General features: G+C 52.5%; 33 protein-coding genes (2 of these 33 cut by a window edge). 9 read left to right on the forward strand and 24 right to left on the reverse strand.

What is annotated here, in order from left to right; genetic code table 11:
• The 5 genes from ACYVAD_RS15760 to ACYVAD_RS15780 all read right to left on the reverse strand — a co-directional run.
• Positions 1-482, reverse strand: partial view of an ABC transporter permease gene (locus ACYVAD_RS15760; RefSeq protein ID WP_461140471.1) — the 5' end (the start) only. It extends 2,023 nt beyond the left edge of the window; only the first 482 of its 2,505 coding nucleotides appear in the window; the start codon lies at positions 480-482; its stop codon lies off the left edge, out of view.
• Positions 368-2,761 (reverse strand): ABC transporter permease, encoded by a 2,394-nt coding sequence (locus ACYVAD_RS15765; RefSeq protein ID WP_461140472.1) that lies wholly within the window; start codon positions 2,759-2,761, stop codon positions 368-370. Before ACYVAD_RS15765 ends, ACYVAD_RS15760 begins: the two co-directional genes overlap by 115 nt.
• 85 nt (positions 2,762-2,846) lie before the next feature.
• Positions 2,847-5,258 carry an ABC transporter permease gene (locus ACYVAD_RS15770; RefSeq protein WP_461140473.1) on the reverse strand — a complete coding sequence of 804 codons (2,412 nt, stop codon included), beginning with the start codon at positions 5,256-5,258 and terminating at the stop codon, positions 2,847-2,849.
• A gap of 77 nt (positions 5,259-5,335) precedes the next feature.
• Entirely contained in the window at positions 5,336-7,765 is a 2,430-nt protein-coding gene (locus ACYVAD_RS15775; protein ID WP_461140474.1) for an ABC transporter permease, read from the reverse strand.
• Positions 7,766-7,968: 203 nt separating this feature from the next.
• Positions 7,969-9,219: an exo-beta-N-acetylmuramidase NamZ family protein gene (locus tag ACYVAD_RS15780; RefSeq protein WP_461140475.1), complete on the reverse strand. Its 1,251-nt coding sequence runs from the start codon at positions 9,217-9,219 to the stop codon at positions 7,969-7,971.
• Between the two features lie 215 nt (positions 9,220-9,434).
• On the opposite strand from ACYVAD_RS15780, the gene ACYVAD_RS15785 reads away from it, so the two are divergent.
• From ACYVAD_RS15785 to ACYVAD_RS15795, 3 genes are all read left to right on the forward strand, one after another.
• Positions 9,435-10,658: an ABC transporter permease gene (locus ACYVAD_RS15785; RefSeq protein ID WP_461140476.1), complete on the forward strand. Its 1,224-nt coding sequence runs from the start codon at positions 9,435-9,437 to the stop codon at positions 10,656-10,658.
• 427 nt (positions 10,659-11,085) lie between these two features.
• Entirely contained in the window at positions 11,086-13,380 is a 2,295-nt protein-coding gene (gene katG / locus ACYVAD_RS15790; RefSeq protein ID WP_461140477.1) for a catalase/peroxidase HPI, read from the forward strand.
• A 231-nt stretch (positions 13,381-13,611) separates the two neighbouring features.
• Positions 13,612-15,705, forward strand: coding sequence for a tetratricopeptide repeat protein (locus ACYVAD_RS15795; RefSeq protein ID WP_461140478.1), 2,094 nt, complete (start codon positions 13,612-13,614; stop codon positions 15,703-15,705).
• Positions 15,706-15,717: 12 nt separating this feature from the next.
• Here ACYVAD_RS15795 and ACYVAD_RS15800 read toward each other — a convergent pair whose 3' ends face one another.
• The 13 genes from ACYVAD_RS15800 to ACYVAD_RS15860 all read right to left on the reverse strand — a co-directional run bounded on the left by ACYVAD_RS15800 (position 15,718) and on the right by ACYVAD_RS15860 (position 43,145).
• Positions 15,718-18,081 (reverse strand): ABC transporter permease, encoded by a 2,364-nt coding sequence (locus ACYVAD_RS15800; RefSeq protein WP_461140479.1) that lies wholly within the window; start codon positions 18,079-18,081, stop codon positions 15,718-15,720.
• A gap of 82 nt (positions 18,082-18,163) precedes the next feature.
• Positions 18,164-19,027, reverse strand: a complete 864-nt coding sequence (locus ACYVAD_RS15805) for an alpha/beta hydrolase (RefSeq protein ID WP_461140480.1) — start codon at positions 19,025-19,027, stop codon at positions 18,164-18,166.
• Positions 19,028-19,040: 13 nt separating this feature from the next.
• The gene (locus ACYVAD_RS15810; RefSeq protein ID WP_461140481.1) at positions 19,041-21,485 is read right to left on the reverse strand and encodes an ABC transporter permease; all 2,445 of its coding nucleotides are present in this window, start codon (positions 21,483-21,485) and stop codon (positions 19,041-19,043) included.
• Between the two features lie 12 nt (positions 21,486-21,497).
• On the reverse strand, positions 21,498-23,924 hold the full coding sequence (locus ACYVAD_RS15815) for an FtsX-like permease family protein (protein WP_461140482.1): 2,427 nt from the start codon (positions 23,922-23,924) through the stop codon (positions 21,498-21,500).
• A gap of 12 nt (positions 23,925-23,936) precedes the next feature.
• Positions 23,937-26,312 carry an ABC transporter permease gene (locus tag ACYVAD_RS15820; protein ID WP_461140483.1) on the reverse strand — a complete coding sequence of 792 codons (2,376 nt, stop codon included), beginning with the start codon at positions 26,310-26,312 and terminating at the stop codon, positions 23,937-23,939.
• 43 nt (positions 26,313-26,355) lie between these two features.
• A complete protein-coding gene (locus ACYVAD_RS15825) occupies positions 26,356-28,728 on the reverse strand; it encodes an ABC transporter permease (RefSeq protein ID WP_461140484.1) in 2,373 nt (790 codons plus the stop codon).
• 11 nt (positions 28,729-28,739) lie between these two features.
• Positions 28,740-31,151: an ABC transporter permease gene (locus tag ACYVAD_RS15830; protein WP_461140485.1), complete on the reverse strand. Its 2,412-nt coding sequence runs from the start codon at positions 31,149-31,151 to the stop codon at positions 28,740-28,742.
• Positions 31,152-31,223: 72 nt separating this feature from the next.
• On the reverse strand, positions 31,224-33,626 hold the full coding sequence (locus tag ACYVAD_RS15835) for an ABC transporter permease (RefSeq protein ID WP_461140486.1): 2,403 nt from the start codon (positions 33,624-33,626) through the stop codon (positions 31,224-31,226).
• Between the two features lie 65 nt (positions 33,627-33,691).
• Positions 33,692-36,112 (reverse strand): ABC transporter permease, encoded by a 2,421-nt coding sequence (locus ACYVAD_RS15840; protein WP_461140487.1) that lies wholly within the window; start codon positions 36,110-36,112, stop codon positions 33,692-33,694.
• Between the two features lie 60 nt (positions 36,113-36,172).
• Positions 36,173-36,703: a hypothetical protein gene (locus ACYVAD_RS15845; RefSeq protein WP_461140488.1), complete on the reverse strand. Its 531-nt coding sequence runs from the start codon at positions 36,701-36,703 to the stop codon at positions 36,173-36,175.
• 145 nt (positions 36,704-36,848) lie between these two features.
• Positions 36,849-38,273, reverse strand: a complete 1,425-nt coding sequence (locus ACYVAD_RS15850; protein WP_461140489.1) for a DUF4932 domain-containing protein — start codon at positions 38,271-38,273, stop codon at positions 36,849-36,851.
• A 79-nt stretch (positions 38,274-38,352) separates the two neighbouring features.
• On the reverse strand, positions 38,353-40,743 hold the full coding sequence (locus ACYVAD_RS15855; RefSeq protein ID WP_461140490.1) for an ABC transporter permease: 2,391 nt from the start codon (positions 40,741-40,743) through the stop codon (positions 38,353-38,355).
• A 17-nt stretch (positions 40,744-40,760) separates the two neighbouring features.
• Positions 40,761-43,145, reverse strand: coding sequence for an ABC transporter permease (locus ACYVAD_RS15860; RefSeq protein ID WP_461140491.1), 2,385 nt, complete (start codon positions 43,143-43,145; stop codon positions 40,761-40,763).
• A 43-nt stretch (positions 43,146-43,188) separates the two neighbouring features.
• Between ACYVAD_RS15860 and ACYVAD_RS15865 the strand changes: the two genes are divergently transcribed.
• Complete coding sequence (locus ACYVAD_RS15865; RefSeq protein ID WP_461140492.1) at positions 43,189-43,638, forward strand: hypothetical protein; 450 nt, start codon at positions 43,189-43,191, stop codon at positions 43,636-43,638.
• A gap of 2 nt (positions 43,639-43,640) precedes the next feature.
• Here the strand turns inward: ACYVAD_RS15865 and ACYVAD_RS15870 are convergent, their stop codons facing one another.
• On the reverse strand, positions 43,641-44,318 hold the full coding sequence (locus ACYVAD_RS15870) for an ABC transporter ATP-binding protein (RefSeq protein ID WP_176566357.1): 678 nt from the start codon (positions 44,316-44,318) through the stop codon (positions 43,641-43,643).
• Between the two features lie 84 nt (positions 44,319-44,402).
• Between ACYVAD_RS15870 and ACYVAD_RS15875 the strand changes: the two genes are divergently transcribed.
• Positions 44,403-44,765 carry a four helix bundle protein gene (locus tag ACYVAD_RS15875; RefSeq protein ID WP_461140493.1) on the forward strand — a complete coding sequence of 121 codons (363 nt, stop codon included), beginning with the start codon at positions 44,403-44,405 and terminating at the stop codon, positions 44,763-44,765.
• A 105-nt stretch (positions 44,766-44,870) separates the two neighbouring features.
• Here ACYVAD_RS15875 and ACYVAD_RS15880 read toward each other — a convergent pair whose 3' ends face one another.
• Positions 44,871-46,118: an efflux RND transporter periplasmic adaptor subunit gene (locus tag ACYVAD_RS15880; protein ID WP_461140494.1), complete on the reverse strand. Its 1,248-nt coding sequence runs from the start codon at positions 46,116-46,118 to the stop codon at positions 44,871-44,873.
• Positions 46,119-46,325: 207 nt separating this feature from the next.
• The gene (locus tag ACYVAD_RS15885; protein WP_461140495.1) at positions 46,326-48,050 is read right to left on the reverse strand and encodes an ArnT family glycosyltransferase; all 1,725 of its coding nucleotides are present in this window, start codon (positions 48,048-48,050) and stop codon (positions 46,326-46,328) included.
• 112 nt (positions 48,051-48,162) lie between these two features.
• Here ACYVAD_RS15885 and ACYVAD_RS15890 point away from each other — a divergent pair, with 112 nt between their 5' ends.
• Complete coding sequence (locus ACYVAD_RS15890) at positions 48,163-49,572, forward strand: sigma-54-dependent transcriptional regulator (protein WP_461140496.1); 1,410 nt, start codon at positions 48,163-48,165, stop codon at positions 49,570-49,572.
• Between the two features lie 126 nt (positions 49,573-49,698).
• Here the strand turns inward: ACYVAD_RS15890 and ACYVAD_RS15895 are convergent, their stop codons facing one another.
• Together ACYVAD_RS15895 and ACYVAD_RS15900 are read right to left on the reverse strand one after the other, a co-directional pair.
• Positions 49,699-51,003, reverse strand: coding sequence for a serine hydrolase (locus tag ACYVAD_RS15895; RefSeq protein ID WP_461140497.1), 1,305 nt, complete (start codon positions 51,001-51,003; stop codon positions 49,699-49,701).
• 6 nt (positions 51,004-51,009) lie between these two features.
• A complete protein-coding gene (locus tag ACYVAD_RS15900; protein WP_461140498.1) occupies positions 51,010-51,762 on the reverse strand; it encodes a lysophospholipid acyltransferase family protein in 753 nt (250 codons plus the stop codon).
• A gap of 212 nt (positions 51,763-51,974) precedes the next feature.
• Between ACYVAD_RS15900 and ACYVAD_RS15905 the strand changes: the two genes are divergently transcribed.
• The 3 genes from ACYVAD_RS15905 (at position 51,975) to ACYVAD_RS15915 (ending at position 57,187) form a co-directional block, all read left to right on the forward strand.
• Positions 51,975-52,919 carry an acyl-ACP desaturase gene (locus ACYVAD_RS15905; RefSeq protein WP_461140499.1) on the forward strand — a complete coding sequence of 315 codons (945 nt, stop codon included), beginning with the start codon at positions 51,975-51,977 and terminating at the stop codon, positions 52,917-52,919.
• 6 nt (positions 52,920-52,925) lie between these two features.
• Positions 52,926-54,329 carry a sensor histidine kinase gene (locus ACYVAD_RS15910; RefSeq protein ID WP_461140500.1) on the forward strand — a complete coding sequence of 468 codons (1,404 nt, stop codon included), beginning with the start codon at positions 52,926-52,928 and terminating at the stop codon, positions 54,327-54,329.
• Between the two features lie 137 nt (positions 54,330-54,466).
• Positions 54,467-57,187: a PAS domain-containing sensor histidine kinase gene (locus tag ACYVAD_RS15915; RefSeq protein WP_461140501.1), complete on the forward strand. Its 2,721-nt coding sequence runs from the start codon at positions 54,467-54,469 to the stop codon at positions 57,185-57,187.
• A gap of 16 nt (positions 57,188-57,203) precedes the next feature.
• Here ACYVAD_RS15915 and ACYVAD_RS15920 read toward each other — a convergent pair whose 3' ends face one another.
• Positions 57,204-57,671 carry the end of a Na+/H+ antiporter gene (locus tag ACYVAD_RS15920; protein WP_461140502.1) on the reverse strand. It continues 1,116 nt past the right edge of the window, so only the last 468 of its 1,584 coding nucleotides appear in the window; its start codon lies off the right edge, out of view; it ends in the stop codon at positions 57,204-57,206.

The raw sequence follows: 57,671 nt of genomic DNA on the forward strand, positions 1-57,671 counted from the left end.
TCGATGATTTTCCGCTCGTGAAACGATTTGTCCTGGGCCGTGATCAACGCATTGGTCGGGTTTACCCGAATCGCCTGCTCGATCTGCCCGGTAAAATCGGTCAGCAGCGCCGGTGCGTACGGCCCCGACAGGTAAGAGACATCCATCGCTTTGCCATCAAGGCTGATACCCCGCATGACGCGGTATATGTTCTTGCCATTCTTGTGAAAATCATCGACGCTGAACTCGTTGCTGATGAACAGGAAGATCATCAGGCATACGGTGATGCCCGTCGACAAACCCAACAGGTTAATGATCGAGAAAACCTTATTACGGGTCAAATTGCGAAACGCAATTTTGAGATAGTTCGTAAACATGTTGGCGTCGTTTATTCGGAACGTAACGATTTGATGGGATTGACCAGGGCGGCCTTTATACTCTGAAAACTGACCGTTGCCAAAGCGATAGCCATTACCAGCGTAACTACCGAAGCGAATGTCCACCACGACATATCAATGCGGTAGGCGAAGCCCTGCAACCAGTTATGCATGAAGTAATACGATACGGGCAACGCAATGGCAACGGCGATGATAATCAGCTTGATGAAATCTCTGGAAAGCAGCGCAATGATTCCGGCCACCGACGCACCCAACGCTTTGCGAATGCCAATCTCTTTAGTTCTACGCTCGGCGGTGAAGGTTGACAGACCGAAAAGACCCAGGCACGAAATAAGAATCGCGAGCCCGGCGAAGTAGCGGGACAAGATCGACACCCGTTGCTCTGATGCGTATTGGGCCTGGAAATCCTGATCCAGGAATTTGTATTCCAGTGAATAACCCGGATTGAATTCCTGGTAAACCTGCTGAAGTCCGGCGATTGCCTGCTGCTGTTTTTCCGCATCAATGGAGGCCATGAGGGTCATGGTTTCCGACGGTTTGAGTTTCATGAAAACAGGCTTGATTTCGTCGTGGAGCGACTCGAAATTAAAGTCGCTCACCACGCCCACAATTTGCCGGTTCTGCCCCCACAACTGAACAATCTGGCCAACTGGGTTTTTCAGGCCCATTGCCTTGATGGCGGCTTCGTTAAAGATGATGTTGCTACTGTCGGCGCCGAATTTCTTGTCGAATGCCCGGCCCTCTTTCATGTGCATACCCAGCGTTTCGATGGCGTTGTAGTCGACCGTCATATTAATGAACCGGATAGACTCTTTAGGGTCTTTGCCTTTCCAGTCCAGGCCTACTGTCCCGCCCTGATTGCCAATAAGCGACTGTTGCATACCCGACGCATTCAGTACACCCGGTATTTTTTTTACCTCCGCCAGAAAGGTTTCTGTATTCTCCGCAATTTTTCCCTCTCTCGAGAAGTAGATGACATTATCTTTTTTGAAGCCTACGTTTTTGCGCTGGACGTAACTGATCTGCTGGTAAACCACCAGAACGGATACAATCAGGATAATCGACAGCGCAAACTGAAACACCACGAGCCCCTGCCGTGTCCAGACTTCACCCACCGAATTCGTTAGTTTCCGGGATAGCGTTCCCCCTTTCAGTACCGTTACCGGATTGAAACCCGATAAGTACAGGGACGGATAGCTACCGGCTATAATACCGGTGAGTAACGTAATGGCCAGAAAGGCCAGTATAAGCCTGCCGTCGACGTTCAGCGACAGATGTTTCTGGGTGATTTCGTTGAAGGTGGGGAGCAAGATAACGACCAGCAAAATAGCCACCAGCAACGACAGGAAGGCCATAAACATCGACTCGCCCATGTACTGCAAAATGAGCGTTCCCCGGCCCGCGCCGATGGCTTTTTTTACCCCCACTTCTTTGAGTCGTACCGACGCTTTGGCGGTAGACAGATTCATGAAATTGATGCAGGCAATGACCAGAATAAAGAGGGCAATGATGGAGAACAGATTCACATAATCGATCCGGCCACCGACCAGAACCCCGTTCCTGTAGGTGTTACGTAGATAACTATCCGAAAAGGGTCTCACGAATAGCGTGACCGTTGACTCGCTGGATTTGGTTTTGAGGTAGCCTGCAATTTTTTTGTTAAACTGGTCAATGTTTGTTTCCTTCTTCAACACCAGATACGTAGCTGGTGCGTGATTATCCCAGGATACAGTACGGTGGAAAAGTTCGGGGTCTCTAAACGCCTGATCCGTTAGTAAAAGGTCAAATTGTGCCGACGAATTAGCAGGTAGTTTTTTGAAGATTCCGGTTACCAAAACCGCCTTTTTAAATTGCGCCAATTGCCATTGAATCGTTCGGCCAACCACATTTTGGGTAGTATGAAACAGCTTCATGGCCAGCTCTTCGGACAGGACGACTCCATTTTTATCTGCCAGAACGTTTTCTTTGTTTCCTGCGAGGAGTGGGTAGGAAAAAATGTTAAAAAAATCCTTGCCCGCAAATTGTCCGGCCGCCTTTATATTGACGCTGTTTGCCGAAACGGTGAGCAGCGATGGCATGGCGGACGCGGGAAGAACAGCCGCAGCGTACGCCACTTCCGGAAGTTCGGCCGCCATCGTTTCAGCCAGTAAATCCGGCGTACGATCCTGCGTCCTGATGCCATCCGCATTCGGGTTGTTCTCCATCACCTGATACAGTTGGCTGTCGTTCGCATGGAACCGGTCAACATGCAATTCATCATTCACCCACAGGTAAATAAGCAGGGCGCAGGCCAGGCCCGACGAAAGCCCGATGAGATTAATGAAAAAGGTGCTTTTGAACCGTTTGATAGTACGATAGATGAGTAAAAGATTATGTTTCAGCATGAGCTTGATGGCTAGTGGTGGGGTTGAGGGAACTAGAAAACCCGCCGTAACGACAGATCGGCTACGCCCCTCGTTCCACGCAATTTTATTCGGAACGTAACGATTTGACCGGATTAAGTAGCGCGGCTTTGATGCTTTGAAAGCTGACCGTCAGCAGGGCGATACCAATGGCTAGCAAGCCCGCCAGACCAAAGACCCACCAACTGATATCGACGCGATAGGCAAAATCCTGAAGCCAGCGGTGCATGGCGTAGTAGGCAATGGGTGAGGCAAGGATTAGGGCCACCAATACTAGCTTAAGGAAATCTTTGGAGAGCAGGCCTACAATGCTGAAGACGGAAGCCCCCAGCACTTTACGGACGCCAATTTCTTTGGTTCGCTGCTCGGCGGTGAAGGTAGCCAGGCCGAACAAACCCAGGCAGGCGATGAAGATGGCTAATATCGAAAATGTCAGCGTGAGCATGCCTATACGTTGCTCGACGCGATACATGCGGTCGAACTGATCATCCATAAACTGGTAGCTGAAAGGTTGGCCGGGCATTAGTTTCTGCCACGTCCCTTCTAGTTGAGTCAGCAAGCCAGGTACGTTGGCGACGTTGATCCGGAAGGATACGGCACCGGGGTCTTGGCCAAGGAAAAAAGCCACGGCTCCCACTTGTTGCCTTAATGATTCGTAGTTGAAATTCTGTAAGACCCCAACAACCGTAAACGTTTTACGCTGGTCAGTGCCCTGAAATACGTCGACCCGCTGGCCAATAGGATGCTGAAAACCGAGAAGTTTGACCGCGGCTTCATTGATAATAATTTCCGAAGAATCGGCGCCGAACGAACGCGAGAAATTACGTCCCTGTCTGATTTGCATACCCAGCGTCTTTACGTAGTCATAATCCACCGTCCAGCATTGGGCCGAGACAGCTTTTCGCTGGTCGGTTTCGCCTACCGGGAACAAGGGGCGGTCTGAACGATCGGACGGAACAGGCAGGAAGCCGGACAACGTACCGCTTTCTACGCCGGGGAGCTTAAGCACTTCCTGCCGAAACGTTTCATCCTGTCTAGATCCATTGGTGTTGACTGTCAGTACGTGGGAACGATCGAAACCAATATTTCGGGTTCGGATGTAGTTCAGCTGGCGGTAGACGACGAGCGTACCAATGATGAGCAGCACTGATATGGCGAATTGGAACACAACCAGTCCGCTGCGCAGACTTAGCCCTCTGTTTCCCACCCTTCGGTTGCCTTTCAAGACCTGAATGGGCTGAAAAGCAGATAAGAACAGCGCTGGGTAGCTCCCTGCTAAAATCCCCACCGTGATTGGCAAAATAACCAGGATAGCCAGCCAGCCGGGCGTAAGCAAAGTTGACCAGCGTAGTGTTTTAGCTGCCACCTCGTTGAACAGCGGTAGGGCGATATACACCAGTAACAAGGCTAGGGCTAAGGCAAACATCGTTGTCAGGACTGATTCGGTCATGAACTGTCCGACAAGCTGTGCCCGCTCCGAACCCAGCACTTTGCGAATACCGATCTCCGTAGCCCGCTTAGCCGACTGAGCAGTGGCTAAATTCATGAAATTGACGCAGGCAATCAGCAAAATGATCAGCGCCACCGCCGAGAAGATATAGACGTACTGAATATCACCTGGTGCCGCTATTTCCACCGACTGTTTCGAGTATAGATGCAGATCGGTCAGGGGCATCATCCACAGCCGAAAGTGATTGCCCGACTGCCTAAACTGGTTCATCGTTATACCAAGTTCCTTCTTCAGGACCGGGCCACCATACTTTTCCACAACCGCGTCGAGATACTGCCTGAACGAACTCGGGTCAATGCCGGGCTTTAGTACGACATACGTATAATGGTTGGTGCTCAGCCAGTTGCCCCACTGATAATCGTCGTTGAGCATAGTCGGAAAAATGTCGGCCCGGAAGTGAGCGTTCGTGGGCATATCATGCATGAGGCCAGTTATCTTGTACGGCTGATCGCCCAGCAACATCGTTTTGCCCATTGGTTGCTGGTTGCCAAAATGGCGTTTTGCCGCCGACTCGCTAATTACCACTGTGTTAGGAGCCGCCAGTGCCCGCTTTGGATCCCCGGCAATAAGCGGTAGCGTGAATACGTCGAACAGAGTCGAATCGGCGAACATGACGTTATCCTCGCTGATAGCGGTAGACAGACCGGCCCGCTTAACGAGCCACGTACCGCGGTGGTGCAGGCGCACAAACTGCTCTACCTGCGGGTAGTCCTGTTTGAGTGTTGGGCCAAGTGGGTCGGGAGTAACGGCCAGCGCCACGGTCCGGCCACCAAATCTGGCGTCGGTGTTTATCCGGTAAATGCGGTTGGCTTTGACATTATACCGATCGTAGCTTAGCTCGTCGTTGACGTAAAGCACAAGGAGGAGACAACAGCTGAGCCCTACCGCCAGTCCGACGATATTGATAAACGTAAAGCCACGTTGCTTACGAAGGTTACGAAAGGCGATTTTGAAGTAGTTTCGGAGCATAGGGCGGAACGAGGAATGGAAGAGTAGGGGACAAAGAAGAGGGAGAACGAGTGGCTATCCCGTTCCTCCGTCCAGCCCTATTCCGTTTTTAGGGACTTAACCGGATTGACCAGGGCGGCTTTGATGCTTTGGAAAGAGACCGTCAGCAAGGCGATACCGATGGCTAGCAAGCCCGCCAGGGCAAAGACCCACCAACTAATATCGACGCGGTAGGCAAAATCCTGCAGCCAGCGGTGCATAGCGTAGTAGGCAATGGGCGACGCAAGGATCAGGGCCACCAACACTAGCTTAAGGAAATCTTTGGAGAGCAGGCCCACAATGCTGAAGACGGAAGCCCCCAGCACTTTACGGACGCCAATTTCTTTGGTTCGCTGCTCGGCGGTGAAGGTAGCCAGGCCAAACAAACCCAGGCAGGCGATGAAGATGGTCAGCCCCGCGAAGATGCCGAGAATCTGACCGGTTCGCTGTTCGGCCCGGTAGGTTGCGTTGAAGCTCTCATCCAGAAAGGAGTAAACGAACGGTTCATCGGGGAGCAAGGTTGCCCATTTCTCTTTGAGCATGCTCAGTAAACCCGTTACGTCCTGCGTTTTTGTTTTGACGATTAGAAAACCACCATTTTTGCCCAGCGTCATCACTAGCGGAGCAATGCGTTCGTGCATCGATTTGAAATGAAAATCTTTGACGATGCCAATCACGCGATACGTAGTTTTTGCCCCGTCGTTTTGTGGGCGGGTGAGCGTGTGGCCAATGGCCTGCTTACCCCAGCCGAAGGTTTTGGCCGCTGTTTCGTTCAGCACGATTGCTGTGGAGTCAGTACCGAAATCAGTTGAGAAATTTCGCCCCGCTACAAGCTTCATGCCCAGTGTTGGCATGTACTGGTCGTCGACCTCATAGCAAAGTGTTTTGGTAAGCTGCCCCTCCCGATTGTCAGCGTAGATGATAAAATTATTCGAGTTCGACGGACCAGCTGGCAGGAATGGGGATACGCTGGCGCTCAGGACGCGCGCATCCCGTTGCATCTGGTTTTTGAGCATATCGACGTTACGTCCCAGACGCCAGGCTTCGGGAAGGATCAGCACCTGCTCCCGGCTGTAGCCCAGTTTCTTCTGCTGAATGTAGGTAAGCTGTTGGAAAACAACAACAGTGCCGATCGTTAGCAGGATACTAACGAAGAACTGAAACACGACCAGACCGCTCCGAAGACTAAGGCCCGATTTGCTGGTCTGGTTAAACGTCGTTCTCCCTTTCAGCACCGCGATGGGCTTGAACGACGCCAGAAAGAAGGCTGGATAACTCCCCGCCAGCGTACCGACCAGTACGCCAACGCCCAGTAGCGCCGGTAGGAGCCAGGGTGTTTTTGAGAATGATAAAGTCAGCTGTTTGCCCGCCAGTTCGTTGAAGAAAGGCAGACTTAGGTAGAGCAAACCAATGGCTAGTATCAGCGATAGGCTGGTCAACAGCATTGATTCGATGAGGAACTGCTGGACTAACCCCTGTTTCTCCGACCCCATTACTTTCCGGATACCCACCTCTTTAGCCCGTTTCGACGCGCCTGCCGTCGACAGATTCATGAAATTGATGCAGGCAATCAGCAACATGAAAAGAGCAATGGCGCTGAACAGGTATACGTATTGGATCGTACCGTTTGGCGATAACTCGCCCGTCAGGTTGGAGTGTAAGTGAATGTCGGTGAGCGGTTGCAGGTATAAGCCAACGTCGTTGCCCTTCTGACGAAACTGCGCCATGCTCATGCCAAACGCCTGTTTCAACTGGGGAGCCATGTACTTCTCGACAACTTGAGGGAGCTTCGCTTCTAACCGTTTGTAGTCGTAGCCCTGGGGGAGTACGAGGTACGTGTAAAAGCCCGATATCAGCCAGGAAGGTGATTTGGCATCTGGACGACTGGCCATCGAGAGCAGCAGACTAGCCTGGAAATGGGCGTTGGTCGGAATGGCGTCGATCAGCCCAGTGATGGTGTAGGTGGTTGGCTCTCCTTTGATCGTCAGCACCTTGCCGATTGGGTCAGCACCCCCAAAATACTTACGGGCCGTGGCCTGATCGATCACCGCCGTGTTCGGTTGTTGAAGGGCTGTTTTGGGATCGCCTTTCAGAAAAGGGAGGCTGAACACGTCGAAAAAATTAGCGTCTGCGAACGCGACGGCGTGCTCTTTAAAGGTTTTGTTCTGGTGCGTAAACAACGTCGATCCGCCCGGGCTAAGCCGAGTTACCTCCCGCACGTCAGGGAATTCGGCTTTGAGTGTCTGCGCCGTTGGCGCCATGACGATCGCTTCATTGATGTTGCCTCCCTGGATCGTTCCCCGAAAAATGACCCGGACAATCTGATCGGCCTTGGCGTTAAACCGGTCGTAGCTCAGTTCATCAAGAACAAACAGGCTGATAAGTAGGCAAACCGTCAGTCCAATTGCCAGCCCCACTACGTTAATGATGGAAAACGCTTTGTTGCGCATCAAACTGCGCCAGGCGACAAGGAGTTGGTTTTTAAGCATGGTAGGCGTCCGTAAGGTTGAGCGACGTAACGAACTGTGTCAAATGCGGTGCCAACCGGGAAGAACAGCGTAATCTGCTCAGCAGACGCTCTTTTGCTCAAAAGCTACCTGGTAGAATTGTCCAAAAGCGGACAGTGACTGTACTGGAACGGACAAGCCAACCCAGTACGAGTTGGCTTGTTGCGTTGATGGTCTGGGTAGCCTTATGGATACAGCAGATACTTTTTGCGCGTCTGTTTGAACGCTGTCAGACCCGGCTCCCAACTCTGGCGAATCTCCTTCTCGCTCTTCCCGGCAATGATCTGCTGCTTCAACGTCTCCGTGCCCGCTAGCTTATCAAAATTGCCCATCTGTTTGCTCTGGCTCATGTCGAAAAAGCGGGCTTTGTCGGGGTAGGCTTTGTACAGATCCATTAGCCACTTCAGGTTAAGCTGCTTCGTTTTGCGGAAGAGGCTTGTGTCATAGTTGCGGAGATCAAGCCCGTAGCAATCCATGTTCTGGTGCAGGGGTGTTTCGCTCATGCCTTTCAGACTAACCGGGCGGAAGGAGAACGAGTACTGCCCTTTCAGGGCCGGAGCACCCAGCACCGTAAAGGGCATGTACGTACCGCGCCCCTGGCTGATGATCGTTCCCTCGAACAGGCACAGGCTGGGATAGAGTAGGATCGACTGCTGTGTGTTCAGATTTGGAGAAGGCATTACCGGCAAGTCATAGGCTGTATCGTGCGTGTAGTTAGCGACCTTAACGATGTGTAGTTTGCACTGCGCCTTATTAGGCAACCAGCCTTCGCCGTTGATAAGTTGTGCAAACTCAGCGATGGTCATGCCGTGCGTAATGGGAATGCGGTGCATACCAATTCCCGAATGCAGATGATCTTCTAGAATGGGGCCGTCGACGCAGAAACCGTTGGGGTTAGGCCGGTCCAGAATCATGAGTTCCTTACCGTTTTCGGCGCAGGCTTCCATGACGTGGTCGAGGGTGTTGATGTACGTGTAAAAGCGGGCGCCCACGTCCTGAACGTCGTAAATCAGCAGGTCGATGTCGGCCAGGTGTTCTTTCGACGGTTTCTTATATTTTCCATAGAGCGAGATGACTGGGATGCCAGTTTTGGAATCAACGCTGTCATCCACTTTGGCGCCGTTGCTGGCGTTACCCCGGAACCCGTGTTCAGGGCCAAAGATGCGAACAATGTTCACGCCCAAACCAACAAGACTGTCGACACTGGGCGTGCGGCCAATGATTGATGTCTGGTTAACGACCATCCCGATCCGCTTGCCTTTCAAATAGGGGAGGTAGGTACTAACCTGATCCGCACCGGTCAGTAGCCTAGCCGCCGGTATAGTCGCTACGTCATCGTTACCCGGTGCCGACAGGCCTAATGGAGTAGTGGCCGGACTTGCTACCCAAAAACAGGCTACCAGCAGAGGAAATAAAGCAAGCGAATTAATTTTCATGGCGGAAGGGTTCGACGGTTGTACAACGGCAAGTTGTTCATAAAAGTAATCGAGCACAACTACTGATGCTTTGCGGGACCTCGTCGACTGTCGGGATATTCCAGTAGAGTTGATCAGTATCGCTACCAAAAGCCGCCGTTTGTCACATACGTATTGCCCGGACCAGCCAGCTACGCTACATTGGGAGACCTATACACCCAAGCTGACTTTCCCGCATGAAAAAGATCATTGTCTCGTTCACGACGGCTCTGGAGAACATCCGCTCCCGGTTTTTTCATACCATCTTATCCATTCTTGGTATCGTGATTGGCGTGGCGGCTCTGGTGGCTATCTTATCGTTGATCGATGGGATGGAGCAATACGCCCATGAGCAGATCACGAAAACGACCTCACTGAATGCGATTATGATTCAGTCGAACCCGTACAAGTCGGTTAATGACGTATCGGTCAGAAAAGACGACTATGTGTATTTCACCCACGATACGTTCCGGAAGATGGTAGCCTCGCTGACGAAGCCCGTTATACCTTATCTGGAATGGCGGCAATCCAGCGAGATTGTTAGCAAGGCAACTAGTCGTAAACTAGGAACAGTCGTCACCGGAACAATATTGCCACTTCATCCGGGTATTACGTTGGTTCATGGCCGGGCATTTACGGAAGCAGAACTTGAAAATAAACGTCCGGTTGCGTTCATCAACCAGCGGATGGCCCGACAACTGGTTGAGAAGCAATCTGAGAGGCAAGCCGTTGGTCAGCAGATTGTTTACAACGGCACAGCCTTGACCGTAGTTGGTGTCTGGACGGATAAAGATGTCAGTTACGGTCAGTTGCTGATGCCACTGACCCTGGTATCCGACAGTGCGCTGAAAGCCACTCCGCCAATGGGAATTATTGACGCAAAAAACGTAGAGAACGTAGTTGGGTTGAAGTCAGAAATCGAAAACTGGCTGAAAGCCAATATCAGGAACAAACTGGATGATTTCACTATCATCACGAACGAGCAGCGGGTAAGCCAGGCGACCAAAGGTTTTCTACTTTTCCGGATCGTGATGGGGCTGATCGTTGGGATTTCGGTACTGGTAGGCGGTATTGGTGTGATGAATGTTCTGCTGATTTCAGTTACAGAACGAACGGTTGAGATCGGCGTTCGCAAAGCCCTTGGCGCTAAAAAACGGGATATTCTTTGGCAGTTCCTATCCGAATCAATCACCATTTCGACCTTCGGTAGTTTGCTGGGGCTGGCACTGGGCATACTCAGTACGCTGACCTTTATTCCGATCGTAAAAGCGATTACTGACGTATCCTTTCAGGTCGCCTACACCTGGAACACATTTATGGTGATCGTAGTCATTGCTATGTTAATTGGAATTGTATTTGGTACATATCCCGCTATGCGAGCTGCCCGGCTCGATCCAGTCGAAGCCATTCGGCGCGAATAATAATCTTTACCGAGAACAAGTAGATCGACGGTACCAATGAGATTTACGTCCTGAGCTGACTACAGTAAGCGCTTAGAAAACATTGTTCTGTGCGGCTAACTTATTTCCATAAGCTGTTGATTCAGTGTTTTTTGCGGAGGCAGGTACGATGTTTGTGTCCACCAGAGTCAACCAATGGTAACCTACGTTAGTTGACATAGATGAAATAATACGGCAAACGAGCCGTAAAGTAATGTTGACCGGTCATCAAAAAAAGGGTGCAGCAGATGCTATTCTTTTTGCTGATGAGCGTTATTCCGTATGGACAATTCATAGATTTTCGCAATGAGTTTATCAAACAAATTGATTTGATTGATAAATACTAATACGTTAATATTGCCCAAAATAGGACCGAATCCTTCTAATCAATTACCACTGTTTTAATCCTATGGATAATTACTCAGGGGACATTAGCAAGTGCCCATTTTACAGCGGGGTTCAAAAAAACGAGCCAACCGGACAAACAAAGGTTGCGGGTAATGGCACGCAGAATCACGACTGGTGGCCTAATCACCTAAAAGTTAATTTACTTCGTCAGCATTCGTCGGCGTCGAACCCAATGGGTGAGTCGTTTAACTACGCTGAAGAATTCAAAAGCCTCGATCTGGAGGCTGTAAAGCAAGATCTACACGCGCTGATGACCGATTCGCAGGACTGGTGGCCAGCTGACTTTGGTCACTATGGCCCGCTGTTCGTTCGGATGGCGTGGCACAGCGCGGGTACGTATCGCATCGGCGATGGCCGGGGTGGCGCCGGTTCTGGTCAGCAGCGGTTTGCTCCGCTCAACAGCTGGCCCGATAACGTCAGTCTTGATAAGGCTCGTCGGTTACTGTGGCCAATCAAGCAGAAATACGGCCGCAAGATTTCCTGGGCTGACTTACTGATTCTGACCGGTAACGTAGCACTGGAGTCGATGGGTTTCAAAACCTTCGGTTTTGCCGGTGGCCGGGAAGACGTTTGGGAGCCTGAACTGGATGTGTACTGGGGCTCGGAAGACAAGTGGCTGGGTAGTGACAAGCGATATGCAGGTGGCTCGGAAGGCGTAGACGAAGATCATGGTATACTGGTGTCTGACGAGGACGCCGACGGCCAAATTCACGCCCGTAATCTGGAAAAGCCGCTGGCAGCCGCCAATATGGGGCTTATTTACGTAAACCCGGAAGGTCCAGACGGAACGCCCGACCCGATTGCTTCAGCCAAGGATATTCGTGATACGTTCGGTCGGATGGCCATGAACGACGAGGAAACGGTAGCGCTGATTGCCGGTGGACACAGCTTCGGTAAAACCCACGGTGCCGGTCCGTCGGAACACGTAGGTGCTGAGCCAGAAGGTGCTGATATGGAGCATCAGGGTTTTGGCTGGGCTAGCTCGTTCGGTACCGGAAAAGGGGCCGACACCATCACCAGCGGTCTGGAAGTAACCTGGACAACCACGCCGACGCAGTGGAGCAACAACTACTTCGAGAACCTGTTCAACTTCGAGTGGGAACTGACCAAGAGCCCCGGTGGGGCGCATCAGTGGGTGGCGAAAGATGCGGGTGACATCATTCCCGATGCTTATGATGCCAGCAAGAAGCATCGGCCAACCATGCTGACTACCGATCTGTCGATGCGGCTGGACCCTGCCTACGAAAAAATCTCGCGGCACTTCCTGGAAAATCCGGATGCGTTTGCGGATGCCTTTGCTCGTGCCTGGTTCAAACTGACGCACCGTGATATGGGTCCGATTGCCCGTTATCTAGGTCCGGACGTACCACAGGAAGAACTGATCTGGCAAGATCCGATTCCGGCGGTAAGTCACGAACTGATCGACGACAGCGATGTCGCTGCGCTAAAAGCAAACATCCTGGCGTCTGGACTGACGATTCCTCAACTGGTATCGACGGCCTGGGCATCGGCGTCGACCTTCCGGGGTTCCGACAAGCGCGGTGGGGCTAACGGTGCCCGTATCCGGCTGGCTCCCCAGAAAGACTGGGAAGCGAACAATCCAGCCCAACTGGCGAAAGTACTGGGTACGCTGGAAAGCATCCAGGAAGAGTTCAACAGCACGCAGACGAGTGGTAAAAAAATATCGCTGGCCGATCTGATCGTGCTGGCGGGTGGTGCCGCCGTCGAGAAAGCCGCAAAGGCCGCTGGTGTTGACATTACGGTACCGTTTACGCCCGGCCGGATGGACGCGTCCGATGAACAGACCGATGCCCATTCGTTCGCGGTGCTGGAGCCGATCGCCGATGGCTTCCGCAACTACCTGAAAAAGAAATACACGGTATCGACCGAAGAACTGCTGATCGACAAGGCGCAATTGCTGACGCTGACGGCGCCTGAGCTAACGGTGCTGGTTGGTGGTATGCGTGCTCTGAACGCCAACTTCGACGGCTCGAAGCTCGGTATCTTCACCGACCGGCCTGAAGTGCTGACCAACGATTTCTTTGTGAACCTGCTCGACATGCGCACGGCGTGGAAAGCGACGGCTGATCACAAAGAAGTGTTTGAAGGCCGTGATCGGACAACAGGCGAACTGAGATGGACCGGCACGCGTGCCGATCTCGTTTTCGGGTCGAACTCGGAACTGCGCGTGATCGCTGAAGTATACGCCAGCTCCGATGCCAACGAGAAGTTCGTGAAGGATTTCGTTGCTGCCTGGAGCAAAGTAATGAACCTGGACCGCTTCGAGCTGGCGTAAGTCATCGCAATATCGATTACAGTGCAGCCGCCCCGGAGTCCGGGGCGGCTGCACTCGTTTAGGCCCTGTGGGGCATCTGTTCTTGCATGGTCATATTTTCTTTGTCGTCCGTCACGATCAGGCTGAGCCGGGCCAATTTGTTCGTTGGGTACGTTTTTCACCAGGTTCATCAACGCAGGTTTTGTATTATTTTTAGGCGATTTACGTTCACACCAAATTAATCGCGTCTACATGGCCTACCAAACGGCTACCCTACCCCAGCTTGTCAATCTGATTGGCGAAAAATTCGATAACTCCAATGTGCCGCGTTGTTGCCTGCTGATTGGCGCGGGGTGTTCCTTCAATTCCCAGATTCCGCTGGGTGGCGGTCTGGTTGATCTGCTGAAAATGGAATCGTTTCGGCAGCAACACATTATTGACAGGATTACCTGGCCTCTGGACAGGGCCGATGGTTATAAAAAGCAGTTCGACACCTACGTTGATGCCAACCAGCTACTGGCTAAGTACGATGCGTTTTGCGAACTGCATCAAGATCAACTCCGGCAACAAATTAATGCGCTTTCCGACACCATCAGAACGAGCAAACTACCGTTGCCGCTTCAGCAGCAGAGCCTTGAGGAACAGGAGAAGTTTTTTGAGGACAAAAAAGAAGATTTTTACTGGGATGCGCAATATGAGTACTGGTTCAGGCAGTACAGCGAAAATGCCAGCGACCGGCAACGGTTTGTGGAGCGTGTTATTGATGGCAAAGACACCGGATACGGCTATGTAACGTTGGCGCAGCTAATCAACGAAGGCTACATACGGAACGTGTTTACCACCAATTTTGACGACCTGCTGCACGATGCCCTGATGCTGTTTTTTAATGAACGGGTCAAGGTTTACGCCCACTCTGACCTGAGCGATTTGCTGAACCTGCGCGACAAAAAACCCAATATTATCAAGCTGCACGGCGATTTCCGTTATCAGGACATGCGGAACACAACGTTTGAAATTGACGAAACCCGCAACCGCCTGTCTGAAAAGCTGGCCGATGCCCTGGCCGAAACGCCCTGTTTCAACCTTGTGGTGATGGGCTATGGCGGGGCTGATGTGTCGATTATGAACCAACTGCTGGAAGCCAAGCGTCGTACGCCACCCAGCCCATTCCGGCTCATCTGGACCGACCGTAAACCGGTTGACCAACTCCACTGGCGCGTTCGCGATCTGCTCGACACTACCCGTAATAATTTTTTTCTTCAGATCAAGAGTTTCGACCTGCTAATGCTCCAGTTGCACGAGGCACTCCAGCTCAAACCGGTGCAGATTATGGGGAAAGCCCAAGAACGGCAGCGGGAAATTAACGCCTACTACGGCCTGATGCAAAAGCAGGTCGACGAAGCCGATCTACCGGCCGAAGAGAAGTACGAACTGACTAAATCGCTGGAAGCATCTTCACTATTTACTCAGGCCCACAACAGCAGTGATTTTCAGGAACAATGCCGCTTGTACGAGCAGGCCGTGCAGTTAAAACCCGATTTCGCCGAAGCGCTCGTCAACTGGGGTTATGCCTTGGATGAATTAGGGCAGTACGAGCCGGCCATCGAGAAGTACAAACAGGCCCTTGCCCTCAAACCTGATTTCGTCGAAGCGCTAGTCAACTGGGGCATTGCCCTGAATAAGTTAAGGCAGCACGAGCCGGCTATCGAGAAGTACAAACAGGCCCTTGCCCTCAAACCTGATGATACCGATGTGCTAGTCAACTGGGGCGTTGCCCTGAGTCATTTAGGGCAGAACGAGCTGGCCATCGAGAAGTACAAACAGGCCCTTGCCCTTAAACCTGATTATGCGAATGCGCTTTACAACTGGGGTAATGCCCTGAGTCATTTAGGGCAGTACGAGCCGGCCATTGAGAAATACAAACAGGCCCTTGCCCTTAAACCTGATTATGTGAATGCGCTCCATAACTGGGGCATTGCCCTGAGTAAGTTAAGGCAGTACGAGCCAGCTATCGAGAAGTATAAGCAGGCCCTTGCCCTCAAACCTGATGATGACGATGCGCTCATCAACTGGGGTTATGCCCTGAGTAAGTTAGGGCAGTACGAGCCGGCCATCGAGAAGTACAAACAGGCCCTTGCCCTTAAACATGACTATGCCGATGTATGGTTTAATCTAGGCTGTGCGTATGCGTTACAGGGTAAGATTGATGAAACAATTCAGGCACTCGACACATGGCGTACGGTAAACAAAAGCGCAAGTCCCGAGGAAGTGGTAGCTGACACAGACTTTGATGGTATTCGTGCCGATCCGACTTTTCAGGGCTATATGCGTGATTGGACCGCGTAAGTCCGCTCGATTTTATTCACTACGTAATGATTTTACCGGATTGACCAATGCCGCCCGGATACTCTGGAAACTCACCGTCAGCAGTGCGATGCCCACGGCCAGCAGTCCCGCCAGAGCAAACACCCACCAATGGATATCAACACGATACGCGAACGCCTGTAGCCACTGAGTCATGGCATACCAGGCAATGGGCGAGGCCAGGAAAATAGCAATGAGTACCAATTTGAGGAAGTCTTGAGAAAGCAGGGCGACGATACTGGCTACGGATGCGCCTAGTACCTTGCGCACCCCAATTTCCTTGGTGCGTTGTTCGGCCGTGAAGGCGGCTAGCCCGAGTAGTCCCAGGCATGAAATTAGAACAGCCAGCGACGCAAAATAGGTGACCAGTTTGCCAATAACCGTTTCGCTTTTATACTGTTGTCGGTAGGCGTCATCGGCAAACTCATACGTAAAGGGATAGGTTGGGTTGATCGACTGGTACGCCTGTTTCATGACTGACAAGGCTGCCTGCGTTTTGCCATCCTGAATTCGAACGACACAATTACCACGTGGTTGTGATTCGAAGTAAACCATGAGCGGCTCAATCGGCTTATGCAGCGATTGCTGATGGAAATTCTTCATCAGACCAATGACGGTGCCCTGCTTGCCCCATAAGTGGATGGACTGACCGATCGGATTTGACAAATGCATCTGTTGAGCAGCCGCTTCGTTGAGAAGAAAACCGGTGGTGTCGGAGGTGAAGGCCGAAGAAAATTCACGACCTTCTTTGAGCGTAATATCCAACGTTCTGGCAAAATCGTATGATGCGCCCATGAGCCAGATCGAAAATTTGTCAGTGGGTTTTTTCGCCGTCCATTGCACATCACTGGTCGCATCCCCCACGTCAGTCGGAATCGTATTTACAGTGGTTACGTACTGAATCGTACCTGACTGCAACAGCACCTGTTTAAAGAATTCATAGCGTTTGCCTAGCTCCCCGTCTAGCTTGACATAGAGCACGTTGTCGCGGCTTAATCCAATGTTTTTGGTTTGGATATAATTGATCTGCCGGAACACGATCAACGTACCAATGATCAGAATAAGCGATAAGGTGAACTGGAATACGACTAATCCTTTCCGAAAGAGAGAGATGGTAGGTTTTGCCTGGAATGATCCCTTCAGCACATGAACCGGATCGAACGACGCCAGAAACAGGGCTGGATAAACGCCAGCTACCAGCGTAGTTAGTCCCAGTAACGCCATCAGTATGCCAAAGAAGGCTGGATTATCAAGGGGAAGCTCGAGCGCTTTCCCCGTTACGGTGTTAAACGCAGGTAACAGTAGTTGGGCGACCAGAAGAGCGAGAAAAGCCGCCAACAGCGTCATACACAATGACTCGCCAACGAACTGACCAACCAGGTAAGCTTTGGCCGCACCGATAGCTTTCCGTACACCAATCTCTTTGGCTCTTTTCGCCGAACGGGCGGTTGCTAAGTTGACAAAGTTGATGCAGGCTATCAACAGGATAAACAGCGCTACTACCGAAAACAGCCGTACGTATTCAATTCGTCCTCCCACCGGAATTCCATTCTCAAAGTGGGAATACAGGTACTGATCTTCGTACGGTTGTAAAGCTAGCGTCTTTTCCTGAACTGTCTTATCATGCTGGGTAAGAAAGCGACGAATCTTGTCATTGACCTTCTTAAGCGAAGCGTCTGGTCGGAGCATAACGACCGTGGATGGCCCGAAATCATCCCATCCATCGACAATCCACGGATTCCTCCGCGCAAATGATTCAAACGAAATGAGGTAATCAAATTTGATCGATGAGTTAGGCGGAACATTGGCAAACACTCCGCTGACGACGTAATCGTCTTTGTCATTGAATCGAATGAGTTGACCGACCGGATTCGCCGAGCCAAAATAGATACGGGCCAATCGTTGAGAGATGACCAGGCTATTCGGGGCAGAGAATACGGTTTGTGAAGTTCCCTTGAGCAGAGGAAATGAAAACATCTCAAAAAAATCATTACCCACGATTCGACCTTTTTCTTTAGCCGCTTTAGTCCCCACACGGAGTCGATCACTATTTTCCCACGTTACCGTGACGGCGTGACTGATCTCCGGAATCTCTCGTTTTAGCGCCCCCGATAACACGCCCGGCGAATTCTCGAAGCTGTTTGTAATTGACCCATCTTTCTCGACGGAATTGACGATTATCCGGTACAGGCGACCACGATTCTTGTGAAACGAATCATACGCGCGCTCGTCCTGTACCCACAAATAGATCAGCAGACTACAGGACATACCCAGCGAAAGGCCAATAATGTTGATCGCCGAGAAGGCTTTGTTGCGAATCAAATTCCGCCAGGCGATTTTGAGGTAGTTGCGTAACATCGTTATGGCTTTGTTATGGACGCTATAAACAGAATCCGGTGAACGAGAGCAGCGTGAAAAGCGCGGTGAAGGCGTAAGCAGTTTATTTTTTCGGCGAAACGGTAGTACAGTACGCCCACTTGAACGCCTGTAACATGGTCGGCTGAATGCCGGTCAGGTGATTGCCGTCTTTGATGATCGTAGACTGGAGCCGTAGCGATGGATACTGCCGACTTTTTAATACGTCGGTCAGTTTCTGCACGTCTTCCACCAGATACTCGTCGTTTTGCCCCACCGATAGCCAGACCGAGAGTGGTAGGTCTTTGTGCGTTTTTGCGTAGTCTGGTTCGAATCGGCGTAAGATCACCGCATCGTCGGCAAACAAGGAGGGGCTACCGATTAATATCGTCCGAAACAGATCGGGCCGGGTTAGTAGCGCATAAGACGTAAACAGACCACCGTACGAATAGCCGTAGATAGCACGGTTTGCCGTCACCGGATACGTTTTCTCAACCAGCGGAATTACTTCCTTTTCGATGAAGGTCAGAAACGCGGGGCCTCCGCCATCACCGCCACCGCCCCAACTGGTTTTGAAGGCGGTTGGAGTAAAGTCCCGACTGCGTTTATTGCCGGGTTTGCCAATGAGCGTTCCGTCGGAAATGCCTATCAGTAGCGGCTCCCGATAGTTTTTGTCGCATTCGCCGTGCAGGATACCCAGGCAACTGATCGCCATGGGGAAACCATCGATCCCGTCGAGGACGTATAATACGTCGTACCGTTTTGTTGGATCGTAGTCATCCGGGAAATGTACCAGTAGTTGGTAGGTTTCATTATTGAGCGTTTTTGACTGAATCATGCGTACCTCCGTTTGCGGCAACGTAACCGCTTGTGTCACCTGCGCGAACGCGGACAAACCGTGGAGAAAAAACAAGCTGCAAAGCAGTAATCGAACAATTGGTGGTAGCATCGTCGTACTGGATTTATTCGGAACGTAACGATTTGACGGGATTGACCAGAGCCGCCCGGATGCTTTGCAGACCGACCGTCAACAGGGCGATGCCTACCGCCAGTAGTCCGGCCAGGGCGAACACCCACCAACTGATAGCAATGCGGTAGGCAAAGTCCTGCAACCAGCGATTCGTGATGTACCAGGCAATAGGGGAGGCAATGACAATGGCGATAAAGACCAGCTTGAGGAAGTCCTTGGAAAGCAACGTAACGATACTGGATACACTGGCGCCCAGTACTTTCCGGACGCCAATTTCTTTGGTCCGCGCTTCCGCCGAGAAAGCGGCTAGTCCAAACAAACCCAGACAGGCGATGAACAGGATGAGTCCGGCAAAAACGCGGTATAGCAAACCCATCTGCTGTTCAGTGATGTAGTATGTATTGAGCTCATCGTTGTAGAACTTACCCCAGAAAGCTACTTCGGGAAAGGTGCGGGCATACGTGGCTTTGATTTGCTCAACGGTCCGGACCAGGTTAGGCGAGCGTAGCTTGACGCTGCCCCCGTAGAAGAAATTCCGATCAGGAAGTAATACCAGTGGTTGTACACCCCCGTCGCGGGCTGAATTGGTTTGGAAGTCCTTCACCACGCCGACAATCTCAGCGGAGCGCTCCTGGCCTACCCGCAGTCTGCGCCCGATGACGGAGGCCGGGTTGCGGACGTTCAGTTTTTTAAGCAGCGTTTCGTTGACCAGAAACTTCGTGATCGTGTCGTTCGTGGGGTAGGAAGTACCAGCCACCAACTGAATGCCGTAGGTCTTGATATAATCGCCGTCGACCATTTTTATCGAGACCGGGAAGTCCTCGTCTTTGGCCATATCGGAGAAGGCAAAACTGCTCTGAAACCTGACATCGGACGAGGGCAAATCGGAGAAGAACGTAACGTTGCTTACCCCCGGTATTCGCAGCAGTTCGTTCCGCAGGATCGGGTTGCGGTTACCGTATTCGCGGTCCATTTTGAAGTAGAAAATGCCATCTTTCGCAAAGCCGAGGTCCATCCGACTCAGGAAATTCATCTGTTGCAGGTTGATAACAGTCCCGATGAGCAGTACAAGCGCAGCGGTGAACTGCACTACAATCAGCCCCTGCCGCAGCGACAACCCTCGTCCCCAACCTGAAACGACCCGGTTGCGGAACGCTACCAATGGTGAAAACGACGATAGGACCAACGCCGGATATAAACCAGCCAGCGCAGTAAGCACTACCAGCAGCGCCAGTAAACCCAGTGCCAGCTCAGGACCAAAATACAGATTAGAATCGGTAGGCAGGCCGAACAACGACCCCAGCAACGGGAGCGCCGTGTAAGCCAGTGCCACGCCGATGCCAATAGCGGCTACGACCATCAGGACCGTTTCGACCAGAAACTGTGTAACCAACTGGCTTTTGTGGCTACCCAGTACCTTCCGTACGCCGACCTCTTTTGCTCGTTTCGTGGCCAGTGCCGACGAAATATTAATGAAATTGATGCAGGCCATTAGTAAAATCAGCGCACCGACGGCTACCATGTTCCACAGCCGTTGCCGCGGCACAGGTACGGTGTTGGGCGCGAACCCATCAAAACGGGCGTCGTGATGCAGCTCTGCCAGCGGGTTGAGGAAATGCGTTTTTTTATCGCTGCTGTTGAGCCTATCGTAGTGTCGGCGGGAGAAGGTAGCCAGCAGGGCATCGGCCTGGGCCATTGAAACATCGCGGGACAGACGGACAAAAAGCTGGTCGTTGCTGCTGGAACTGCCCCAGTCGTCAAACGAGGTCATGCCAAATGCGCCTGTAAAGTCATGACGCTTGGTTTCGTAGGAGATCACTAAATTCAGCGGGAAGCTGGTGTTTTTGGGAAGGTCGGCCAGTACACCCACCACCTCCATGGTGAAGCGGTTATTAATCCGTAGGTATTGTCCCATTGCCTGCTTTGAGCTACCGAAATACTTACGGGCGTAGCTCTCGGTGAGTGCGACTACGTTGGGGCGGGCCAGTGACGCGGGCGTTCCGATGCGCCAGGGGAAATTGAACAACTGAAAGAACTCCGGTCCGGCCAGAAAGCCTTCCCGCTCTTCCAGAAATTTAGCGGCATTGTTCCGGATGGCGGGCGTTCGGCCCAGTACCGTTACCTGCGGGCGGAGCGTGGCAAAAATGGGAACGACAGTCTCGAATTGCGGAATGTCAGTCTTCAGCGCAGCTGCTACCGGTAGCGGGTAACCGACGGTATAATCTTCGTTCCCGTTGCTGTAGACCTGCTTGCGAGCGATGCGGTAGATGCGGTCGCCATCGGGGTGAAACGTGTCGAAGCTGAACTCATAGCGTACAGCCATAAATAGCAGCAGCGCAGCCGCCACGCCTACGCTCAGACCCAGTATATTGAGTAGGGTAAAATGGCGATGACGCAGCAGATTCCGCCAGGCGATTTTGAGATAATTCGTGAACATGGTCGTGAACTGTTATTCAGAACGTAATGATTTCACCGGGTTCATCAGCGCAGTAGTAATCGTCTTACTGCCAATCGAGAGCAGTACCAGAAGCAGAATCAGGAGAGCGGGAGCCGCAAAAAGCCACCAGCTTAGTTCGATCCGGGTAGCGTAATTGGTCAGCCAGTTTCTGACCAACAGGTATGTGATGGGAAGGCCGATCAGAATAGCGATCAGGACGGTTTTGATGAAATCAGTCGAGAGCAAAGCCATCAGGTTGAGCGTACTGGCTCCAATCGTTTTACGAATGCCGATTTCCTTTGTGCGTTTGGACACGGTAAACGTAGCCAGTCCGAACAGCCCTAAGCAGGAAATCAGTATAGCGAAGCCCGTTAGTGCACCAAATACCTGCTGAAAACGGTCGTCCGTTTTGTACTGCTTGTCGTATTCGCTATCCATGAAGAAATAGCTGAACGGTGAATGCGGAAAATTAGCTTCGTAGGCTTTTCTTAACGTAGCAAGTTGGTCCGTTGCACCGCCCCCCGCAAACTTCACACTGGCATATGAATCAAACGTGGGCGAATACAAATGAATAATCGGAATAAAACGGGCCTTGGGAGATTCGTAGTGGTAATTGCTAACCACCCCACGAATCGTTGCCTGCCGATTCCAGAGGTTTACTTTTCGGCCAATAGCTGCGCGAGGGGATGGGATTTCCCAGAGCCGAAGCACTTCTTCGTTGACGATGAGTTGCCGATCCGTCGTATCCGTAAGGGCTGGCAAGGTGGTCGCATCGAAGTTTTGTCCCGCCAGCAGCTGGATGCCCATCAGGCCAATGAATGACGTATCAATCTCGGTCAGGTAAAAATTGTAAGCGGTTTTCTTCTGCGTATCAGCCAGATTGATCCCCGTTGTTGTACTCAGCTGCGTTAGGCTCAGGCCTGGTACGGTGCTGGAAAACGCGACTGATTGTACCCGCGCCTGATCGAGCAGCGTTTGTCGAAACTGACTGTAATCCTTCTTTACGTTGCTTTTTACGGGGGCTTTCACCACTAGTGTACGATCAAGACTGATGCCCAAATTTTGCTTTCGTAAAAAGGAGACCTGCTGGTAAACGGCGAAAGTCTGCACCAGCAAAATAAGCGTGATGGTAAACTGAAAAACGACGAGTGCTTTACGTAGCGTTGCCCCTTTTGCCGAGTGCGTAAAGTTACCTTTCAGCACAGTAACCGGCTTAAACGAAGAAAGCACAAACGCTGGATAGAAGCCCGATAGCGCCGTACTCAGCAGGATAAAACCTCCGACGTTGAGCCAGAAAAACGTGTCGCCGAATACGCTAAAGCCGTCGGGCAGGCCCGCCACCTCCACAAACACTGGTTCCAGGAGAGCAACGAGTACAACCGACATCGCTCCGGCGATACCATTGACCAGGACGGTTTCCGCAAACACCTGGGTACGTATCTGGCCCTGCGTGGAACCAACGACTTTCCGCAGGCCCATTTCCCGAGCCCGGTCAAGGGCTTTGGCCGTGGTCAGGTTGACGTAATTGACCACCGCGCTGAACAACACCAGCAGAGCTACGCTCAACAGGAAGTAAACCGACCGGGCTTCCCCATTGGGCTCTGACTCAAACGTTTTGTGCGAGTAGAGATGAATGTCGCTCACCGGCTGGGCAATAACCTGCTCGTTGACTATTTTTTTCTCCGTATGCAGCCGGTCATTCAATGCCGCCAGTGACTGCGTGAAGCCCTCGTAGCTGGCGTTGTCGGCCAGTTGTACGTAGGTGAGCGTGTTGTTGCCGTCCCAATTATCCTCCGTTTCCCCAAAGTCCGATACCATCGTTGGGTAAGAGAGCAGCATATTAATCTTCAGGTGCGTATTAGCTGGGCTATCGGGTACGACGCCCGCAATTTCTACTAACAAACTACCGTTCGAACGGGCAATTTTCAGGGTCTTACCTACGACGTCGAGCGTATTGAAATAAGTCTGCGCCAAAGATTTGGTAAGCACGACCTGACGGGGCCGGGTAAACAGGGCCTGGCGACTTCCGCGTAACAGCGGATAGTTGAATAGGGAGAAAAACGACGAATCAACCGCGAAAACTTTATCCACGAGGTGATACGTATCACCAATCTGAATGGTTACAGTAGACTCGCCCACTGGATACGCACGGGTGTAATTGACGACCTCCTTCAGTTCCTGTTTGGCTCTGGGGCCAAGGGGCGGATTCGTTTCGGTATCCTGAACCGTGACCGTGCTACCGTTCATATAGTCCAGGGTCAGGCGGACCAGTCGATTGGCCAGGGGATTGGTGTTCTCGTAGCTTAGTTCAAACCGCACGTACTGGATGATCAGCAGCGCTATCGCCAAACCAGTGGCCAGCCCACCAATATTGATCAGCGAAAACGTTCTGTCCTTTTGTAGGGTGCGCCAGACGATTTTGAGATAGTTTCTGAACATGGTCGTTTGGATCTATTCGGATCGTAAGCTATCCGTCGGATTGGCCAGTGCCGCCCGGTAGGTGCGCCAGCCGATGGTCAATCCGCCCAGTAATAACAGGGTGCCGAAGCACAGTGCCAGCATACCAATGCCCACCGAAATATGGTAAGCAAACGACCTTAGGAAAAAGCTCGTTGCCAGGTAGCCCACCGGCAACGCAATGGCCCCAGCAATGAGCAGCAGTTTCAGAAAGTCCCACGACAACAGCCAGATAATCTGATCGACGCGGGCACCCATTACTTTTCGGACGCCCACTTCTTTGGTGCGTAACTGCGTGGTGTATGTAACCATGCCCAGCAATCCTAGGCAGGCAATCGACAGCGCCAGACCAAGCAGCAGACCCATAAACGAGATGTCGTCGGTGTGGCTGTGCCGGTCATGCAGGTAGTCGTCGTACCACTGACCTGTGAACGGTTCGTACGGACTTAGTTTCTTCCAGATTTGGGCGATGGCCGTTTTTACGCCTTCGGGATTTGCAGCCGAGATGTGTACGTTCAGGTAGCGAAAATCGGCGGGTTGATACCGAAGCAGGAGCGGCTGCCTTTTCATCGCCAGGGTTGTGTACCAAAAGTCTTTTACAACCCCGGCGATCTGAACGTCGGTGCTGTCGTTTAGCCAAAGGGTTTGCCCAACGGCCGCGCCGGGGCTGCCCAGCCGGAATGTTCGCACGGCTTCTTCATTGATGAGTACCAACTGGGACGCCGAATCCGCCACCGAGGGGGGTATGTTCTGCCCAGCTAGCAACGTCAGGCCAACGGTGGAGAGCAGATGCGCATCGGTAGCGAAGACGTCGGCCGCAGCCGAATCCCCCCCGGTTCGTTGCCGGTAAACCATTCGTAAATTGCCCCCGTGATCACCGAACCGGGCAGCCGTAGCCGTTACGTCCGCTACACCAACCAACTGATTCAGGGCGTTAGTCAACCGGTTGGCGGGCACCCCGTTTAGAGGAATCGTCAGTACATTGCTGCGCTGAAAGCCGTAGTCGGCTGTAGCCATATATTGCTGTTGACGGGCCAGACCGAGCAAGGCAATCATGGCAATTAGTGAAATGGTGAACTGGACGACAATCAGCGACTTCCGCAGGGAGATTCCCCGAAACACCCGAAGTCCCGTCTGACTCCGCAGCACCTGCGCGGGCTGAAAACCCGACAGAACCCGTGCTGGCAACAGTCCCGCCAGCAGTCCCGTCACCACACTGAACAGGATGAAAACCAGCCACACCCGGATATCCTGCTCCCATTGAACCCCGCCGATCAGCCATTCCTGCACAAAGGGCATGGGTTTTACCACTTGCAGCATCCCGTAGGCCAGGGCCAGCCCCAGCAGCGACAGAAACGCCGACTCCGCCATAAACTGCCCAATCAGCTGCCAGCGCAACGCCCCCGATACTTTGCGGATGCCCACCTCGCGGGCGCGGCTCAGCGAACGGGCCAGCGTCAGGTTGATGTAATTGAACGCGGCTAGCAGCAGCGTCAGCAGACCCACGCCCATCTCCGTCAGCAGCTTGCCGATGGGTGGCTCGTACGTACCAAAAATCAGTTCCTCGCGGGCGGGTGTGAGTTGCGCCAGGGATTGGCTACGGAACGCATACCCTTTCTCCTGCGTGAATCGAACCCCTTTCGTAACGCGGGCCGACAGGGTTGATAACGCACCATTCAGCGTTTCAACGGGCGTACCAGGTTTCAACATGACGTAGGTATACCCCTGCGTATAGGTTTTCCAGTTGGTTCGGGAGCGCGCCCAGTCGGGGCCGGTGAGTGTAGCCAGCGACACCAGCATATCGAAACGCAGATGTGTCTTGGTGGGTGGCTCGGCCAGCACGCCCGATATGAGCAGCGCGCCCAGTTGCGGATGGTCAACCCGTTTCCCAATGGGGTTGGCCGTTCCGAAGAAGCGTTCGGCTGTTTGCGAGGTCAGTACCACCGTTTGGGGGGAAATGGCGGGTTGGCCACTGGCTAGCTTAAACCCGAACAACCGGAAGAAGTCGGGGTCGACGGCGCTGTACGAAATGGGTAATTGCTTCCGGTTGGCCGTAAATTCGCCGTAGTTTCGGAGCACTCGCGTAGCTGCCTGCACAAATGAGTACTGCGTTTTCAGCGCATCGGTGAGCGGCATGGGCGACGTAGCGTAGGGTTGTTCGTCCTGATCCGTTGTCGTTACGTCAGTCAGAATGCGGTACGTTCGGTCGGGGTGCGGGTGGAAAGAATCGTAGTCAAAAGCGCCTTTTATGTCGATCATTGCCAGTAAGCATACCAGCATACCCGACGCCAGCCCGAACACATTGATAAACGAAAACAGCTTGTGTTTCCAGAGATTCCGAAAAGCCGTAGTGAAAAAGCTGCGCAGCATAAGCAAAAGAACTTGTAGAAGACAAGACTTAATGGACAGATTTCTATTCCGAACGTAGTACGTCGGCCGGTTTGACGCGCGTTGCTTGATAGGTTTGCGACAGAATCGTTAAGATGCCCACCAGGGCCACTAGCCCGAAGCCAAGCAGCAGATTAATGGGGCCGACATTGACCGGTGTCGGCATTCGTTGCTGAAGGAGCGTACCGCAGAACCAGCCCGCCGGTAAGCCCAGCAAGCCAGCCCAAAGCAAGAGTTTAACGAAGGTTTTGGAAAGAGTCCATATGATTGTGCCATCGCTGGCACCAACGACCCGTCGTACCCCAATTTCCCGCGTTCTCACCTCGACTATGTAAGCCGAAAGTCCCAGGATACCCAGACAGGCAATCAGCATGACAAGGCCGCAGAAGAAGCCAAAAAACAAATTGAGTGTTCGAAACCCTTGTGCAAAGTCGTGATGAACCTTCTCGTCGTACACGTAAACTTCGGGTAGGCGGTCAGGAACCCGCTGTTTCCATAGTCGCTGAACAGCCGCAAGTACAGCGGCTTCGCTACCGGGCTGCGTCCGGGCGGCCAGGATCGTAGCGCGATCGATCCGGTGCTGATACACGGTCGGCGGGGACGCTGCCACCTGCCCGGCTGGCTCGATGAGAACCCCGGTAATCAGCCGATCCGTTGAATCGATGCGAATACGTTGACCAATGGCCTTCTCGGGTGAGTGGCCGGGTAGCTGGCGGGCCAGAGCCTCGTTGACCAGTACGTACTGACTGGAGCCAGTGGATGAACCGCCAGGAAGATTCTGACCAGCGCGTAAGGTCAAGCCAAAAACTGGTACGTATTGCGTATCAATCGACCGGCTGGTTACTTGCCGGACCGGTTCATTCGCGACTTTTAGTGAGCAGAAGCCTGATCCCGAGTAGATGGCCACCTGATCCGTGGCGGTAACCTGGGTCACCTGCGCCAGTTGCTCGAGCTGAGGTTTGAGCCGGTCCGCTGCCTCTCCTCTTAGCGACAGTAGAACAACGTTGGTTGGTAAACCACCGCTGAGTTGATCCTCCGTTTGCGTACCAGCGTCGCGGAGCACGACCAGAAAAACCATCAGCATGGTCGTTACGGCAAACTGAATAACGATGAGCACCCGGTAAATTCCCACGCCCTGAAACAAGCGAATTGTCTGCAAGTTTCGCAGAACCTGGACCGGTTGAAATCTGGTCAGTAAAGTCGCCGGAATGGCTCCCGCGACCAGGCCTGTCAGAACGGCGTACAGCACTAGCCAGCCAACCGAATACTGAATAGACACGGTGTTGATGTCTTCAGCCTGAGGAAGCCAGCCGGACTGAACAACCGTATACCAGAGAAATAATCCCAGACCAAGCGAAAAGAGGGCAATCAGTGAAGACTCGACCAGGAACTGACTGAAGAGTTGCCAGCGGAGCGCCCCGTTGGCTTTGCGAATACCAACTTCACGGGCTCGGGTAAGCGATCGGGCCAGCGACAGGCTGACGTAATTGAAAGCGGCCAATACCGTAAGGGCCGCGATTAGGAACAGCGAAGACCGAATCCCCGACCAATTAACCCCCGCGTGCATATCGTTACGAATGGCCGGGTCCCAGGGAGTAATCGATTCCAGTGTTTGAGCGGTGAAGCTCAGCTGAAGTTTCTGTCCGTCGCGCTGGAACGAGCGGCCCAACTGATTTAAGGCGTCGTTGAACGGAGCGATGTCGTCGGAAGACCGCAGTAAGGCGTACAGGCTGGTTGTCTGGTACTGTCGCCAGTCGGTGGACAGTGTCGGAAGACGTCCTGCTTTTTCCAGGCTCTGTGCGGTCTGCAAGGAAAAAACGGCTTCAACGGGTAAGTGTGTACGTAAAGGAGGTTGCTGAATAACACCCGCCACGGTAAACCAACCTAATCCGTCAAACTGGATGGATTGCCCCAGCGGGCTCTCGTCGCCAAATAGTTGCCGGGCTGTACGCTGACTCAGTAACACGGCAGTGGGCGATGTCAGAGCCTGCCGAGCGTTGCCGGTCACTAGCGCAAAACCGAATACCTGGAAGAAAGACGGCTCGGTGAACGTCGTGTTCACGGTGATATCGCCCTTGTCTGTCTTTACACGAACGGGGTTGCCGCGACGAACCTCAACAGTTTGCTCAACCCGCTGCATCGAACGGATGGCGCTCGACAGCGGTGGCGGAACGGTCGCCCAGCGCGACTTCCCGTCGGCGTTTGTCGCTGTGGTCAGGACGCGGTAGGTACGGTCAAAATGCGGGTGAAAATGATCAGTGTCGAAATTGGCCTTTAAGCCAACGATCATCCCAACGCCCACAGCCATGCTGATCGCCAGGCTAACGATGTTGATTACTGAAAACAACTTGTTTCGCCAAAGACTCCGCAGGGCAATTTTAAGGTAGTTGATCAGCATGGTTGTCGGGTTTACTCGGAACGTAACGATTTGACGGGATTGACCAGGGCCGCCCGGATGCTTTGAAACGAGACAGTCAGCAACGAGACAGCGATCGTACCCAGGACAGCGCCCACAAAAATCCACCAGGACAGTTCAGTACGATACTGGTAGTCGTTTAGCCATCCGCTGAGGTAATAGTACGAAATGGGTACGGCGATCAGACTGGCGATCAGTACCAGCCTAATGAAATCTTTCGACAGGAGAGCCCACAGGTTCAGTACGCTGGCCCCCAGTACTTTGCGGACCCCGATCTCTTTGGTACGCTGCTCGGCGGTGAACGAAGCTAACCCGAACAGACCCAGGCAGGAGATGAAAATGGCCAGCACCGCAAAGCCCCCCGCCAGTGCACCGATGCGCTCCTCCGACGCAAACTTCTTACCAAACTCCTGATCGGCAAACGAATACACGAACGGAGCCGATGGTACGTGTTTTTTGAACGTAGCTTCGATAACGGCCAACGAACTCCTGGCGCTTCGATTGGGATTTAGTTTGAATACAATCCAGTTGGCGTTCTCATAATCCATAAAGTAAACCCCCTGCTTTACGGGTTCGTACGGCGATTCGGCCAGTACGTCTTTGATAACCCCCACAATAGTAAAATCCTTTACTGTCGGATCGAACCGGCCCCCGCGCCGGACAACCGTACCAATCGGGTGTTTGAGACCCATGAATTTTACGGCCGCTTCGTTGACGATGATAGCTGATGAGTCGGTAGTGAACGACCGCGAAAAGTCACGACCTTCTTTAACCTGCCAGCCGACCGTTTTGCCGAAATCGTGCGTCACGAAGATGTTCGAGAAGTCCGGGTCGAGGGCGGGGTCTTTGCCGGGCCAGCTAAAGTCACTGCTGTTCGACGAGATACCCGTCAGCGGACTGGACGATTCGGCCATATGCTGGATGGCGCCCGCGTTGGTTAGTTCGGTTTTTAGTACGTCGTATTTCCCGTAGAAGGCCGGCGATAGCATCTCCATCATAACCACGCCGTTGCTGTCGTAGCCGATCGGCCGGTTTTTGGTGTGCTGAATCTGGCGGTACACGATAATGGTGCCGATAATGAGCGTCAGGGAAACCGTAAACTGAACGATGACCAGTACTTTACGGGGAGAAGTCGCCAGGCCGCTCGCTCTGAACCGTAGCCCCTTCAGAACCTTGATGGGCTGGAACGAAGAGAGATAGAACGCCGGATAGCTGCCCGCCAGGAGACCGGTGATGCCGATAAAGCCCAGACTAACCAGCCAGAACGGACCTACGGTCCAGGGGAAGGTAAGGCGCTTGTCGGCAATCGTATTGAACCAGGGCAAGACGATCAGGATCAGTAGAATAGCCCCGACGAATGCCAGACCGACAACCAGAAACGACTCACTGAAAAACTGACTTATCAACTGACTGCGTACCGACCCGACAGCCTTACGAATACCAACCTCTTTAGCCCTTTTTTCGGAACGGGCCGTGCTCAGATTCATAAAATTGATACAGGCCAGCAGCAGCACGAAAATTCCCACCAGCCCGAACAGCCGTACGTACTGGATATAGCCGCCGGTCTGTACACCTTCTTCCCAGGCCGAGTACAGCCGCCAGTCACTCATCGGGTGGAGAAACAGCGTGGAGTTGAATTTCCGGTCCTCGGCGGGTACGTTGTTCAGCTTGGCATTTTTGATGCGTGCGCTCACCGTTTGCATGTCGACGTTGTTAGCGAGCTGCACAAAAAGCTGGTATGAATTATCGCCCCATTCATGATTGTTTAGCGACCGTTTTACCCATGGGCTTATCGACACAAACAGGTTCCAGGGAGCAATGAACGTAAGGTTTCGAAACTCCGTGCTGAAGGGTAGGTCCTCGTATACACCCGTTACTTTTACGTCGGCTCTCCCTTCGATGTTAATGAGCTTGCCCATCGGATTGGTCTCGCCGAAAAGCGCCCTTGCCGTCGATGCCGACAGCAGAATAGAATTCGTATTCGCCAGACCCTGCCGGGTGCCTTTCAGCATGGTCAGCGACAAAATTTCGGGCATCTCGGCACCCATGTAGTTTCCCGACCGTGTGAGTTTTTTCTCGCCAGATGCCAGAATCCGGTCGCCCTCCGAGGTAGCCATGGCTATGTGCTTGAAGTTACTACCGTATTTGGTGCGTAACTCGGCGTCCAGTGGAGTCGGAATGTCCTCTTGCGTACCAATATGCCCGTTAAAGGTTTGGTGCTGCATGACCTGGGCAATGCGGTCGTAGTTAGCAAACGACTTGTTGAACGAGAGTTCATCCCAGATCCATAGGCCAATCAGCATCGCCACGGCCATCCCGACTGCCAGGCCACCGATATTAATGGCTGAATAACCCTTATGCCTTAATAGATTCCGCCAGGCGATTGTGAGGTAGTTCGAGAGCATAGTTGTGAGGGGAAAAGCATGGGGTTCAGGGCTGGGACAACCCGATGCCCCCTGCCCTGAACCCCATGCGGGTTATTCGGAACGTAACGATTTCACCGGGTTCACCAAGGCCGCCCGGATACTTTGAAAACTGACAGTCAGCAAGGCGACGCTAATAGCTACCAGGCCCGCCAGGGCGAATACCCACCACTTGATCGTGACCTTGTAGGCGAAATCCTGCAACCACTGATTCATGGCGTACCAGGCAATCGGCGAGGCAATGAGAATTGCTACTAGGACCAGCTTTAAAAAGTCTTTCGACAGGAGGGTTACGATGCTCACTACGCTGGCCCCTAATACTTTCCGAACGCCAATTTCCTTTGTGCGTTGCGCCGTCATGTAGGCTGATAAACCAAACAGACCAAGGAAGGCAAGGAAGATAGACAGGGAGGCAAACACGCTGAAAATCTCACCCGTACGCGTTTCAGCGCTGTACAGTTTGTTGAATTCTTCGTCCATAAACTGGTACGAGAACGGACGGCCCGGAACGAGCGTTTTCCACTTGCTTTCCAGGAATGTGAGCGCATTCGGTAGCTGAGTGCCCGACAACCTTACCAGCAGTACGTCGCCCCCGTTCTGCGGAAACATGACTAAGGGGCCGATCTTCTGCTTCATGGACGCAAAGTGAAAATCGCTGACGACGCCTTTTATCAGACCAAGGCGCCCGTCCATGTCGAGTCGTTTGCCAATGGCCTGTTGCGGGGTCCAGCCTAACTCACGGGCGGCTGATTCATTGAGAATGAATCGACTCCGGGTCAGGCTGTCATTATCGGAACGACTTACGCGTTCCATATCGGCCGCGTTGAGGTCACTGCCGGCAATCAGACGCAGTCCTAACGTCGAAACGTAGTCTTCGTCGATCGTCAGGCCAGTTACCATTTTTCGTTGGCCGGTTTGCATGGCTGGCTCCCGCATGGTGTATCCGCCTTCCACGAATACCGGTGAGTCGGACGCCAGCGACACGCGTTCTACGGCTGCATTCTGCCGAAACTCACTTTTTATCGCCTGTATATTGTCGTTCACCTGCTTATCGACCGGTAGCAGTAGCACTTGTTCTTTGGCGTAGCCGACGTTTTTTTGCTGGATAAACCGGAGCTGATTTCGAATCAGCAGGGTGCTGATGAGCAAAAAAATGGTGATGGAGAACTGAAAAACGATCAGCGATTGGCGAAGCCGCCCGGTACCGTTGGTCTTCAACTGACCTTTCAGCACCCGGATGGGCTGGAAGCGGGCCAGCACCAATGCCGGATAACTACCGGCAATCAGACTTACCGTCAGACCAATGCCCGAAAGCAGTAACAGGTTAGTCGGCTTAAGCCACACCGTCGGTGAAAACTGCTGATTCGTGAGCGTATTAAACAGGGGCAGGACTAGTACCGCCAACAGCAGTGCACCAAGCAGTGCAATTGCTGTGACCAGGGCCGACTCGCCCATGAACTGCCTGAATAACTGATTTCCGCCCGCGCCCATCACCTTTCGGACGCCTACTTCCTGGGCTCGCTCTACGGCTCGGGCGGTTGCCAGGTTGACGTAGTTGACGCAGGCAATCAGCAGAATCAGACAAGCGATTGCCCCAAAAATGTAGATATAGGTCAGATTACCGTTCGGCTCAAAGTTGCCAGCCACGTCCGAGTGCAGGTGAACCCAGCGTAACGGCTCCAGATTGTACGTCAGGTAGTTGCCGGGCCTCGTTTCTTCGGGTGGGAACTGCGCTTTCATAAACCCGGGAATCCGGGCTTGTAACGAATGGATGGCATCGGGCGAACGCAATAGCAAATACGTCGCGTAGTTGGCTGAATACCATTCCTCCTGTTTGGCAGCGGGTAGCGTCGAAAAGGAGAGGAGCAGATCATACTTTATCTGTGAATTCGACGGGCAGTCGGCTACCACGCCTGTTACGAGGTAATCGCGAAAGCTGCCGCCGGTATTTATGCGGAGTGATTTGCCGATGGGGTTATCGGTGCCAAAATAAGTGGCCGCTTTGGTCGCAGACAGTACGGCCTGATTTGGACCCGCCAGGGCCATCTTCGGATTGCCGACCTGCAATGGAAACGAAAACATGGTAAAGAAGGATGAATCGGCAAAGACGACCCGCTTCTCATCATAGGCTTGCGCACCCGTCGCCACTATACCGTCGCGACTCAGCATCCGGATGCCCGTTTCTACCTCGGTAAACTGCCGTGTAAACTCCGGCGCTACTTTCGTGCCCGTAACGGGGACTTTCGCAGCCCGGCCGTCAACGCTGTATTCCATCGTAACGCGCACAAGGCGGTTGGCTTTCTGCTGGAAGTCATCATAACTCAGTTCATGAGTAATATACATAAACAACAGCAGGCAGGAGGCCAATCCTGCCGCCAGGCCAATCACGTTAATGCCGGAGAACACTTTGCTTCTCCACAGATTCCGCCAGGCGATCTTCAGGTAGTTCGAGAGCATAGTTGTGAGGGGAAAGGTATGGGGTTCAGGGCTAGGATATTCCTACACCCTGAACCCCGTGCGGGTTATTCGGAACGTAAAGATTTGACCGGGTTCATCAGGGCGGCTTTGACGCTGCGGAAGGAGATGGTGACGAAGGCGATCAGCACGGCCAGTAGCCCCGACAGAATGAACACCCACCACGGCATATCGATGCGATAAGCGAAATCAGAAAGCCACTGATTCATCGCGTACCAGGCCAGGGGCGACGCCACGACAATCGCGACCAGGACCAGTTTCAGGAAATCACCCGCCAGCAGAGCGACGATACTCGCTACCGATGCGCCCAGCACCTTGCGCACGCCAATCTCCTTGGTCCGCTGCTCGATGCTGATGAGCGCGACGGCAAACAGTCCCATGCACGATAGTAAAATAGCGACGCCAGCCGCCGACGAGAAAATCGTGGCCAGTCGCTGCTCTTTTTTGTACCAGCGCTCGACGTTTTCGTCGACGAACGATCCGATGAATTCGTGTTTCGGATCAATCTCTTTCCAGGCGGCTTTCACCGTTTCCATCGCACCCGTCAGATTCTGCGGATTCACCCGGACCAGCACATAGCCGATTGAATTCTCGGGTAGCATTTGCAGGGCAATCGGCTCGGCTTTTTTGTGCAACGAATACAGATTGAAGTCAGCAAAGACGCCGACAATCTGATATTTCCTGCCCGAATCCGGCTCGATGTATTTGCCAATGGGGTTGGCTTCGCCCAGTCGCTTCGCCAGGCTTTCCGAGACCAGAATGGAGGAGGTTGAATCGGTGCTGTAGCTGGACGAAAAATCGCGTCCCGTCGTTAGTTTGATGCCCAGCGTTTTCAGGTAGTCGAAATCGACACGTAGCCAGTCGCAGTTAATTTCTCGCTTGTTGTAATTGAAGCCGTACATCGTCCGGGATGAACTGCCGTCCATGCCCCGGCCGATATTGACTCCTGAACCGGTCACGGCCACGATGTTGGGCTGATTGGTCAGCCGCTCGCGCATCTGTCGTAGAAACGTACTTCCGTTACGGTCGCCATCAACGGGCACGCTGATGACCTGCTCTTTGTTGAGCCCCATGGGCCTCTGTTGTAGGTAGGTTACCTGCTGCCGCATAATAAGCGTGCAGACGATAAGCAGACAGGCAATGGCAAACTGCGTGATGATCAGGGTATTGCGCAACACCCCCGGCTTGCTGATCTTCACTTTGCCTTTGAGCACTTCGACGGCGCTGAACCGGGTGACAAACCAGGACGGATAACCCCCGGCTAACAAGGTGATGAGCAGAAAGCTCAACCCCGTCACCAGCAATACGTTGGGCGTGAGGAAATTTTGGATCGACAGGTTGCTACGAAATAACTTGTTGAAGGCCGGTAGTAGAATGTAGGCCATACTCAGACCAAGCAACAGGGCTGTGCCGGAGAGTAGTACGGTTTCGCCCCAGATTTGCCCGAACAACTGACTGCGTTGCGCACCCAGCGACTTCCGGACGCCCACTTCCCGCGCCCGCGTGATGGACTGGGCGATGGTCAGGTTAACGAAGTTGATGCAGGCAATAATCAGAATGAACAACCCCACGGCCAGTAGACTATAGATGTAGACCCGACTGGTGCCGTTACCGTGTGTGGTAACCGTGTCGAAGTGCACATCGGTCAGTGGTTGTAAGAGTAAGCTACGCTGAAAGCCCAGTTCGTTTTTGGGATACCCCTGCTTCGTTCGTTCCGCTATGTCGCCGGCGAAATATTTGTTCATAAAGGCCTGCATCCGATTCTGGAGGACGGCAGGTGTGACACCGGCTTTTAGTTTGACGAATACACTATGGCTGCCATGATCCCACTTGTCTTTATAAGCCTGGTAATCGTCCTGATTCTGGCTGGAGATAAGGGCGTCGAACTGGAGCGATGAATTTTCGGGGGCGTTACCCAAGACGCCGGTCACGGTAAATGGCCGCCATTGATCACCGAGTCGTAGTTGCAGCGTTTGTCCCATTGGATTCAGCGAGCCAAAGACGGCTTTTGCCATTTTTTCGCTGATAACGATGTTGTCGATACCCTGCATGGCGGTGCTGGCCCTGCCCTGGATCATCGGGAAGGAAAACATCGTCAGAAAATCAGCGTCCACTCGCCGGACATCCTCGCCGAACGTTTTATCCTGCCAGCGAACGCTGGAACTCTGATCGAACCAGCGGGTCACGCCTTCAATCTCCGGAAATTCGGCCCGGAGCGCGGGCGAAATCGGGTACGGCATAACGCCACTCGGGTCAGGCGTACCATCGCGTTTGGTATCCAGAAAATTGAGCCGGTAAATCTGGTCGGCGTCTGCGTGAAAGCGGTCGTACGAGAGTTCGAACGTAGCGGTCAGAAACAGCAGGATGCAGGTGCCGAACGCGACCGACAGACCGACGAGATTGATCGCCGTATGCGTCCGGTTTTTCCGAAGCGTTCGAAAGGCGATTTTGAGGTAGTTGCGGAACATAAGCAGGTGGATTCGGTATAAGCAGCAAGTGCCACTTTTATGGGTACTTCCCGGAGGGGTTTATTTTACGATTACTTCGTTCGGCTCGCCTGCTTTCACCGTAAAGGGAAGCTGCATCTGCTCGACACCATTCTGCCAGTACGTGTAGAGATACTTACCGGGTTTGATGTCCACGACGAACGGAAAACCGGCCTTGTCTTTTTTGATCGTTAGCTCCCGCTCCAGCGAATAATCATCACCATTGATAGCTAGCTTAGTCTTGCCCGAACAGGTTGGGCAAAGGAACGTCACTTTTGTCTGATTTGTCGCTGTCGCTGCTACGAGAGGAATCGGTGGTTTTGGTGGTGCGTCACCCAACCCCAGGGAATCCAGAACCCGATTTTTGAGGGCTTCCCGCTGCGTCTTACTCAGGCTCGCTACGTTGAATGTGCGGTTGTATTTAATCGGCTGGCCGTTACGTTGCCCGTCAACCTGAATGGATAGAGTTTTATCGTCGTCGTTGATTTGCGAGTGGGTGGTTGAATACGTTGAATTCTGGGCGGTGGCTACCAGCGATGTACCAAGTAAGAGAAGCGAGAGGAGCAGTTTCATGGAAGTAGTCTTTGATTCTATCTCAGCTAAGCGCGTGCCATGTTTATATTAGTTTGATAATCAGTTTGTTAAATGTCCGGTGACGTACAAAGCCTGTCCGATAGTGGACAGGCTTTGTACGTCACCGGACGACAGTTTCAGGCTTTTATTTCGACGGAGCAGGGGTCGTGGCAAACGTAACGTCATACACGGACGACAGATAGCCGTCCGTTGAGCGGAAGCCGCCGTTCCGTAACCGGAAAGAGTAGGGGTGACCCGGTTCTAGTTTTACTTTCAGGCGTAACGTCCGCCCGTCGTCAGTTAGCCCCAGCACGCTTTCAATGGGCATCTGCTCTTTACCGCCTTTCCCCAGCTGAATCCCGTAGCGTTTGGGTTGTAAGGGCTTGCTAAACCGGACTTGTATCTCGTTGATGCCCGCATCGACCGACTGACTACCATTGCCAAACGGCTCAATGGCAATGATCTGCGGGCACAACTGCTGGTAAGCTACCAGTGCGCTGTCGATGCGCGGTGCCAGCCAGGCATAAAATGCAGTGTGGCGGGGCATGAACGACTGTAACGTTGGGTACTGCTGGCGGTGCGTCACGTACTGACGTAGCAAGCCCGTTAGCGTGTCGGTCCAGACGAACGAGCGGCTTTGCTCTTCCCGAAGCTGATTTAGGGCCGCGGTACCGGTTGAATCATGCTCCTGTAAGTACACAACCACCGACGCCCGGACCAGTGATTCATACAACATCGTTTTACTGTTGGCATAAGCCTGCTTCCGCATGGGTTCCTGGACGCGGGCGTAAATACTGTCGGCATAGGGGAGCAGCGCCGACGCCGACTGGTCAATGAGCGGGTTGACAAACGAATGGTTGAACTCGTGGATGACCGTCGGCAAATAGTCGTCCGTGGCGTATTTGGCCAGCCCCGTACTATCGACGGACCAAGTGCCCATAATGGCGTAGTTAACCTGGGAGCCGTTTTTAGCTGGTAGGTGTGGGCCGTAATTGCCCCCGCCGTTCCCCAGGCCAATCACTAGTCGAAATGCATCGTTGGGAGCCGACCCGTAGTAACGCTGAAACCAGGGCAGGTCGACCCGCTGTACGACCTGGGCAAAACGAGCTTCCGCTGAACGATAGCGGTCTGCCTGCTGCTGAAAGAACGTAGCTACGTGGGCATCTTTGTAAAATTGCCCGATCAGATCCGCGAGCTTGCTGGCATCCTCCACCGTCCAGCGGCTGTCGGGCAGGTGCTGTTTAAAGGCAATCGCGGGTTTGAGCGAGGTTGAGTCGAGTTGAATAGCGTAACTCATGACAGCGTCGAAACCGATGCCACGTCGGGTGCGAACATCTCGCATGTGCGCCACGGCCGGGTGATTTCGGTACGGGCCAAAATGCTGTTCGATGTCCGTTACATAGGCTACGTACCGTTTCTGGGTGTATTCGTCATAGTCCGCCAGTCGGGCCAGAATGCTCAATAGCTCAATTCGGTGATCAACCTTTGGGGTTAGTGATACGGTTGGTTTATACTGTGCTGCCGCCAATAGCGAGGTACAGAGAAAGAGGAAAAGTAAACGAAGGCGCATATGGATTTGGTTATGTACTGTAAATAAGAAAACCCGTTCGGTTATGAACAGGTCTTCTTTGTGAATATAAATAGATAGCTCATTCGGAACGTAACGACTTAACGGGATTGACCAGGGCGGCCCGGATGCTTTGGTAGCTGACGGTTAACACGGCGATACTAATGGCTAGTCCACCCGCCAGGGCAAATACCCATCCCGACAGTTCTGCCCGATACGCAAAGCCTGTTAGCCATTGATTCATGACGTAGTACGCCACCGGGCTAGCAATGACGATGGCGACGAGTACCAGTTTCAGAAAATCTGTCGAGAGTAGAGCTACCAAGCTGCTGACCGACGCGCCCAGTACTTTTCGGATACCAATCTCCTTGACGCGCTGTTCAGCGGAGAAGGTTGCTAGCCCGAACAGGCCCAGACAAGAGATCAGAATGGCCAGCGCACCGAAATAATTGATGAGTACACTGACCTGTTGCTCGCGATGGTAGAGCTTTTCATACGCTTCGTCCAGAAAGTGGTAACTGAATGGATAGTCTTTATTAAACTGTTTAACCAGGTGTTCCAGATCTGCCAGAGCCTGCGTAGTCTGCCCGGCGCGCGGTTTGATCAGCAGATACTGTACACTTGGCGGCATATACGTAATGACAAGCGGCTTGATGGATTCATGTAGCGAGCCGAGGTGGAAATCCTTCATGAGGCCAATGATTGGTCCTCTGCCAAACCAGAACGTAATATACTGACCTACGGGTTTTTTCATTCCCGGCGTGGATTCGCTCATCAACCGAGCGGCTGCTTCGTTGACAAGGTAGCAAGCTGTGTCGGCGAGCGCGTTGGGCTGAAAGTCGCGTCCATCAAGTAGTTTAATACCGGTGGTCTTGATGAAGTCATTCCCAACCGACATGGCTGATACCTCCACCAACTGCTTTTCATTTTGGCCCGACCAATGCAAGTCAGTGGTGCTGCTTTGTATGTTCAGCGGCAAATGGGCAGCTGTCGTTGCGCTCGCTATCGACGGTCGTTGTAGCAGTTCATGGCGCAGGGCTTCCGCTTTTTGGTAGTCGGTTAACTGGCCTTCCAGGCTCAGGTACACTATATTATCGCGGTCAAGACCGAGGTGTTTAGTACGCAGGTATGTCATCTGTCGACCAATGACCAGCATACCGACGATCAGGAAAGTCGACAGAGCGAATTGAAACACAACCAGTACCTGCCGAAGCTGGGATGGACCCAGTGTAGTTTGACGCTGACCTGTTCGCACTGTAAGCCTCTGCAAAATGCGGATGGGCTGTACGCCAGATAAAAACAGCGCTGGATAGCTGCCGGCCAGTAAACCGGTAAATAGCACTAATCCGCCAATACCCAACCAGCGTGATGGATCGGTAAAGTCAAGCGTAATATGTTTGTCGAACAAGGTGTTGAAAGCTGGTAAAGTAAGCCACACCACTATCAGCGCTAAGACTGCAGCTAACAGACTCAGTAGCGTAGACTCGCTCAGGAATTGACCGATCAGTGCCATCCGTCGGGCCCCAACTACCTTTCTGACGCCTACCTCGCGTGCCCGTTTAGTGCTACGGGCGGTACTCAGGTTCATGAAATTGATACAGGCGATCAGCAGAATAAACAAGGCTACTAGCCCGAAAATCCGAACGTATTCAATCTGTCCACCTACGGCAACGCCGTTTTTATAGTCGCTCCAGAGATGCAGGTCTGTGATGGGTTGCAGAATAATCTGCTCCTTGTTGTCGAACGTGGCGTACCGGCGGAACATACCTTTCATGGTGGCTTCTGCCTGCTGAGCTGTGGTTCCGGGTTTCAGGCGCAGGTATGTCTGCACCGCGTTGAACCCCCACTGCGTTTGCCACTCTTCTTCCTGGGCCTTGAAATTGACAAGCCAGTCGAACTGAAGTGTGCTGGTAGCCGGTAGATTTTCCAGGACAGCCCCAACCACAAACCGTTTGTTGTTGTCGAGTTGCAGTGACTGCCCCACGGCCTGCCTGTTCGGAAAGTAAATCTCGGCCAGGCGTTGGCTGATAACGATCTGATTTGGGCTGGCTAAAGCCGATTTGGGGTTGCCCGATACCGCAGGTAAATCAAATACGTCGAAGAAGCCTGCCGATGCATACTGTCCCTGCTCTTTCGCTACTCGATCGCCGACACGAATTAGTCGCTCCGAGGGCCATGTCAGCTTCGTAACAGCGGCTACCTGGGGTACGTCGCGGCTAATGGCTTCCGTCAACGGACCGGGGGTAGCAAACGCCGTTTGCGTCTCTCCACCCCGGAAATTGAAGTTCACCCGTACGTACTGAATCTGGGCGTGGTCAGGCAGGAAGCGGTCGTAACTCAATTCATCATACACCCACAAACCAATGAGCAGACTACAGATCATACCCAGCGCCAGTCCGACGATGTTGATAACTGAGAAAGCTTTGTTGCGTAGCAGGTTTCGCCAAGCGATTTTGACGTAGTTAGTAAGCATATAGGGTGGGATGGAAGTTACTCGGAACGTAACGACTTAACGGGATTGACCAGGGCGGCCCGGATGCTCTGGTAGCTGATCGTCGCAAACGCGATCAGAATCGCCAGGCCGGCGGCCAGGACCATGAACCACCACTTGATCTCAATACGGTAGGCAAACGTGCTGAGTACTTCACGACCAAGCCACCAGCCAATGGGCGTGGCAATCAAAATAGCCAGCATCACCAGTCGTAGAAAATCTTTCGAGAGCAGGAACGTGATGTTGAAGGCCGAGGCTCCGAGCACCTTGCGAACGCCGATCTCTTTGGTACGTTGCCGGGCTACAAGCGTGACCAACCCGAAAATACCCGCACAGGCAAGAAGGATTGAGAGAACCGTTACAAAACTGATCATTTGCCAGATGTTCTCCATCGAGCGATACGAGCGGGCTACGTCGTCAGACAGGTACGAATACGTAAGGGAACGTCGCGCCGGAATTTTCTTGAATTCGCGCTCAAGTTCAGTAATGACGGCAGATGCTTTGGTTGCATCAGTCAGCCGTACTGTCAGGAAACTGCTTAACCGTTCGGGGCCGCCATACCACTGGACTACGGGCTCAATCTGGCCCGTTAGGTTCTGGTAGTGATAATCTTTCGTTACGCCGACAACGGTGTAAAGGGTGGGATTGCTAACCTGCCTGATTTTCTTGCCAACGGCGGTTTTCCAGCCAAATGCCCGCATGGTAGCTTCGTTGATAATAACCGCATTACTGGCTGAGTCGGCAGCCGTTGCGTCCGAAAAATCACGACCTTCCCGTAACGGTATCTTATAGGTTTCGTTGAAGCGTACCGCCCCGCCCATGTGCCGGACATTGGTTTTACGGGCCTCGTCACCCTCGGGATAATAGGTATTAAAATTGGTCTGGTAGGCAACGGGCGTGTAGTACGTGCTCGTAAACGATGCTACGTTTGGGTTCTGCCGCAACCGGTTCAAAATGCCTTGACCCTGAGCAACCGCCGTTTCTTCGTTTCGGTACGCTAAATCGGTTTTGAAAACCAGCACGTTGTTCCTGTCGTACCCAAGATCCGCTTCTTTCATGAACTGAATCTGCTGACGCATACCGATGGTGCCCAGAATGAGGACGACAGCCAGCGTAAACTGCAACGTGATCAGACTGTCCTGCCGCAACCGACCTTTTTTCGGATTGCTTACCAATTTACCTTTTACGGCGTCGGTCGTTTTCAATCCAAGTAGATACAGCGCCGGATACGTACCGGCAATCAGAGTAACCGTCAGGGCTACAGCCAGTACCGCCAGAATAGTCGGATAATCAGTTGCCAGATTGATGTCCAGTTGCATGTTCTCACTGCGAAGCTGGTTGAAATTTGGAATCAGGTAATACGTCGCAAACAGCACCGATAGAATCAGTGATGCCAGCACGACCAGCCCCGATTCGGTCCAGAACTGACGTAGTACCGACTGACGCTCCGCCCCGACCACCTGCCGCACGGCTACTTCCTTCGCCCTGGGCAGCGCCGATGCCGTATTGAGGTTGATGAGGTTGACACTGACGATGAACAGCAAGAATAAAGCAATCACAATGGACCCCTTAATCAATCCGGCAAACGACGGATTTTCGGTATGAATGAAATTCTTGTACGGGCTGACCAGCAGCGACCGATGTTTGGCCTCCGCATCGAAATGAGTTTTTACTAATTGAGGCAATTTCGCTTCCAACTGACCTGGATCAGCGCCTTCTTTGAGTAGGATAAACGTACTGGCGAAGTTATTATACCAGTTAGCCTGGTTGCGAAAACCGGGGTCATCGGTTAGGTTCGTCGCGGGAATTAGAATGTCAAACTGCTGCGACGAATTAGCCGGTATTTTATCCAATACGCCGGTAACAAGGTACTGTACTGTATCGCTGACTGTTACGTGTTTGCCCACTGGATTGGTGGAGCCGAACAACTGCCGCGCCACTTTCTCGCTGACGACTACCGACCGTTTGTCATGTAGCGCCGTAATTGGATTACCGTACTTGAGCGGGAAAGTGAAGACCTGAAAGAAGGTTGAATCAACGTAAGAAGTAGCTTCCTGTACACTTTTGCCACCGTATTCAAGCCAGGGAGCGTTCCAGTTCTGGATGTGCGTGCCCGTTTCGATTTCCGGATAATCGCGCAACATCTGGCCGAGCAGCGGGTACACGGACTGGTTGTAGGTGCCGTAGTCGGGAATTTTGCTTTGGACGATGTAAATCCGGTCTATTTTTTGGTGAGCCGTGTCCCAGTACAGACATTTCTGGGCAAACAGAATCAGGACTACTACACATGCCAGTCCTAAGGCCAGACCAGCTACGTTGATCGTCGTGAACAGGCGATTCCGCCACAAGCTGCGAAGCGAGATTTTGAGGTAGTTACGGAGCACGGTGATTTTGGGTTAAATTTGACTGGTCGATCAACAGATAGCTATGCCTGAATATCCACACTCCACGTCACTACAATACCTTGTCGAAGAGGATTATATGGGCGTCAACGCTCCAATTATTCATCAGAGCGTTATCGCCCGGCTCACGGCTGGTTTGTATCCCCTGTACCGGTCGGGTCAGGTCCCGTTCGAACCCCTTCCCGAGACGATGCTCACCGAAGGATACGCTAGTCCGGTTCCTGATGTGATTCTGTACGATCATCAGGCCGAACAGACACGGATTATCGTCGAAGTTTGCCAGACAAACGGACAAAAGAATGACCTCAAAAAAGTTGTCTGGCTGATCGAAGAAAACGAATACGGAATAGTCGAAGGATTTGTGTTTAACTACAAAACACACGTCTGGCTTCGCTACAAAAAAGGTGATGGCGGAGCCGCTACCGATTCGTCTTCTTCCGACGTACTGAACCTCGACCTAAATGACTTTCTGTAGGTTCAGACGTGGAAATTCTCCGTTACTACCTTGCCGTCGAACAGGTTAATGACCCGGTGTGCAAACCCGGAGTCATAGGGTGAGTGCGTCACCATGATGATGGTCGTGCCTTCGTCGTTCAACTCACTCAGGAGCTTCATTACTTCCTCCCCATTTTTGGAGTCGAGGTTACCGGTCGGCTCATCGGCCAGTATTAGTTTGGGTTTGGCAACAACGGCCCGCGCAATGGCTGTCCGCTGCTGCTGACCGCCTGACAACTGCTGCGGGAAGTGATTCCGCCGGTGCATAATGCTCATCCGCTCCAGCGCTTCCTCCACACGCTTTTTACGTTCGTCAGCGGGCGTTTTCAGGTAGAGTAATGGTAGTTCAACATTCTCATAGACGGTTAGCTCGTCGATAAGGTTGAAGCTCTGGAACACGAAGCCGATCGACCCTTTGCGTAGCTGTGCCCGCTGCCGCTCCGACATTCTGGCCACGGCCGTACCGTAGAAGTTGTATTCGCCTTCGCTGGGGTTATCGAGCAGCCCCAGGATGTTAAGTAGCGTCGATTTTCCGCAACCCGACGGGCCCATGATGGCCACAAATTCGCCATCCCGGACTTCCATGTTGATACCGTTCAGGGCGGTCGTTTCGACTTCCTCGGTCGCGAAAAGTTTCTGGAGGTTAATGGTTTGGATCATAAAATTTTAGGAGAAAAGCAGGAAGGGAGGAGGGAGGAAAGAAATGTGTACTTTAGCTCTGAAACCACCACGTACTCCTAACTTATGGCAAAAATTGAAAAGTTTGAAGATCTTGTCGTTTGGCAAGAGGGCTTAGCTCAAGCCGTGAATTTGTATAAGCTATTAGCAAACTGTACTGATTATGGCTTGAAAGATCAAATGAGACGATGTTCTGTCTCTGTTCCATCAAACATTGCAGAGGGTTATGAACGGCATACAAATAAAGAGTTTGTTCGATATTTACGTATCGCCAAAGGGTCAAATGGCGAACTGCGGACGCAAATACATTTAGCCGTTGCTGTTAATATTATCGATCCTGAAATCGGACAGCAATTACTCGGTAAAAGCCGACTCATCTCTTCCATGCTTCAAAACCTGATTAAGGTTAGATTGGAGAAGTTTCAGTAATGGAGGAGGAAGGGAGAAAAGGTAGAAGAGGAGGAACGAACATCTTGTTGTATACTCTTTTCCTTTCCTACCTTCCTCCTCTCCTCCTCTTTGAACTCTCCTTTTCTAAAACTCCAACACCTCGTTCTCCCCGAAATTCTCGTAGCTGCTGGTGATCACCTGATCGCCGGGTTCGAGACCGGAAAGGACTTCGTAATATTCAGGGTTTTTGCGGCCCAGCGTGATCGTGCGCTTGACGGCCCGCTTGCCTGATTTGTCAACGACGTACACCCAGTTGCCGCCCGTGTCGGAGAAGAAGCCGCCCACCGGCAGCAGCGTGGCTTTGGCCGCCTTGCCCAGTTCCAATTGTATCGGCGACGATTGGCCACGCTTGATGCCTTCGGGTGCCCCCTTCGGGAAAATCATATCGACTTCGAAACGACCGCTTTTTACTTCCGGATAAACCCGGCTAATCGCCAATGGGTAGGTTTTACCGCTAAATTCGAACGTACCATTCAGCCCTGAGAAGACCCGGCTGATGTAATGCTCGTCGACACCGACGCGCATTTTAAAGCCGTTCATATCGTCAATCTGGCCAATGTTCTGCCCCCGGTTGATGTTCGAGCCGACTTCGACATCGATGCTCGATAACTGACCGGATACCGGTGCTTTCACGACCAGATTATCCAGCGTTTGCTGCCAGAGCGAGACATTTTTCTGCGTCCGGGCCAGCGTTCCTTCGAGCTGTTTGATTTGAAACTTAGCGTTATCTTCCTGGTACTTCTGGGTTTCGGTTTCAATCTTCCGCTGACTGGTTAGCCGTTCGTAAGCCCGTTTGGCTTTCAGGTAGTCCTCTTCCGAAACAACCTTGTCTTTATAGAGCTTGGCCTGACGGTCATAGCTATCTTTGGCCTGATCGATCTGGGCGTCGAGGTCGGCCAGGGTTTTGCGGAGCGTAAAGCGCTCGATCTGAATTCGTTGACGGGTATTCTGCAGGTCGTTCACCAGTCGATTGGCTTCCGTTTCTGATTGTAGAAAGCTGAGTTTCAGACTCTGGTTTTCCAGTTTCAACAGGACATCGCCTTTGTTAACCATGGTACCCCCTTCAACCAGCTTCTGCGTTACGTAGCCGCCTTCAATAGCGTCCAGCCGGATCGTTTTGAGGGGTTGAACCACCCCCGTAACGGCGATAAAATCCTCGAAAGGGCCGGTCGTTACGTCCGATACGGTGATTTTGTCTTTTTCAACGTTCAGCGTTGAACGTCGGTCGGCAAAGAAAAGCGTGTAGGCCAGTACAGCTGCGATCAGCACACCTCCTCCGGCGAGAGCGATGCGTTGGTTCGTCCAGAATCGTTTAGGTAAGACGCGGTCCATTGGTGTAATGAGCGAAAGAATGAAAAAGCGAAAGAGCGCTTAACCTCTTTCGTCAAGCCAAACTTTTCAATAGCCGTGCCAACTGTATTACTTTCTTGTTAATCAGTATGTTGTCGCTTTGCGCTACTTGAAGGGCTGTCCGCTTTCGGACGATTCCTGTCCGCTTTCAGCTTAAGCCCCTGCTAACGTAATCACTCTTTCACCTGTTTACTCCGTTCCGGTGCTCCGGTTCACTCCCTGAATATCTACCAGCACGTACGGCTGAAGCGTCTGGTTACGGGTTGCGTAGTTCAGAAAGGGATACGATAAGCGACTAACCGGAAAATAGGGAAAAACGGCCACCGGCTGAATAGCGAAGTCGTTTTTGGAAAGGGCATCCACAAAAGGCCCTTCGGCGAAAATGCGTTTGGGTCCTGTCTTTACCAGTTCACGTAAGGCGGAATCAGAGCGGACATACGGTGTGGCGCCCCTGGCATAGAACTCGTATGACCAGTAGCTTCCACTCCCTACGCCTGTTCCCGGCTCGTAAAGCCATGTCTGTTGACGAGCCAGGTCGGGGTTGTTATTGACGTACTGGGCGGCTGCCATACCGGCCTGATACTGCATGAACAGTGGGTACAGAACAAAATTCATGACACTCGCCACCACCAGCATGGCACCCACCATGCGCCCCATGAGGCTGAGTAAGTTAGTATGACGAAACAGGAGAACCGTCATGATCACCAGTAATAAGGACCAACTGATGGCACCGGTTTGTTGAGATGGCTTAACCAGGATGACCGCCCAGACAATGACGCCGATCAGCAAGACGCCGATAACGGTTTGCCCAACTGTCCAGCGTTTCAGCGCCATGGGCGAGAGGCTAACCAGATATTGGGCCGTCAGGACAGCGTAGAACGGGAAGACAATATTGATGTAATGGGGCAACTGAAAACCCGATAGGGAAAAGAGAAGAAAGGTCGCGAGTCCAGTACCAAGTGATACGTATTCAGTAAGTGGGTTCTGTCGTTTAACAAGTCCTGCCAGCGCTTTGCCAATACCGACATACAGCGGCAACGACCAGGGGATGAAGGCCCACAGCAGCGTGTGCAGAAAGAATAATTTATCACCCTGTCCTTTGATTGGCCCCGTGTTGAAGAACCGACCAAACTGACTGTCCCAGAAAAAGAATTTTACGCCCGATACGTTGGTTTCGTCGAACACGACTTTTTCGGGGTGCAGGTCAAACTGCTGGTAGAGGCAATAAATTTCGGGTAGCGTGAAGACAAAGGACAGTACTACCGCTATATACCAGCGTGGCTTAAGAAATTCGCGCCACTGACCAGTCAACAGCCAATGAAGGACCAGCCCCGCCCCGATAGGAACGAGCACGAACGGGCCTTTGGTCATCAGCGCGCAGGCCGTCAGGAAAGCGCCCAGAACGAGGTGGTAAAAACGTGCGCCCAGAAAGACGCGGTAGAAGTGATAGACAGCCCCGATAATCAGGCCAGTCAAATAGGGTTCAGCCCTTACGTCGCCGTTCGACAGTATCGTATGAAAGGCGGTTAAAATAATCAGCGTGGCGACCTGGGCAACGAGTTTGGAATACGCCAGCCGGGCGAAAGCGTACGTGTACGCTACACCCATAAGAAAGAACAGAAGTCCTGGTAACTTATAGGCAAAGCTGGTGATACCGAAAAGTAGATAACTAACGGCCGTCATCCAGAACGGGAAATGAGGTTTGTCAAGCCAGTCGGTATCGAGCGCATACAGGTTGACAAAATCACCCGTCTGCGCCATGCGCTTGGCGATGGTAGCGTACAGGGCGCCGTCGGGTTCCAAAATGGCCGAATATAGGCCGGTTGCGTTGAGGAAAACTCCGGCCGCAACAAGTACGTAGAACCAGCGGTCAGAAAAAGGGAACAGGGTGGAACGTTGATCAGGTACTGTCATTCGGGTACGTAGCGAGGGCCGCTGTGGCGGGTAAAGTACGTAAGAAAAGCCCAAAATGCCGTTCATCCATCAGGAACATGCAACAATCCCCCGTCTCGTTTATCTTTGGCGTATGCAAGAGGCTAAATTGCTTATCGTCGACGACGACCCAGACGTATTACTGGCGGCCCGGCTGCTGCTTAAGCGGCATGTTGGCTCCGTGGATATTGAAAAGAATCCTGAGAAACTGCCGTTTTTGCTCAATAATAATCAGTATGATGCCATCGTGCTGGACATGAATTTTCAGCGCGATGTGAGCAGTGGCCGCGAAGGATTTGCCTGGCTCGACCGGATTCTTGATATCAATCCGCAGGCCCGGGTCGTGCTGTTCACGGCGTACGGCGACGTTGAAATGGCGGTTCGGGCCATGAAGGCCGGAGCTGCTGATTTCGTGCTGAAGCCCTGGCAGAACGATAAGTTTGTCGAGACGATCCGGGGGGCAGTAGAGAAAAGTGAACGAGCGAAAGGACGCAAGAGCGAAGGCCAATCAGACCGGAGCGACGAGATCACTTCGGGAGAGAAGGTAGGTCGAAATGGCAAGGAGAAGAATGGTTCACCCAACCACTCAACTACTCAATCGCTCATCGGCAGTGCTATGCGACCGATTCTGGATACGGTTGAACGCGTCGCGCCAACGGATGCAAACGTGTTGATTCTGGGTGAAAACGGGACGGGTAAAGATCTGGTGGCGCGGGCGGTACATGAGCAATCGAACCGCAAAGACAAGCCGTTCGTGAGCGTCGATGTAGGAGCCTTATCCGAGAGTTTGTTTGAAAGTGAATTATTTGGTCACGTAAAAGGGGCGTTCACCGATGCCCGTGACGACCGGGCTGGTCGATTCGAGGAAGCCAACGGCGGCACCATTTTTCTGGATGAGATCGGAAACCTGACCTTGTCCCAGCAGGCTCGTTTATTGACGGTACTACAACAGCGACAGGTTACCCGCATCGGATCAAACAAAGCCAAATCCATTGATGTACGTCTGATCTGTGCTACCAACGTCGACCTGAACGAGCGCGTGGCCGAGCGGTCGTTTCGCCAGGACTTGGTGTATCGAATCAACACGATTGAGCTGCATCTTCCTGCGCTACGTGACCGGCCAACTGATATTGGGCCATTAGCCGAGCACTTCCTGAAAAAATACGCTAAGCAGTACGGTCGCCCCGTAACGGGACTAAGTTCGGCGCTGCTGGCCGAAATGAAGCAATACCGCTGGCCGGGTAACGTACGGGAGCTACAGCATGCCATCGAGCGGGCCGTCATTCTGGCACCGGGCAAAACGCTGGAACCCGCCGATTTTGTTTTCCGGAAAGATACGTCATCCACATCGCCCGTCAACGAAACGCTTCAATTGGAAGACATGGAGCGACAGTTGATTCAGCAAGCTATGCAAAAGCATCGGGGCAGTATCACCGACGTAGCGCGTGAGCTTGGTCTGTCGCGGCAGGCCCTGTACCGACGGCTGGAGAAGTTTGGGCTGTAGTACGCAAATATTCTACGACATTACCCCCAACCCCCTAAAGGGGGCTAATTGATTCATAGTCAAGCTATAGCCCCCTTTAGGGGGTTGGGGGTAATGCAGCACAACATCTAGTCGCCTACTTAACGCTTAATTGTCGACATTTTTGATCGTCGGGCGCTGGTCGTTTCTGCGCGTTTCGTACTGAACACGAAAGCGACTCAGATTAGGAGTATAAGATCGTTTTCTACCGAGTTCGTACTGGTAGATGGTCTGCCCCAACTGATAAAAGAATGGGTGCGCCACGCTATCGTATTCGTACTTATTGTCGTTCAGGATTCCGTCGCGGTTGACGTAAATCGTAGCCGACAGCATGAACTCAACCTTGTTCGTGAAGTCAGCTACGTACGACGCGTCCGTCGCAAACCCGTACGCCCATCCCACCTTGTTGAAAACCCGAACGCCCGCCGGAAGCTGATGATGCAGGCTGTCCTGGAAGAAGAACTTGACGTAGCTGTCGTAGTATTGCTTTTCGTCGTATTTCGGGTAGTTGGTTTCGCCGGGAAACTGCGACAAATACTGGTATAAAAATGAGTAGTCGTCCTGCGTCAGCGAAAAACGTTGCCGGGCGGGGACCGACTCCGGAAACATGACCGACTGCAGCATCTGGCGCAGAGATTCCAACGGCAGTTTGTTTCGTCCGGTGAAGTCGAAGGGCTCATTCACCAAACTGTCTTTGCCAGTCAGATACCCCTTGCCCAGTTTAGCTGTCCGACTGAAATCGAACGGATCGTCGTTGTAAGCAGCTGGTTGGTTATAAAGCACGTTGCCCTGTTTGTTAAGAAAACGAACGGGATTTGTCCGGCGGTTTTCTTCGGGCGTGAGCCGGATAAAGCGGTGCGTGATTCGCGTATCCAGATAGCCCTTGGCGTGCAGTGAGCGGTTGATGGTTTGCTGCCCCAAAAACTCGTACATCCGGTTGTACGCATCATTGTCGCTAACCAGAAATGCCTTTCTAATGAACTGCGCGATGGATGGGTAACCCGTTTCGGCGGTATTATCCCGCCAGGATTTTGTCTGGCTTTTGTCGCTGCTGTCGACCTGCATGGTTGTGAACTTGTCTACGCCAGCCAATCCTAACCGGTTCAGTTTCTCCAGCGAGAGCAATGCCAGCGGCAGCTTCACCGTCGAAGCTGGGTTGAAATACTCGGTGCTATCAACGTTGACGTAATAGGTAGTGAACGACGGCTTATTCTTTTTGTCCCGGTTGATCTGGGTGTAAATAATTTGGAGTCGATAAGTGTCAGGATGCCGCAGTACGGCCTGGAATAATGGGTTGTCGTTCTTCTTGAGCAGATCGACCAAAAATGCGTCCGTTCGCGCCTGGCCAAAGCCAGGCAGGCCAAGACAGGGCAGCAGCACAATTCCCAGCAGGCAAATGTATCGGTAGATCATAGACGATTAGTACGTAGTGATTGGTCCTACTGCCAGCTCCGCTGTCATCGCGTCGTAGGCCTGCTGCACAACCGCTTCCGGCGTTTGTCCGGCAGGATCAATGGCGGGCAGCACTGTCCACGACATGGCTGTAAAGGAGCGTAACGGAAACAGCCCTTTTGGGTTGAAACGACCTGTTCCACGGATCACGACGGGGACGACCAGCGCTTTGGGAGCCCGTTTCAGCAACACGCTGACGCCCCCCGGCGCGAACGTGCGCATGTTTCCCGATGGCGAGCGGGTTCCCTCCGGAAAAATTACTACCGAGCGCGTTTCCTGCTGGATGAGTTTACCCAGTCGCGCGATTTCCAGAATGGCTTGTTTGGGGTCCGATCGGTTAATGAGCGCGGCTCCGCTTTTACGCAGATTGTACGAAATACTGGGAATGCCGTGCGCCAGTTCGACTTTAGAAACAAACACGGGCGAATGCTTACGCAGAAACCAGTATATAGGAGAAATGTCGAACATACTCTGGTGATTAGCCACGAAAATGATAGGCCGGTCAGTGGGAAGGTCGGTAAGCTGCCGGTAACGAACGGTACTTCCCGTCAGGTACCAGCCGAGCATGATGCCCCCGTTCATGTAGTCGACGACTTTTTTGTGGGCCTGCTTGCCGAATACGTTGAACGCAACGACCTGAATAACGTGAAAAATGAGAAGTAAGAGACCGAAATAAAGGAGGTAGAGGCAACTGAGCAGGTAATCAATAACTTTTTTCATACAGGCACTACTGTACTAACGAATTGGAACTGGACGTATGGTTTAGCCAAAAGTACTAAATCGGTTGCCATTCGCCGAGATATGGGCTAACAGAAAAAGGTGAAGCCCCGCAAAACTATCGTTTATTTTAGCCGTAACTTGCCAGTAAAATCAATTACCCCCTTTCTGGCGTTATTAAGTTTATGAGTATATCGGGCACACGTTTGGATGTAATGCAGTTCCTTGGCGGGAAGATCGACAACGCCCTGGACGATTACCTCAAACCTATCGAATCAAACTGGCAACCCTCTGATTTTCTGCCTGATTCAACGCAGGAGAATTTCTTGAGTGAGGTGAAGTTGCTTCAGGAAAGCGCGCGCGAACTACCCTACGACTACGTCGCCGTGCTCATTGGCGATACCATCACCGAAGAAGCCTTGCCAACCTACGAATCCTGGTTAATGGATATGGAAGGGGTAGAACAGGGCGATAACCATAGCTGGACCCGTTGGATACGCGGCTGGACAGCCGAAGAGAATCGCCACGGCGATCTGCTGAATAAATTCCTGTACCTGTCGGGCCGGGTGAATATGCGGGCGATGGAAGTATCGACCCAGTACCTCATTGCTGACGGCTTCGACATCGGCACGGGGAAAGACCCGTACCGGAACTTTGTTTATACCTCATTTCAGGAGCTAGCGACCAACGTATCGCACCGCCGGACGGCGACGCTGGCCAAGCAGGCGGGCTGTCCGCAATTGTCCAAAATCTGCGGTGTTATCGCATCCGACGAGATGCGTCACGCCAAAGCGTATAAAGCGTTCGTAAGTCAGATTTTTGAGGTCGATCCGTCCGAAATGATGCTGGCCTTCGAAGATATGATGCGTAAGAAAATCGTAATGCCCGCCCATTTTCTGCGCGAAACGGGCGTAAAGATCGGCCAGACGTTCAGCCACTTCTCCGACGCGGCTCAGCGACTGGGTGTCTACACGACGCACGACTACATCGATATCGCCGATTCGCTGCTGGTCGACTGGAACATTGCGGGTATTGCGGATCTGAACGATGCCGGTCAGCGGGCGCGTGACTATCTGATGGCCCTTCCTAACCGTCTGCGCCGGATTGCGGAGCGGACGAAAGTGCCAACGCTGGAATATCCATTTAGCTGGATCGGTTAATCGAACATGAACCGTTTTGCCCTGGGCATTGGCTGGCGTGTTGTCGGGATCGTTTGCTGGACAGGACTGCTGACCGCTTTGTTTATGCAACGGGCGAACGGCTTATGGATCATGCTGCTGGCTGGTTTACTGAGTTGGCAAACCATCAACCTGTATGGCTACGTTACGGGGCTGAACCGGAAGCTGACGCAGTTTCTGGAATCAATTCGCTATTCTGATTTTACCATTAACTTCCGAACGGGCAGTAACCTGGGACCAACGTTTCGGGAGCTGAATACGCAGTTCAATGAGGTAATGGCGGCCTTCCAGCGCGCTCGGGCTGAGAACGAAGCCAGTCTACACTACATCAATACGATTATCCAGCATGTCAATGTAGGCCTTCTCACTTTCGATGCGTCTGAGCAAATCGAATTGGTCAATCAGGCCGCGTTACGACTACTGGGAATTTACCGACTCCGAACGCTGACCGATCTGGAAATAGCCCATCCCGAACTGGTCAAACTATTGCGTGACGCTGACACCGTATCCACTGAGCACAACCGAGCCACGGCTGTTAGTGGCCCCCTGTTGTATCAGATCAATAAAGGCCGGATGGAAGGCGAGTTGTCGGTGCGCTGTACGGCCGTTCGGTTACGTGGTCGGCTCGTGACGGTCGTGTCGCTGCAAAATATCCGGACGGAGTTACAGCAGCGGGAGTTAGACGCCTGGCAAAACCTGACTAAGGTGTTACGCCATGAGATCATGAACTCCATTACGCCTATTGTTTCGCTGTCTGGAACCATGCGTGACATCGTGGAAGCCGATCTGGTGCCACTAGGCGAGACTGAGACCGACGGTCAAGTGAACATTTCGGCCGCGTCCTTTTCCTCGTCTATCAGCGACCTACGTGATGCGTTGGCAACGATCGAACAGCGGGGCGCTGGTATTATGAAATTTGTTGACGCTTACCGGCATTTTACGACAATTCCCCAGCCGGTTCTGACTGACGTAGCCGTCGATCAGCTTCTTCGGCACGTCGCACAGTTGATGCAGTCCGAAGCCCGGAAAAGCAACGTAACAATTAGTGTGTCCTCGCCCGAACTGGTCATCCGGGCCGATGCCGTACAGATCGAAATGGTGCTGCTGAATCTGCTGAAGAACGCTATGGAAAGCCTGATCCAGACCAGTAATCCCAGTGTTCAGCTAACCGCGCAGGATAGTAACAACCAGGTAATAATTCAGGTTACTGACAACGGACCGGGCATTGAACCGGAAGCTTTGGAACAGATATTCATCCCGTTTTATACGACCAAAAAGACGGGCTCGGGCATTGGGCTGAGTTTGTCCCGTCAGATTATGCAACGTCACGGGGGGCAGTTAGTGGCTGAATCAACCCCCGGATCGGGCAGCGTATTCCAACTGATTTTCTGACGGAAGAGAATCCGTTCTGTTCGAGGGCGCTCAACGTTGAAAGAATGAGCTGCGCGCTTTGGCATCGCAATTGAGGAACTAAGTAGTGAAAAGCCGAATTCCGGCAAGCGAGAAATTTATTCTGATTAATGACAGGTTTGGATGATCGTTTATTAGCAAACGAGCGGTTTGAATTGTTGGCCAAAGCCACGCGGGACGCCGTCTGGGACTGGAATCTGGATGACAATGTTGTCTGGTGGAACGAAGGGTTCTTTGATCTGTTCGGCTATGCTCCGGAGAGCCTGGAACCTGGTCCCGAATCATGGTATAACCGTATTCATCCCGACGATCGGGAGGAAACGCTATATCACATCCACGAAATCATTGATAAGGGCGGTACGAACTGGAGTCACGAATACCGGTTTCGGCGGGTCGATGGGTCATACGCTACTATCTTCGACCGGGGTTACATTATCCATCGGGATGGCCGAGCCGTCCGAATGGTTGGGTCGATGCAGGATGTGTCGACGTACCGAGAGTTACTACGGCGGCAGCAGGAAAGCGACGAGCGCTACCGAATGGCGCTGGAAGCCACCAAACTGGGCTCCTGGGATTATAACCCTGTTACTCAGGAACTCCGTTGGGATGATCGGTGCCGAGAGGTATTCGGAGTATCGCCGGGCGTCCCGGTTAGCTGGAGTGTATTCGAAGAGGGAGTCCATCCGGACGATCGCGCATTCACCCTGGCCGCCGTTCAGCGGGCCGTCGACCCCGTCATCCGGAGCTATTACAACATTGAATACCGCACGGTTGGCAAGGAAGATGGGCTAATCCGCTGGGTACGGGCAACCGGACAAGGCTACTTCACAGATAAGAACGTTCCGTACCGGTTTGTCGGAACCATTGAGGATATTACCGCCGATAAGGCGAAAGACAACGCGCTGCGAGCCAGCGAGGAACGCTTTCGAACGGTTGTCGAACAGGCACCCGTTGCCATGCTGGTTTTCCGTGGCGAAAACATGGTTTTTGAGACGGTCAATCCAACGATGCTGTCGGTACTGGGCAAAACGACCGATATCATTGGAAAACCGTTGCTGGAGGGAATCCCCGAAATTAAAGGCCAGCCCATCGTTGATGTACTACATCAGGTTTACCACACGGGACAACCTTATTACGGTTGGGAAGTACCAGTTACGCTAACGCGAAATGGGCAAAAAGAAGAATGCTTTTTCAACGTAGCCTGCACGCCCATTCGGGAACGGGACAGCATTACGGGAATCATTGAAGTAGCTACCGACGTAACGCAGCAGGTTGTGGCCCGGAGAGCGCTAGAGAAAAGCGAACAGCGTTTCCGGACGTTGGTCGCCGAAGCACCGTTTGCCATTGGCGTGTATGTAACTGAGAATATCATCATTGACAATGCCAATTCGGTGTTGCTGAAGATGTGGAGTAAGGATGCCTCCGTCATTGGTAAGACAATAGAAGAGGGTGTTCCGGAAGTTAAAGGTCAGCCGTTTCCTCAGTTATTAAAAGATGTGTACCGAACCGGAATTCCTTATGAAGCAATGGAGCAGCGGGCTGATCTGCTTGATGGGGATGAATTAAAACCATACTGGTTCAACTTCACCTACAAACCGCTGAAGGATGCCAGTGGGAACGTATACGCCATCCTGCACATGGCTGTCGACGTAACAACGCAGGTTGTGGCCCGGCAACAGCTGAAACAGGCGCAGGAAAGCCTGGCTACTGCGATTGACGTAGCGGGCTTGGGTACCTGGCAGATTTATCCGATGATCGGTGACGTTACCTTTTCGGACCGCGTCAAGGAGTGGACAGGCTACGGACCCGATGAGCTGATGACGCTGGAGGATGCACTGGATTGTGTGCCCCAGAAGGAGAGTGTTATACGGGCAATCGAAGGAGCGTTACAAACAGGTGATGGACAATTAGCCGTCGAATACCGGCTCATTAATCGGAAAACCGGACAGGAACGAATCATTAGTTCGAAGGGGCAGGCCTTCTTTGATGAATCAGGGGTGCCTCAGGTAGTCGTTGGGGCTTCGTTCGATGTTACGTTGCAGCGAATGAACGAGCAAGAACTGAGTCGGCTGGTTACGCTGCGTACGCATGAACTGGAACTGGCTAACCATGATCTGCAACGGTCTAACGATAATCTGCAACAGTTCGCCTACGTAGCGAGTCACGACTTGCAGGAACCCTTACGTAAAATTCAGTCATTTAGTAGCCTGTTGCAGGAGCAGTATGCGCAGGAAATTGATGATCGCGGACGGGACATTCTGTCCCGGGTTCAGCAGGCGGGCGAACGCATGTCGACGCTGATTCGGGACCTGCTCAATTACTCGCGAATATCAACCCGGCAGCAGGTCTTCGAACCTGTGTCGCTCCAGAAAATTCTGGATGATGTGCTTGACCTGCTCGATCTGCGTATTCAGCAAACCGGAGCCGTGATCAACGCCAGCAACCTGCCGACGGTACGGGGCGACGAATCGCAGCTGCGGCAACTGTTTCAGAACTTACTGTCCAATGCCCTGAAATTCAGCTTACCTGACCGGCCGCCTGTTATTAACGTAACGACGGTTATCGTAAAGGCTGACAAAGTGCCTAACCCGTCCGGACGCATCAGTCAGGCCGCGAAGTTCACTAAAATCGATGTGAGCGATAATGGTATTGGTTTCGAGCAGAAATATGCGGATCGGATTTTTCAGGTTTTCCAGCGCCTGCATTCGCACAGCCAGTACGCCGGCACCGGAGTCGGGCTGGCTATCTGTCAGCGGGTAGCTGAAAACCACGGTGGAACGATCACGGCTACCAGTCAGCTGGGGCAGGGCACTACGTTTAGCGTTTACCTGCCGGACTAGACTCTTTGCAATTGGCCTAAATGATCTTCAACCGTTCTTCTTCCAGATCGATTTGATATAACTGCTGCCGGATCAGAGCTTCATCAATTTTGGGATCTTTATTGAGTTGGGTAAGGTACTGACGCTGTACTTCGAGTACTTCGACAAAGCTCGCTTTGGTCTTTTCACTCATCCAGCTATCATCCGTGGCTTTGGCCCGCTCTTCCCATTTTCTCAAAAATTTCTCCATGCCGACATAGCCAGCCGGGTCCTGGTCATATTTGCTTTTCAGAAACTGATAAACGTGTTGTTTCAGGCCGTGTTTCATTTGTTGTCTGATCGTTTCTTCCGATTCTCCTTCGAGTAAAGCATCAAACAATCTCGACCGGTTTATGAAATAAGGAAGGGTAAGTCCCTGCACCAGTAGCGTAAGTAGTATCGCCACAAACGTAATAACGAGAATAAGATTCCTGTGCGGGAAAGCGGTGCCGTCGTTCAGGGTGAT

It is taken from the genome of Spirosoma pomorum, assembly GCF_054776615.1.

Excerpts from the sequence above, each read along its gene's own strand:
- ACYVAD_RS15845 (WP_461140488.1), bottom strand. The coding sequence starts at position 36,703 with ATGAAACTGCTCCTCTCGCTTCTCTTACTTGGTACATCGCTGGTAGCC.
- ACYVAD_RS15850 (WP_461140489.1), bottom strand. The coding sequence starts at position 38,273 with ATGCGCCTTCGTTTACTTTTCCTCTTTCTCTGTACCTCGCTATTGGCG.
- ACYVAD_RS15805 (WP_461140480.1), bottom strand. The coding sequence starts at position 19,027 with ATGCTACCACCAATTGTTCGATTACTGCTTTGCAGCTTGTTTTTTCTC.
- ACYVAD_RS15810 (WP_461140481.1), bottom strand. The coding sequence starts at position 21,485 with ATGTTCACGAATTATCTCAAAATCGCCTGGCGGAATCTGCTGCGTCAT.
- ACYVAD_RS15770 (WP_461140473.1), bottom strand. The coding sequence starts at position 5,258 with ATGCTCCGAAACTACTTCAAAATCGCCTTTCGTAACCTTCGTAAGCAA.
- ACYVAD_RS15815 (WP_461140482.1), bottom strand. The coding sequence starts at position 23,924 with ATGTTCAGAAACTATCTCAAAATCGTCTGGCGCACCCTACAAAAGGAC.
- ACYVAD_RS15800 (WP_461140479.1), bottom strand. The coding sequence starts at position 18,081 with ATGTTACGCAACTACCTCAAAATCGCCTGGCGGAATTTGATTCGCAAC.
- ACYVAD_RS15895 (WP_461140497.1), bottom strand. The coding sequence starts at position 51,003 with ATGATCTACCGATACATTTGCCTGCTGGGAATTGTGCTGCTGCCCTGT.
- ACYVAD_RS15820 (WP_461140483.1), bottom strand. The coding sequence starts at position 26,312 with ATGCTGCGCAGCTTTTTCACTACGGCTTTTCGGAATCTCTGGAAACAC.
- katG (WP_461140477.1), top strand. The coding sequence starts at position 11,086 with ATGGATAATTACTCAGGGGACATTAGCAAGTGCCCATTTTACAGCGGG.
- ACYVAD_RS15855 (WP_461140490.1), bottom strand. The coding sequence starts at position 40,743 with ATGCTTACTAACTACGTCAAAATCGCTTGGCGAAACCTGCTACGCAAC.
- ACYVAD_RS15885 (WP_461140495.1), bottom strand. The coding sequence starts at position 48,050 with ATGACAGTACCTGATCAACGTTCCACCCTGTTCCCTTTTTCTGACCGC.
- ACYVAD_RS15825 (WP_461140484.1), bottom strand. The coding sequence starts at position 28,728 with ATGCTGATCAACTACCTTAAAATTGCCCTGCGGAGTCTTTGGCGAAAC.
- ACYVAD_RS15785 (WP_461140476.1), top strand. The coding sequence starts at position 9,435 with ATGAAAAAGATCATTGTCTCGTTCACGACGGCTCTGGAGAACATCCGC.
- ACYVAD_RS15835 (WP_461140486.1), bottom strand. The coding sequence starts at position 33,626 with ATGCTCTCGAACTACCTGAAGATCGCCTGGCGGAATCTGTGGAGAAGC.
- ACYVAD_RS15795 (WP_461140478.1), top strand. The coding sequence starts at position 13,612 with ATGGCCTACCAAACGGCTACCCTACCCCAGCTTGTCAATCTGATTGGC.
- ACYVAD_RS15775 (WP_461140474.1), bottom strand. The coding sequence starts at position 7,765 with ATGCTTAAAAACCAACTCCTTGTCGCCTGGCGCAGTTTGATGCGCAAC.
- ACYVAD_RS15880 (WP_461140494.1), bottom strand. The coding sequence starts at position 46,118 with ATGGACCGCGTCTTACCTAAACGATTCTGGACGAACCAACGCATCGCT.
- ACYVAD_RS15875 (WP_461140493.1), top strand. The coding sequence starts at position 44,403 with ATGGCAAAAATTGAAAAGTTTGAAGATCTTGTCGTTTGGCAAGAGGGC.
- ACYVAD_RS15900 (WP_461140498.1), bottom strand. The coding sequence starts at position 51,762 with ATGAAAAAAGTTATTGATTACCTGCTCAGTTGCCTCTACCTCCTTTAT.
- ACYVAD_RS15865 (WP_461140492.1), top strand. The coding sequence starts at position 43,189 with ATGCCTGAATATCCACACTCCACGTCACTACAATACCTTGTCGAAGAG.
- ACYVAD_RS15780 (WP_461140475.1), bottom strand. The coding sequence starts at position 9,219 with ATGAAAATTAATTCGCTTGCTTTATTTCCTCTGCTGGTAGCCTGTTTT.
- ACYVAD_RS15840 (WP_461140487.1), bottom strand. The coding sequence starts at position 36,112 with ATGTTCCGCAACTACCTCAAAATCGCCTTTCGAACGCTTCGGAAAAAC.
- ACYVAD_RS15890 (WP_461140496.1), top strand. The coding sequence starts at position 48,163 with ATGCAAGAGGCTAAATTGCTTATCGTCGACGACGACCCAGACGTATTA.
- ACYVAD_RS15830 (WP_461140485.1), bottom strand. The coding sequence starts at position 31,151 with ATGCTCTCGAACTACCTCACAATCGCCTGGCGGAATCTATTAAGGCAT.
- ACYVAD_RS15870 (WP_176566357.1), bottom strand. The coding sequence starts at position 44,318 with ATGATCCAAACCATTAACCTCCAGAAACTTTTCGCGACCGAGGAAGTC.
- ACYVAD_RS15765 (WP_461140472.1), bottom strand. The coding sequence starts at position 2,761 with ATGCTGAAACATAATCTTTTACTCATCTATCGTACTATCAAACGGTTC.
- ACYVAD_RS15910 (WP_461140500.1), top strand. The coding sequence starts at position 52,926 with ATGAACCGTTTTGCCCTGGGCATTGGCTGGCGTGTTGTCGGGATCGTT.
- ACYVAD_RS15905 (WP_461140499.1), top strand. The coding sequence starts at position 51,975 with ATGCAGTTCCTTGGCGGGAAGATCGACAACGCCCTGGACGATTACCTC.